Source organism: Streptomyces microflavus (assembly GCF_014650075.1).
Taxonomy (GTDB): domain Bacteria; phylum Actinomycetota; class Actinomycetes; order Streptomycetales; family Streptomycetaceae; genus Streptomyces; species Streptomyces microflavus.
In genome coordinates this window covers 173,014-230,684 of sequence record NZ_BMUG01000006.1, presented here as the reverse complement: position 1 = coordinate 230,684, position 57,671 = coordinate 173,014, and the positions used below count along the sequence as shown (strand labels likewise).

The following is a 57,671-nucleotide window of genomic DNA, read 5'->3' as shown; positions in this document are numbered from 1 at the left end:
GCCACGCCGGGCGCGTCGCTGGACGACTTCCCGGGGCTCCTGGACCACCTGGCACGGGTCCACCCGAGCCGGTACGGGGCGCTGGCCGACGAGCTCGACGCGGTCTGCCTGACCGGGGTGACGGCGGTGCCCGACCAGTCGACCGCGCTGCGCCTGGTGGTGCTGGCCGACCGGCTGTACGACCGCGAAGTGCCGGTGCTGGCCTCGGGGCTGCCGTTCGACAGGCTGTTCAGCGACGAGATGCTGAACGGCGGGTACCGGAAGAAATACTTCCGGGCGATCTCGCGGCTGACAGCACTGGCACGTGACGCGAAGGGCCTGGTGGCGCAGTAGGTTCGGGGGGTGACACCGGGTGCCCGTTCGCGGCGTACCCGTAACTCCGTCCGCGTACGACCGCGGACAACTCCCGTACAACCGCGCACACTGTTCCGTTCGAAGGGATCCAGCATGGCTACCACGCGTCAGGCGCACACGAACTGGGAAGGCAACCTGCTCGAGGGCAAGGGGGTCGTCACCTTCGACTCCTCCGGCATCGGCGACTACCCCGTCTCCTGGCCGGCCCGCTCGGAGCAGGCGAACGGCAAGACGAGCCCCGAGGAGCTCATCGCGGCCGCCCACTCCAGCTGCTTCTCGATGGCGCTCTCCCACGGACTCGCCGGGGCCGGCACCCCGTCGACCCGGCTGGAGACCAAGGCCGAGGTGACCTTCCAGCCCGGCACGGGCATCACCGGCATCCACCTCACCGTCGTGGGCGAGGTCCCCGGTCTCGACGAGGACGCCTTCGTGAAGGCCGCCGAGGACGCCAAGGCGAACTGCCCGGTCAGCCAGGCGCTGACGGGCACGACGATCACGCTGTCGGCCTCGCTGGCCTGACCCTCCGCGTCGGCGGCCCCCTCCGGGCCGTCCCAGCGGCAACACGGGGCGCGGGGGCGCGCATGGTTCCCCCGCGCCTCTGTGCGTGCTACACACATGCGGGTCACGTCACCTGTCCGCCAACAGGGAGTTGCCTCATGTCATCCGAAACCCGGAACACAGCGACCGCAGCGACCGCACCCCGGCACACCGCGACACGACGACAGGTCCTGGCAGGCGGCGGCGCAGCGGCCGCGATCGCCTTCACCGGGGCTTTCTCCGAACTCTTCGCGGGCACGGCTGCCGCCCGCGGCCACGGCGGCTACGGCCCCCTCGTCCCCGACCCGGACGGACTGCTCGATCTGCCGAAAGGTTTCCGCTACCGGGTGCTGTCCCGGGAGGGCGACCCGCTGCGCTCCGGTGAGGGCAAGGTGCCCAGCAACCACGACGGCATGGCCGCCCTCGCGGGCCGCCACGGCCGCGTCCACCTCGTCCGCAACCACGAGAACCGGCACACGGCGAAGATCGGCGTGCCGACCGTCGCGGGGCTCACCTACGACCCGGCGGCCAAGGGCGGCTGTACGTCCCTGGAGCTCGACGGCCGGAACAAGGTGCTCGGCGAGCGGGTCGCCATCGCCGGTACGGCGGTGAACTGCGCGGGCGGGCCCACCCCCTGGCGCACCTGGCTGACCTGCGAGGAGACCGAGGACAAGGCCGGGACCAACGGGTACACCAAGGACCACGGCTTCATCTTCGAGGTGGACGGCGCCGACCCGCGCCGCACCGGGGCCGTCCCGCTGACCGCGATGGGCCGCTTCCAGCACGAGGCGATCGCGGTCGACCCGAAGAACGGGATCGTGTACGAGACGGAGGACGCGTTCGACAAACCCTTCGGCCTCTTCTACCGCTTCCTCCCCGCCAGGCCGCTCGGCGGCACCGGTTCGCTGCGGGCGGGCGGGGCGCTGGAGGCGATGCGGGTGCCGGGCCTGCCCGACCTCTCCGCGGTCCGGGAGACCGGCGCGAGCTTCGACCGGGTCGAGTGGGTGCCCGTACCGGACCCGCTGGCGGCCGAGACCCCCATCCGGCTCCAGGACTTCGGCCCGAAGGGCATCACGCACGCCCAGAAGCTGGAGGGCTGCTACTGGGGCGGCTCGTCCGTCTACTTCGTCTCCAGCTTCGCCCGCAGCGCCGAGGGCTCGGCGGCCGACCACTACGGCCAGGTCTGGCGGTACGAGCCGAAGAAGCGCCGGCTCACCCTGGTCGTGGTCTTCGGACCGGACACCGACATCCAGCTCCCCGGCGAGTCCCCGGACAACATCTGCCTGGCCGCCGACGGGGGCCTGATGGTCTGCGAGGACGGCGGCGGCGCGCAGCACGTCCTGGGGGTGACGCGGCGGGGCGAGGTCTACACGATGGCGCGCGGGCGGCAGAACATCGGGACGCCGGAGGAGCCGGAGTGGGGCGAGTTCGCGGGGGTCGCCTTCTCGCCGGACGGATCGACGATGTACGTGAACTGCTACACGCCGGGGACGACGTTCGCGGTGACGGGGCCGTGGTGCTGAGGGCGCGGGGAGCCGAGGGGGCGGGGAGCCTCGCCGGAGTGCCGTAGGGGCAATATGGGATGATTGTCGGATATTTTCCGTGAGTGATCACTACTGCACGGAAGATGACGACGCTGACGGTCGCGGGGGTGTTGCTCGGCGGCGCGCTGGCCGGGTGCGGGGGTGCCTCCCCCGCGCCCCCGCCTTCCCCCTCGGCTCCCGCCTCCGCCTCCCCCGCTGCGAAGAAGCCGCCGACGATGGCTCCCGGTCCGGCGGGGCGCACTCCGGTCTTCTCGCGGAGGGCAGCGGGCGGGGGCGGGGCGGAGAAGGTCGTGGCGCTCACCTTCGACGCGGACATGACGGCCGATCAGGGCCCCCGGGCGAAGGCGGGTGAGCGCTTCGACAACCCGGAGCTGATCGCGCTGCTGCGGCGGCTGAAGGTGCCCTCGACCGTGTTCATGACCGGGCGCTGGGCGGAGGAGTACCCGGCGCAGGCGAAGGGCATCGGCGCGGACGACCTGTTCGAGGTCGCCAACCACTCGTACAGCCACTACGCCTTCACCGCCGACTGCTACGGCCTGCCGGTGGTCGGGAAGGACGCCATGGCCCGCGATGTGGAGCGGGCCTTCTCGGCGTTCCGGCAGGCCGGAGTACGGAACGTGGTGCCGTACTTCCGCTTCCCCGGCGGCTGCTACGACGACGCGGCGCTGCGCGCGCTGACCCCGGCGAACGTGACGGCGGTGCAGTGGGACGTGGTGAGCGGCGACGCGTTCGCGACGGATGCGGGGGCGGTGGCCGAACAGGTGCTGGACGGGGTGCGGCCGGGGTCGCTGGTGGTGATGCACTGCACGCGCAGCGCGGCTCCGGTCACCGGGGAGGCGATCGGCAGAATCGTTCCGGAGCTGCGGAAGCGGGGCTACCGCTTCGTGAAGGTGTCGGAGCTGATGGAGGGTTGACGGGGCCCGCTGCTTCAGGCGGGGGGTCCCGGGCAGGAGAGTTCCGCCGTGGCGCGCGTCGTGGTGAACCGTCTGCGGTACTCGCTCGGCGTGGTCCCCAGGTGGCGGGCGAAGGCGCGGCGAAGGCTCTCGTCGCTGCCGAGACCGCTGTGGAGCGCCGCCGCGGTGATGCTGTGTCCGTCGAGGAGGAGCTGCTGGGCTCGGTCGAGGCGGACGCGTTCGACCCAGCGGGCGGGCGTGGTGTCCAGCTCGCTCCGGAACAGCCGGGCCAGCTGCCGGGTGCTGAGCGCGGCGGCCGCGGCCAGGGCGGAGAGGCTGTGGTCGCCGGAGGGGTCGGCGACCACGGCGGCCATCAGCGGGCGGAGCAGGTCGCTGCGGGCCGGTGGCGTACTGACGGCCGTGGAGAACTGCGACTGCCCGCCGGGGCGCTGCAGGAAGACCACCAGCTCACGGGCGATGGACCGGGCGACGTCCGGCCCGTGGTCGTCCTCCACCAGGCCGAGGGCCAGGTCGATGCCCGCGCTGATGCCGGCGGAGGTGACGTAGCGGCCGTCGCGTACGTAGAGGGCGTCGGGTTCGACGTACACGCGGGGGAAGCGGTGGGCGAGCGTGGGGGCGTGCCGCCAGTGGGTGGCCGCCCGGCGTCCGTCGAGCAGCCCGAGCCCGGCCAGGACGAAGGCGCCGGTGCAGACGGACGCCACACGCTCCGCCCGCCCGGTGAGCTCATCGGCCGCCGCCAGCAGCTCCTCGTCCGGGGGCGGCCCGGCCAGCCGGTCCCCGCCGGCGACCACGAGCGTGTGGAGCGGCCCGGCGCCGGCGGGGGCGACCGTCCCGCCCAGCACCATCCCGGAGGCGGTCGTCACATCGCCGCCGTACGGGGAGACGAGCAGCAGTTCGTAGGGGTGGCCGAGCCGGCCCGCCTGGTGCAGGACCTCTGCGGGGCCGCTGACGTCGAGGAGGGTCACCCCGTCGAAGACGAGGAAGGCGACGCGTCGGGTCATGTCCGGATCCGTGGTTCTCTCGGCCGAATGGACATGGCCCAGCGTACGTGAGCGCGCGAGGCTGGTATCAGGCGCACGGACGCCACAGGCACGCCAGGCACCACAGGCACGCCGGACACCACAGGCACCCCAGCCACCGACGGAGCACGGAGAGGCCCCCACCATGAGCGTCACGAGCGGAACGATCGCGGGCGTACGGATCCCCGACAGCGCCCTGGCCAAGGAAGCGACCGAGCTGGTGCGCGAGGCCGCCACGCCGCTGGTCTTCGACCACTCCCGGCGGGTGTTCCTCTTCGGAGCGCTGCGCGGCCGGGAACAGGGCCTGGACTTCGATCCCGAACTCCTCTACGTGGGCGCGATGTTCCACGACCTGGGCCTGACCGGGCGGTTCCGCCGTACGGACCAGCGCTTCGAGATCGACGGCGCGGACGAGGCCCGCCGCTTCCTGAGCACGCACGGCATCACCGGCGACCCGGCCGACCGGGTCTGGACGGCCATCGCCCTGCACACCACGCCGGAGATCCCGCTGCACATGGCGCCCGAGGTGGCCCTGGTGACCCGGGGCGTGGAGCTGGACGTCCTGGGCATCGGCTACGACGCCGTCACCGACGAGCAGCGCGCGGCCGTGGTCGCGGCGCATCCGCGCCCGGACTTCAAGAACGGGATCCTCGCCGCGTTCACCGAGGGCATCCGGGACCGGCCGGAAACGACCTTCGGCAACGTCAAGGCGGATGTGCTCGCCCACTACGTCCCCGGCTTCGAGCGCGGCGACTTCGTGGAGGTCATCAAGGGCTCCGACTGGCCGGAGTGACCGGCCGGGCAGTCGGCGGGGCGCCGGTAGGATCAGCGCTTTTACGGGGAGTGCGATGCGAACATCATCAGGGCGGGGAGGTGAGGGGCAGAGGTACGCGCTGACCTCGGACGAGGACGACGCCGACTTCTGGGGCTCCGCCCGCGAGGCGGAGGGGTTCTTCACGCCGCTGCCGGACGAAGAGGGAGCACGCCGGGTGCGTCTCAAGGGCTGCCTCCCGCTGGGCGGCCTGCTGAAGAGCGTGGGACGCGTCGGCAGTCGTCGCGCCCTGGCGGGGAACGCCTGGTTCGAGCTCCTCGACGGTGCCGGTGCCACCATGGGGTCCTACTTCGTCAACGACGTCACCGTCATCGACGTCGAGCCCTCCGCCTGCGGGGGCGGCCTCGTCGACCTCACGGTGTCCCTGTGGTGCGAGAACGCCCTGGCCGGAGCGGAACGCGTATGGGACCTGATCCGCGCGGGCCGGCTGAACCGCACCGGCATGTGGCACGAGCTCACCCCCGAGGACAGACACGCGTGGCTGTCGGTGGCGCTGTGGTCCCGGGAGTACAGCCGCCGGGGAAGGACCGACGCTCCCGCTGGCCAGGTGTTCGCCTTGGACGGTCGGCACATCGTCGACCGGGACAGCTTCTACTGCGCGATCGGTGAAGCCGTCAATGGCCCCGGCGGATACTTCGGCTGGAACCTCGACGCCCTCGACGACTGCCTGAGGGGCGGCTGGGGCGCCACCCCGCCGTGCACCGTGCACTGGGACTTCTCGGCCCGGTCCAGGGCGCGGCTGGGAGAGCGTGTGCACTCGGGAGAGCGCGAGGTCACGCTCTTCGACCTGCTCCTGGAGATCTTCGAGGAGCGGGGCGTGAGCGTCGTCCTGCGGTGACAGCTCGATCAGACCGCCGGATCCGGCGGCCCCACGATCGCCCGCAGCGCCGCGAGGTGCCCCCGGTAGGCGTCCCGGCCCGCCGGGGTCAGGCGGAGCCATACGCGCTGCCGGGCATCCCGGACGGCCTTGCGCTGCTCGACGTAGCCCGCGTCCATCAGCACCGTGACGTGCTTGCTCAGCACGGAGGCGGAGAGGCCCAGTTGCTCCTGGACCCGGCCGAACTCGGCCTCGCCCGCGGTGTCCAGCAGGGCGCAGACACGCAGCCGGTTCGGGGCGTGGACCGTGGCGTCGAACCCCGCCGACGGGTCGTGGGCCCCGGCGCTCACGCGGTCTTCCGGTGCAGCCGGACGAAGGCGAGGTGGAAGCCGACGGACACGGCGGCGCCGATCAGCGAGGCCGCGATCAGCCACCCCGGTCCTGTTGCGCCAGGACCTGGCGGCGACGGCGAAGAGCTCCCCGTACACCGCGGTGATCGCCAGCAGGATGCCCAGCCAGACGGGGCCCGGCAGCAGCCAGTCCGCGTCGGCCAGGGTGTCGCCGACAGCGCCGCGGCGGAGGCGCGGATGTGCTCGGCGTCCGCCAAGGCGGCACGCGCGTGCCCCGGCGCAGGCCGTACCCCGTTGGTTCCCAGCACCTGACCACCGACCTGCTGGCGGAGATCGACGGTGACCGGGCGGCCGTCACGGCCAACTCCAGGCCCATGGGCACGCAGGAAATGATCTCCCCACTCTGTTTTTGCTTATGAATCTTTGATTTTTGCGCAGACTCATAGACTTCCTGCGGGGCGGCTTCTAGCCTGCTGCCGACATCACGGTTGTGTACACGACACCTACGCCCCTTCCCGGGCCGCACCCGCCACAGCCGCCCCCACACCCGCCCCCACACCCGAAGGAAGTCTCCGTGGAACTTTCCAGACGGACCATCATCGCCACCGCGCTCGCCGGGACCGGCTCCCTGGCCGCCGGTCTCGTCCCGTCGGCCGCGCAGGCCGGGCCCGTTCCGCGGGCCGCGCCCGCCGCGTCCCCGCCCGGGGACGTCGTCGGCAAGATCACCGTCGGGTACCAGGGCTGGTTCGCGTGTTCCGGTGACGGCGCACCGATCAACGGCTGGTGGCACTGGTCGCACAACTGGGGCCAGCCCCCGTCGCCTTCCAACACCGCCATCGTGAGCTGGCCCGACGTACGCGAGTACACCCGTACCTATCGCACGGCCTACCCCGCCCTCGGCAACGGGCAGCCCGCGACCCTGTTCTCCTCCTACGACCAGCAGACGGTCGACACCCACTTCTCCTGGATGCGCGAGTACGGCATCGACACCGCCGCCCTCCAGCGCTTCAACCCCAACGGCGGCGAGGGCGCGACCCGCGACGCCATGGCCGTCAAGGTCCGCGACGCGGCCGAGCGGTACGGGCGGAAGTTCTACGTCATGTACGACGCCACCGCCTGGACGAACATGCAGCCGGAGATGAAGGCGGACTGGACCGCGAAGATGCGGGCGCTCACCGCCTCCCCCGCCTACGCCCGGCAGAACGGCAAGCCGGTCGTCGGCATCTGGGGCTTCGGCTTCAACGAACCGAACAAGGCCTGGTCGGCCGAGGTGTGCCTGGACGTCGTCAACTGGTTCAAGGAACAGGGCTGTTACGTGATGGGCGGGGTGCCGACCCACTGGCGGCGCGGGGTGGAGGACTCCCGGCCCGGCTACCTCGGCGTCTACCACTCCTTCGACATGATCTCGCCCTGGATGGTCGGCCGGATCGCCGACATCGCGGACGCCGACAACTTCTATGCCAACGTCAACACCCCCGACCAGGCCGAGTGCGACGCCCACGGCATCGACTACCAGCCGTGCGTGCTGCCCGGCGACCTCCAGTCCGGACACCGGGCGCACGGCGACTTCATGTGGCGCCAGTTCTACAACATGAAGCGGATCGGCGTGCAAGGCATCTACGTCTCGATGTTCGACGAGTACAACGAGGGCAACCAGATCGCCAAGACCGCCGAGAAGGCCGACCAGGTGCCCGTGGGATCCGGTATCCGCGCCCTCGACGAGGACGGCACCGCCTGCTCCTCGGACTACTACCTGCGGCTCACCGGGGACGGCGGCCGGCTCCTCAAGGGGGAGCTGGCGCTCACCCCCGTCCGCCCCACCCCGACCACCACCGGCGGCCCCGTCGACCCGCCACCGGCCGGTGACCTCGCACTGCGCAAGCCGGTCACGGCCACCAGCCACACCCAGCACTACGGGGCGGGCAACGCGGTCGACGGCGACCCGCACAGCTACTGGGAGAGCGCCAACCAGGCCCTGCCCCAGTCGATCCAGGTCGACCTGGGCGCGGTGCGGCCGGTCACCCGGGTGGTGCTCACCCTCCCGCCGGTCACCGCCTGGGAAGCCCGCACCCAGACGCTCACGGTGACCGGGTCGGCCGACGGCTCGGCCTACACGGCGCTCAGCTCTTCTGCCGCCCGCCGCTTCGACCCGGCGACGGGGAACGCGGTCACGATCACGTTCCCGCAGGCTCCGGTGCGGTATCTGCGCGTGCAGATCACGGCCAACACGGCTTGGCCCGCCGCGCAGCTGTCAGGGCTGAGCGTCTACGCGACGCCCTGACCCGCCGATACCCGCTGTCTCCCCGCCCTGTCCCCCCATAGGGACAACCCCCTAGCCGGAGCAGGCCGACCGCCCCGCCTCCTGCCAGGCGCAGACCGGGCAGAGCGTGGCGCCCCTGGCGGACTCGGGGTACTCCGTCGGCTCGCGGCAGAGCACGCACTCCGCGAACGGCGGCCCCGCGTCCGCGGGGGACGGCAAGGCTGCGGGGGCGGCTGCGGGGGTCACGCAGTACGTGGCGTCGTCGTCCATGCCCCCGAGCCTACGTAACCGGGCGGGGCGGCCGGGCCGGGTCAGCCCGACGTCTTCTCGGGCCTGGCCTCGCTCGGCCGCACGATGACGAACCCCTCGCCCTGGAGCATCAGCTGCACGGCCTCGCCCGAGCCGCCGCGCACCATCGACCCGACGCTCTGGGAGCGGTGCAGGGTGGTCGTGAGCTGCTGGCTCCAGCCGACGACCGCGTCCGTGTCCACGTACACCGGCTGAGCGGCCGTCACCGGGATCACGATGGGGGTGCCCTCGCACATCAGGCCGAGCTTGCCGTAGCCCGTGAAGACGCTGTTGAAGAGGCCGCCGCCGACCATTCCGGCGCCCTTCACCGTCTTGATCTCGTACGAGAGCGTGGCGTCGAAACAGAGGACGTTGCGGCCGTTGATGGTGAGCTGGTCGCCCTGGTCCATCTCCACGATGAAGCAGTTGGCGGCCTCGTGCGCGAACCACGCCTCGCCCTGGCCCCGGACCGCCATGAGTGCGAGGCCCTCGCCGGTGACCGCACGCTTGAGCAGACCGCCGAGTCCCTGCCCCTTGCGCTCGAACTGGAGGTTACCCCGGAAGGCGATCATCGAGCCCTGCCGGGCGTGCATTTCCCCGTTGACCGCGTACTTGATCGACTTGGAGTTCTGCAGGGTCATGCCGGGGGCGGTGGCCGGCTGGGCCATGTGCTCGCTGGAAAAGAGATCGCTCTTCATGCGGAGCATCCTCACCCGGACCGGCCCGTTAAGCCAAGGAGGTGACAGCCCACCGCCTGGCAGACTGGGACGGTGAGCAGCGACGACACCTCCCAGAGCCCCTTCCACAACGGTCCGACCGACCGGGACGAAGCACCGCAGTACGTGCTCCCGCTCGTGGTGCACCTGGAGAAGACGGACCCGCCCGCCCGGACGGACGCCCTGCGCACCGCCGCCCGCGCGGTGCTGACGATCCTCTCCGACGAGCGGTCCACCGGCGAGGGCGAGTGGGCGGGCGCGATGCGGGACTGGGAGGACGCCCGGATCCGCAAGGTGGTGCGCCGGGCGCGCGGCGCTGAGTGGCGCAAGGCGGCCGCGCTGCCCGGCATCACGGTGACGGGCGGGAGCGCGGAGGTACGGGTGTACCCGCCGATCCCCCTCGACGGCTGGCCCAAGGAGCTCGCCAAGCTCCAGGTGTCCGGCACCGACCTGGACGACCCCGAGCCGCCCGCCGCCCCCGACCCGGAGGGCCCGGTGCTCTGGCTCAACCCGGAGCTGGAGATGTCGGCGGGCAAGACGATGGCTCAGGTCGGCCACGGCGCCCAGCTCGCCTGGTGGGAGCTGTCCGACACCGAGCGCAAGGCATGGCGCGAGGCGGGGTTCCCGCTCTCCGTGGCCACCGCCACCCCGGAGCGCTGGCGGGAGCTGACCACGAGCGGCCTGCCGGTGGTGCGCGACGCGGGGTTCACGGAGATCGCTCCCGGGCCCACCGTCGCGGTGGAGGGCGGTCGGCGTCTCTGTCCTCTCCCGGCCGTACGCGTCCGCCGGTGAACGCACACCACCTCTGGGACCGGGAGACCTCACCCATGTCGGACGTGTCAGAGCTGGACATCGACGTCCTCGTCCTCGACGTCCTCGGCACCCTCGTGGACGAACCCGCCGGAATCCGTGCCGGTATCCGTGCACTCGACCCGTCGCTCGACGCGGCCGGGACCGGGCGGCTCCTGTCGCTGTGGCAGCAGCACATCGAGCGCGAGCAGCGCCGCATCCTCGACGGTGAGCGGCCCTACCTCGCCAGTGACGCCCTCGACCGGGAGGCCGCCCGGCTCGTCGCCGAGGCCGCCGGGGTCGAGGACCCGGCCGCCGTGGCGGCACTGGCCCTGTCCGCCCGCCGGCTTCCGCCGTGGCCCGACACCGTGGCCGGGCTCGCCCGGCTCGCGGAGCGGTTTCCGCTGGTCGGGCTCTCCAACGCGAGCCGGACCGCGCTGCTGGGGCTCAACGCCCACGCCGGACTGCGCTGGCACCAGGCCCTGTCCGCCGAGGACGCCCGGGCCTACAAGCCGGACCCGGAGGTCTACCGGCTGGCCGTCACGGTCGCCGGGCTGCCGCCGGAGCGGCTGCTGATGGTCGCCGCCCACGCCTGGGACCTGCGCGGTGCGCAGGCGCTCGGGCTGCGTACCGCCTATGTCGCCCGGCCCGTCGGTGATCCGCCCACCGCGTCGGACCGGTTCGACCTGTACGCCGACGGCCTCGCCGATCTGGCCGACCAGCTCGACGCCCTCCCCGGCCGGAAAAGGTCCGCCCGCGGCTGAGCATTCCTGCGCCCGACTACGTACCTCCCGGTACTGCCCCATCGGCATTACCGCCAAGTAGCCTGCACGGCGAGTCGGTTGGCGGTTGATTGACGCCTGATCGACGCTGTCACGCCTCGTCCCGGGAGACACCTTGTTGCGACGCATCAACGGAACGGCCCTCATCATCGCGGCACTGGTCGCCACACTCGGCGCACTCGCCTTCCCCGTCTGGTCCTACGCGGACCGTTCCGGCACCGGCGAGGCAAATCTGAACGCCTCCAGCGTCGCCACCCAGTGGGGCCCCCTCTCCGCCACCGACCGGGACTTCCTGGTCAAGGTCCGGCTCGCCGGGCTGTGGGAGCTGCCCGCCGGGCAGCAGGCGATCGAGCGGGCGCCCAGCGAGGCGACGAAGGCCGCCGGGGACCATCTGGTCGTCGGACACACGGACCTGGACCGGCGGGCCCGGGACGTGGCCGCCAAGCTCGGGGTGGAGCTGCCCAACCAGCCGACCGAGCAGCAGCAGGCGTGGCTCAACGAGCTGACGGCGGCGAGCGGGGACGAGTACGAGCGGAAGTTCGCCAACATCCTGCGGGCCGCCCACGGCAAGGTCTTCGGGCTGATAGGCCAGGTCCGGCACACCACCCGCAACACCCTGATCCGGCAGCTCGCGAGCGACGCGAACCAGACCGTTCTGGACCACATCACCATGCTGGAGGGCACCGGCTTCGTCGACTTCGACGCCCTGGCGCGCGAGGCGGCCGGCGGGTCCACGGCCAGCCCCTCGGGACCGTCGATGCCGCAGGGCGGGCAGGTGCCGCAGGTTCCGGTGCCGGTGACGCCGACCGGCGACCAGTCGTTCACCTCGCGGCCGGTGCCACCGACGATGCCGCCGATGCCGTAACGAGACCGCGGGCCCGGAACCTCAAATCCTCCTCTGAACGTCACCCTGTTCGGGTTCGCCACCGCTCAGCGGGGCCATCACCCCGGGACAGAGCGGAAAAGGGGGACACCATGAAGCTGGGCATCGGAATAGGCTGGCGGCCGGAGATCGCGGCCGAGGTGGAGGCGCTCACGGGGATCGACTGGGTCGAGGCGGTGGCGGAGAACCTCTGCGCCGACCACCTCCCGGGCTCCCTGGTGCGCCTGAGGGAACGGGGCGTGACGGTCGTACCGCACGGCGTCTCGCTCGGCCTGGGCGGCGCGGACCGCCCGGACGCCGGGCGGCTCGCCGGTCTCGCGGCGCGGGCCGAGCTGCTGGGTACGCCGCTGGTGACCGAGCACATCGCGTTCGTACGGGCCGGGGGGCCGCTGACCGCCACTCCGCGGCTGGAGGCGGGCCATCTGCTGCCGGTGCCGCGCACCTGGGACGCGCTGGAGGTGCTCTGCGAGAACGTCCGGATCGCCCAGGACTCGCTGCCCGTGCCGCTGGCCCTGGAGAACATCGCGGCGCTGATCTCGTGGCCGGACGAGGAGCTGACCGAGGGACAGTTCCTGGCGGAGCTGGTCGAGCGGACCGGGGTGCGGCTGCTGATCGACGTGGCCAACCTCCACACCAACCACGTCAACCGCGGCGAGGACCCGGCGAAGGCGCTGGACGAGCTGCCGGTGGAGGCCATCGCCTACGTCCATGTGGCGGGCGGGGTCGAGAAGGACGGCGTCTGGCACGACACGCACGCCCACCCGGTGACCGCCCCGGTCCTCGACGTGCTGGCCGAGCTCCGCTCCCGGTTCGACCCGCCGGGCGTGCTGCTGGAGCGCGACGACGCCTTCCCGCCCGGCGCGGAGCTGGCGGCCGAGCTGGAGACGATCCGGGGCACGCTGCGGGCGGCGGGCCGGCCGGAGACCATCCGGGTCACGCCACGGGCGGCGGCCCCGGCCTCAGGTGCGGACAACTCGCGTGGGGCCGGGCCGCTCGCCGGGAAGCCCGCCGCCCCCGGAGCCCGCGACCGTACCGCTGTCGCCCAGACCGCGCTGCTCTCCTCGCTCGTCGCGGGCACCCCGGCCCCCGAGGGCTTCGACCACCGGCGGCTGCGGGTGCAGAGCCGGGCGCTGGCCGCCAAGCGTGCCGATGTCGTCGCCAAGGTGGCGCCCGAGCTGCCGCAGATCCTCGGCGACGGCTACCGTGCCGCGTTCCTCGACTACGCCAGGGCCCGGCCGATGAGCGGTGGCTACCGGCGCGACGCCCTGGACTTCGCCGAGCGGATCCTGATCTCGGGCGGCCTCGCCGATCCCGTGGCGCAGCGCCGGCTGACGCACTGGTGGGAGGACCGCTCCGGCCCCCGGCCGCCGCGCCGGACCGCCCGCATCGTCCGGGCGGCCCGTGCCGTCCTCGTGGGGAAGTGACCGCCATGAACACGCTCGCCCTGCTGCTGACCCTCGGGGTCGCCCTCTCCACCGCGCTCCTCATCGCGAAGGTGGTCGCCTCCCGGTCCGGCCGCCCGTCGGCCGGCCCCTCCCCCGCCGTCCACGACCTCTACGAGGCGGCGTTCCTGAACGGCGGTCCGGCCAGGGTCGCGGACACCGCGCTCACCGCCCTGTACGCGGACGGCCGGGTGCTCATCGGCGGACCCGGCATCATCTCCGTACGGCATCCGCACGCGAACGACCCGGTGGAACGTGCCGTGTTCCAGGAGCTGTCGACCGCGCCGAGCGGCGCCCTGCACGTGGTGCGGGAAGCCGTGATGCGCCATCCGGCGGTGCAGGAGATCGGTGACGGGCTCGCGCAGCGCGGGCTGCTCGTCCCGCCCGCCGCGAGCCGTCCCGTACGGCGGTGGGGGCTGGTCCAGGGCGTGAGCTGCTTCGTCGCGCTCCCCCTCTCCATCCTGCTCACGGTCCTCCAGTACATGGCTCACGACAGCCCCTTCGACATGCCGTTCCCCTTCGTCCTGAAGATGCTGCCCGCGATCCTGCTCGGCGGGATCAGCGGTCTCGTCGTGGCTGCGGCCGCCGCCAACCGGATCACCCGGGCGGGCCGCCGGGCCGCCCAGGCGTTCCGGGCCGCCAACGCCTATACGGTGACCCCGCCGTACCTCGTGGCCAACCTGGGGCTGCGCGCGCTCCCCGACCCCGTGCTCCAGGCCCAGCTCATCGCGGCGGCCAGGCTGCACGCGTCGGCCGGGCGGTCGCGTTCCCGCCGCTCGGGGAGCCGCTCACCGGGGTACGTGGGAGGTACGGCAGCGGCGACGGGCTTCGCGGCGACGACGGTGTGGTGCGCCGACGCGGGCCCCGGACACACGAGTTGCGGGGGCTCGTCCGGCGGCGGCTCGGGGTCCGGCTGCGGCGGCGGCTCCGGGTCGAGCTGTGGCGGAGGGGCCGGCTGCGGCGGCTCGGGGTCGAGCTGCGGGAGCAGCTCGGGCGGCTCCAGCTGCGGCGGGAGCTCGGGAGGGTCCAGCTGCGGCAGCAGTTCCTGAGGCCGGGGCCCGGAACGACGGGCGCGCAACCGGGTCGTTCACCGCAACACGCCCGCCCGGTGCTGTACTTCACCCGCCCCGCACCCCACCATCCCCTCTCCGCGTCCGCAGAGAGGTCCCGCCGTGAGAGCAGTACCGCTGTACGCAACGATCGGCTCCCTGGTCCTGTCCGCCCTCACCGCCGCCCCGGCGACCGCCTGGGACGGCCCTGGTCCGGCCTCCGCCGAGGCGCGCGGTACGGCGGTGGCCGCCGCCCGCGCCGCGGCGGCCGGGATCTCCTTCGGGGCGTGCCCGGAGGAGGAGATGCTGCCGGACACCCTGAAGTGCGGCACCGTCAGCGTCCCCCTGGACTACGCCCGCCCGGACGGCCCGGCCGTCGAACTGGCCGTCAGCCGTACCCTCGCCACCGGCCCGGCGGCCGGCCGGCAGGGCTCGTTCGTCTACAACCCGGGCGGCCCCGGCGCCTCCAGCATCACCTTCCCGCTGATGGGCGAGATGTCGGAGTGGAAGGAGGTCGCGGCGGCGTACGACATGGTCGGCTACGCCCCGCGCGGGGTCGGCGCCTCGGCCCCGCTCTCCTGCCAGGACCCCGCCGCGTTCGCGAAGAGCCCCACCGACTCCCCCGCGCACCCCACGGCCGCGTACAAGGAGCAGCGCGTCGCCGAGGCGCGGGCGTACGTGCGGGGGTGCGAGCGGAACGCGGGCGAGGCGCTGCGCCACTACACCTCGCTCAACAACGCCCGCGACCTGGAGGTGCTGCGGGCCGCGCTCGGTGATGAGCGGCTGACCTTCATGGGGGCCTCGTACGGCACGTACTTCGGTTCCCTGTACGCGACCCTCTTCCCCTCCCGCGTACGGCGGATGGTCTTCGATTCGGCGGTCGACCCGGACCCGGAGAAGATCTGGTACCGCTCCAACCTCGACCAGTCGCTGGCCTTCGAGTCCCGCTGGGAGGACTTCCGGCGCTGGGTCGCCAAGCACCACGACGTCTACGGTCTCGGCGCCACGCCCGAGGCGGTGCAGGGCCACTACGACGACGTCCGCGCCGCGCTGGCCACCGGGCCGGCGGGCGGGAAGGTGGGGCCGGGGCAGTTCCACGCGGCGTTCCGGGAGGCGGCGTACTACGACGACTACTGGGCGATGCGGGCGACCGCCCTCTCCGAGTACGTCCGGGGCAACGCGGAGCCGCTGATCACCCAGATGTCGCCGCGCGCGATCACGGCGAAGGACGACGAGAACGCGCGGGCCGTCTACACCGCCGTCGAGTGCAACGACGCGCCCTGGCCCGAGGAGTGGGAGGTGTGGGACCGCGACCACTCCGACCTAGCGGTCATCGCCCCGTTCCAGACCTGGGACAACGCGTTCACCAACCTGCCGTGCGCCTTCTGGCCCGCGCCCCGGCAGCAGCCCCTGGAGGTCTCCACCGAGTGGGGTGAGCTGCCCCCGGTGCTCATCCTGGCGGCGGAGCGTGACGCGGCGACCCCGTACAAGGGGGCGCTGGAGCTTCAGCGGCGGCTGCGGGGCGCGGTGCTCGTGACCGAGCGGGACGCGGGGACGCACGGTATCGGCGGCGCCGGGAACTCCTGTGTCGACGGCCATCTGCGCCGGTACCTGCTGACGGGTGAGACCCCGGCGGGGGACGCGGAGTGCGCTCCGCACGCGGAGCCGAACCCTGTCTCGCTGGACTGAGCCGGACCGAGCTGGACCGAGGAAGCCGAACGGGCCCCGTGGACGCACACTCGGTGCGTGTCCACGGGGCCCGAAGCCGAACCCGGTGTCGCTGGAACGGCGGGCGGCACGGTCGGTGCCTGGTGCCCGTCTTCTGATCTTCCGGGTTGGGGTGGTGCGGGAACTCGCTGGTTATGCGAGCCCGGCCACCAGGTCTGCGACGCTCTTCCTGCGGCCCGTGTAGAACGGGACCTCCTCGCGCACGTGGAGCCGTGCCTCGGAGGCGCGCAGGTGACGCATCAGGTCGACGATGCGGTACAGCTCGTCCGCCTCGAAGGCGAGGACCCACTCGTAGTCGCCCAGCGAGAAGGAGGCGACGGTGTTGGCGCGGACGTCGGGGTAGCCCCGGGCCATCTTGCCGTGGTCCGCGAGCATGCGGCGGCGGTCCTCGTCGGGCAGCAGGTACCAGTCGTAGGAGCGTACGAAGGGGTAGACGCTGATGTAGTCGCGGGGCGTCTCGTCGGCGAGGAACGCCGGGACGTGCGACTTGTTGAACTCGGCGGGCCGGTGCAGGGCCATGTTCGACCAGACCGGTTCCAGAGCGCGCCCGAGCTTCGTGCGGCGGAAGAGGTTGTACGCCTCCTGCAGCTCGTCCGAGGTCTCGGCGTGCCACCAGATCATCAGGTCCGCGTCGGCGCGCAGACCGGAGACGTCGTAGGTGCCGCGCACGGTGATGTCCTTGGCCGCGAGCTGGTCGAACAGCTCCTGGACCTCGTCCGCGTATCCCGCCCGGTCCAGCGGCAGTACGTCGCGCAGTTTGAAGACCGACCAGAGGGTGTAGCGGATGACCTCGTTGAGGTCCTTGGCCTTCTTTCCGGCGTTCGGACTCTTGCTGGATGTCGCAGTCTCAGGAGCACTCATACGGCTATTGTCCCGCCTCGCTCCCGGTGCCCTGAACCAGGGTGGGCGTGGCGATGATCTCCTTCATGATCTCGTCGGCCGCGCGCTGCGCGCTCGCGATGCAGGCGGGGATGCCGACCCCGTCGTAGACCGCGCCGCAGACCCGCAGGGCGGGCAGTTTCGCGACCTCGTCGCGGATGCGGGCGACCCGGGTGTGGTGGCCGACCGGGTACTGCGGCAGTCCGCCGATCCAGCGGGTGACCTCGCTGTCGACGGGGCGTGCGGCCAGTCCCGTGGCGGCTCGGAGGTCGCGCAGGGATACGGCGACGAGTTCGCCGTCCTCGCGGTGCAGGTGGTCCTCCTCGCCGTACCGGCCCACCGAGGTGCGGAGCACGAAGAGGTCGGGGGCGGCGTCGGCGACCCACTGCCACTTGTTGCTGGAGAAGGTGGACGCCTTGATGGTGCGGCCGTCGACCGGCGGTACGAGGAAGCCGGAGCGGCCGCGCAGGGCTTCGGACGCCTCGATGTCGGAGCGGCGGAAGGCCAGGGTGACCAGGGCCATGGAGGCGTACTCGACGCCGGCCAGCTCGGCGGAGGCGGCCGGGGACTCGGCGGCGAGCAGGGCGGAGGCGGACCAGGCGGGGGTGGCCAGGACGACGGCGTCGGCGGTGATCACCCCGGTGTCGGTGCGGACCGCCCAGCCCGCGTCGGTACGGGTCAGACCGAGGACGGGCGTCTCGGTGAGGATCGCGCCGCCGCCGGCCCGTACGGCGTCGGCCACGGCGTCCGGCAGGGTGCCGATGCCCCCCTCGATGCCCTGGAAGACGGGTCCGGTCTGCTGCCGGGCCGCCGCGCGCTCCTGGATCCGGCGGACGGCGTCCAGCAGCGGCCCGCCCTCCTTCACCGCTTCGAAGAGCTGCGGTACGGCGGCCCGCATCGAGATCCGGTAGGCGTCGCCCGCGTAGACCCCGCCGAGGAGGGGTTCCACCAGGCGGTCGACGACCTCGCGGCCGAGCCGGTCGGCGACGTACGCGCCGACGGCGACGTCGTCCCCGACGGGGGTCGGGGTGAGCTCGCGCTCCTCGGCGATCCGGGCCAGGCCTTCGGGGGACAGCACCCCGCCGAGGGCCGCCGGGTCGCCGGGGACGCCCATGACATGGCCCTTGGGCATCGGACGCAGCGCGTCGCGCGTCCAGAGGGAGGCGGTGGCGGTGGCGGGCGGCTGGAGGCGGCCGGCGAGGCCGACCGCACCGGCCAGGTCGACCGCCTCGGGGCGGCGGGCGAGCATCGACTCCGCGCCGAGGTCGACCTGGACGCCCGCGATCTCGCCGGTCATGAGCTTGCCGCCGAGCCGGGCGGTCGCCTCCAGGAGCGTGACCCGCAGGCCGGTGGCGACCAGGCGGTGGGCGGCGGCCAGTCCGGCGATACCGCCGCCGATGACGACGGCATGGCGCACGGAAGGGTCCGCATCCTGATGTGAACGCTGCATGGGTCCACTCTCTCAAACCGCTTCCGGGTCCTGACCGTGACCACTTCGAAACCCCTGGCCGGAAACCGGTTCGGGAGGGTCCGCGTCGAACCGGCAGTATCGGCAAGCGTCCTGGGGGGACCTGTTATGAACAGCGATATCGACGCCCGCTTCCACCACCGCCGCTCCCGTCTCCGTGCCGCCCTGACGGCGGGTGCTCTCGGCGCGGTGCTGCTCGTCGGCGGCTGCGGGGCCGGCGACGCGTCCGACGCGGCCAAGGGGTCGAACGACCTCAAGGCGAGCGCGGAGAAGGGGATCGCGGACGAGCAGTACGCCCCGGGCGACTCGGCGGCCTCCGCCGCCCCGGGGGCGGCGAAGAGCGGCGAGCGGCAGGACAAGGCGCCGACGCCGGGGGCCGCGGGCACCCACGTCATCCGGACCACCGAGCTCTCCGTCGAGGTGAGGAGCGCACCGAAGGCGGCGGCCGCCGCCCGGAGCGCGGTGGAGGCGAGCGGGGGCCTGGTGGCGACCGAGACCACCGAGCGGATCGATGACGAGCACGAGACCTCGCACCTCGTGCTGCGGGTGCCGCAGGACAGCTACCAGGAGGTGCTGCGCGAGCTCACCGGCTCCGGGAAGCTGCTGTCCCGCTCCTCGAACGCGAAGGACGTCACCGACCAGGTCGTGGACGTGGAGAGCCGGATCGCCACCCAGCGGGCGAGTGTGACGCGGGTGCGGGAGCTGATGGACAAGGCGGAGAAGCTCACCGATGTCGTCACGCTGGAGGGCGAGCTGAGCAGCCGTCAGGCCGATCTGGAGTCGCTGCTGGCCCAGCAGGCGAGCCTGAAGGACCGCACCTCGCTGGCGACGATCACCCTGGACCTGACCGAGCCGGACGCCCCGCGCAAGGACGGGAAGGACGACGACCCGGGGTTCCTGGACGCGCTGGGCGGCGGCTGGGACGCGTTCGTGACGATGTTCCGGTGGATCGCGGTGGCGATCGGCGCGGCGGCCCCGTTCCTGGCCACGGCCGCGCTGGTGCTGGTGGTGTGGCGGGTGCTGCGTGCCCGGCGGGCGGCCCGTACGGCCGTGGCGGCACCCCGGCCGGAGCCGGAGAGCACACCGGCCCCCTGAGGCCCCGGCGCCGTAGCCTGGGCTCCCTGACACGGCGAAAGGGACCCGGAATGGCAGCGGAGCGACTCGTGGTCATCGGCGGCGACGCGGCGGGCATGTCCGCCGCGTCGCAGGCCCGCAGGCTGAAGGGGCCGGACGAGCTGGAGATCATCGCCTTCGAGCGCTCCCGCTTCACCTCGTACTCCGCGTGCGGCATCCCGTACTGGGTGAGCGGGGACGTCGGGCACCGGGACGACCTGATCGCCCGTACCCCCGAGGAGCACCGGGAGCGGGCCATCGATCTGCGGATGCGCACCGAGGTCACGGAGATCGATGTGGCCGGGAGGCGGGTGCGGGCGCTGGACCGGGAGAGCGGGGACACGTACTGGACGGGCTTCGACAAGCTGGTGATCGCCACCGGGGCCCGTCCGGTCCGCCCGGAGCTGCCGGGCATCGACGCGCCGGGCGTGCACGGGGTGCAGACCCTGGGCGACGGGCAGGCGCTGCTGGACTCGCTGGACGCCGTGGACGCCGGGAGGAGGCGGCGGGCGGTCGTGGTCGGGGCCGGGTACATCGGCGTCGAGATGGCCGAGGCGATGCTGAAGCGCGGTTTCGAGGTGACGGTCCTCAACCGGGGCGAGCAGCCGATGGCGACGCTCGACCCGGACATGGGCAGGCTGGTCCACGACGCGATGGACGGGCTCGGCATCACCACCGTCAACGGCGCATCCGTCACCAAGATCCTCACGGGCCCGGACGGCCGGGTCAGCGAGGTGGCGACCGACGAGCGGACCTACCCGGCGGATGTGGTGGTCCTCGGCATCGGCGTCGAGCCGGAGGCGGAGCTGGCCCGGGAGGCGGGTCTCACGGTGGGGCCGCACGGCGGGCTCCTGACCGACCTGGCGATGCGGGCCGTGGGCCACGACAACATCTGGGCGGGCGGCGACTGCGTGGAGGTCCTGGACCTGGTGGCGGGCCGGACGCGTCACATCGCGCTGGGCACCCACGCCAACAAGCACGGCCAGGTCATCGGCTCGAACGTCGGCGGCGGCTACGGGACGTTCCCGGGTGTCGTCGGTACGGCGGTGAGCAAGGTCTGCGACCTGGAGATCGCCCGGACCGGCCTGCGGGAGAAGGACGCCCGCGCGGTCGGGCTGCGGTACGTCACGGCGACCATCGAGTCGACACAGCGGGCGGGGTACTACCCGGGGGCGAAGCCGATGACGGTGAAGATGATCGCGGAGCACCGTACGGGACGGCTGCTCGGGGTGCAGATCGTCGGCCGTGAGGGGGCGGCCAAGCGCGTGGACGTGGCGGCGGTGGCGCTGACGGCCGGGATGACGGTGGAGCAGATGACGGCGCTCGACCTGGGCTACGCGCCGCCGTTCTCCCCGGTGTGGGACCCGGTCCTGGTGGCGGCCCGCAAGACGGTGGCGGCGGTGCGGGGCGCGGGAAGCTGACGGGTGGTCCCGGGGGCTCGGAAGCCCCCGGGACAGGTGGCGTCAGCGCGCGGTCTGCTCGTGCACGTACTCCACGAGCCGGGTGAGCGCGTCCGGGTCCATGGACGGCATGACGCCGTGGCCGAGGTTGAAGATGTGGCCCTCCAGGCCCGCGGCGGCGTCCAGCACCTCGCGGGTCTTCGCCTCGACGGCGGGGGTCGGCGCGAACAGCACCGCCGGGTCGAGGTTGCCCTGGAGCGCCTTGCCGGGGCCGACGCGGCGCGCGGCCTCGTCCATCGGGACCCGCCAGTCGACGCCGACGACGTCCGCCCCGGCCTCGCCCATCAGCCCGAGCAGCTCGCCGGTGCCGACGCCGAAGTGGATGCGGGGGACGCCGTACGGGGCGACGGCGTCGAAGACCTTGGCCGAGGCGGGGAGCACGGCGCGGCGGTAGTCGGCGGGGGCCAGCGCGCCGACCCAGGAGTCGAAGAGCTGGACGGCGGAGGCGCCGGCCTCGATCTGGACCTTGAGGAAGGCGCCGGTGATCTCCGCGAGCCGGTCCACGAGGTCGGCCCAGAGCTGCGGGTCGCCGTACATCATGGCCTTGGTGCGCTCGTGGTTGCGCGAGGGGCCGCCCTCGACGAGGTAGCTGGCGAGGGTGAAGGGGGCCCCGGCGAAGCCGATGAGCGGGGTGGCGCCCAGCTCGGCGGTGAGCATCCCGATGGCCTCGGTGACGTACGGGACGTCCTCGGGGGTCAGGTCGCGCAGCCGGGCCAGGTCGGCGCGGGTGCGGATGGGCTCGGCGATGACGGGGCCGACGCCGGGCTTGATGTCGAGGTCGATGCCGATGGCCTTGAGGGGGACGACGATGTCGCTGAAGTAGATCGCGGCGTCGACCTTGTGGCGGCGTACGGGCTGCAGCGTGATCTCGGTGACCAGCTCCGGCATCATGCAGGAGTCGAGCATCGCGATGCCCTCGCGGACCTTCAGGTACTCGGGCAGCGAGCGCCCCGCCTGCCGCATGAACCAGACCGGCGTGTGCGGCACGGGTTCGCGCCGGCAGGCCTTGAGGAACGCCGAGTCGTGGGTGGCGTCGTTGCTGGCGGCGGTCGTGGTCTGCTGGCCCGAGGGGCTGTCGTTGGCACTCACGCACCAAATCTTCGCACGCACGGCGAAGGAGCCCGGCGCCGCAGGGGTGTCTCTCCCTGCGCGGGGCCCGCGTTCCGCCTACTCTTCCCGGCATGGCTCCGGCTCAGGGACAATTTTCCGATCATTCCGACAGTGCTGACAGCAAGGACAAGGACGCGGCGGAGGACCCTCCCGTCCCGGCCGCGTTCCGGTCGGCGGTCGACGCGTTGCGCTCCGCACGGCTCCGCCCGGAGCTGGAGGTGGAGACCACGCGGCCCCCGCAGCGCCTGGCGCCCCACGCGTACGCGCTGGAGGCGGCGGTGGTCGACGGCGAGGACGATCTCGCGGACGGCAGGCTCGTCCTGCTGCACGACCCGGCGGGGCACGACGCCTGGCAGGGCGCGTTCCGTCTGGTGACGCTGGTGCGGGCGGAGCTGGAGCCGGAGATGGCCGCCGATCCGCTGCTGCCGGAGGTGTGCTGGTCCTGGCTGACCGGGGCGCTGGACGCGCGCGGATTGTCGTACGGGGAAGCCGGAGGGACGGTGACACGCGCCGGATCGCACTACTTCGGTGCGCTCTCCGCGCGCCGTCCGGCGACGCAGATCGAGATCCGGGCCTCGTGGACGCCGCGCGAAGGCCGGGGCGGGGTGCCGGACGCGGCGGCGCACCTGATGGCCTGGGGTGATCTGCTCTGCCAGATCGCGGGGCTGCCGCCGTCGGATCCGACGGACGCGGCGGTGGTGACGCTGCCGCAGAGGCGCGGTCCACAGGTTTCGTAACACCCCGTCACCCATTTCGCACACACACCGGCTCTCTTTTCGTACAATCGATCGCGCGTCCTATTTGCCCGAATTGTTACTCACCAAATCGTGATCTTCCTCTAAAGGAGGACGGGTCTGCTGCCGAAGAGGTCAATGACCCTTCAAGCACGGTTCGCCCCGGCTTCATCCCCCGAGCCGGCCCCCGTCCCGCCACTCCCCCCAGGAGGCCTGGTGTCCGTTCTCCTTGAGCAGCCCGCAAGCCTGGTCGCCTACCGCCCGAACAAGCCGACGGCCATGGTCGTCGTGGCCGACCCGCGCGTCCGTTCCACCGTCACCCGCCATCTGTGGGCCCTCGGAGTACGTGACGTCATCGAGGCGTCGTCCATCGCGGAGGCACGTCCCCGCGTCGGCAACCCGCGCGACATCTGCATTGCCGACGTCCACCTGCCCGACGGTTCCGGGCTGACCCTGCTGTCCGAGACCCGCGCCGCAGGCTGGCCGAACGGTCTCGCCCTCTCCGCCGCCGACGACATCGGCGCCGTTCGCAACGCCCTCGCGGGCGGCGTGAAGGGCTACGTCGTCACCGGCACCCGAACCAACATCGGCCACCCCACCCGCCCCGGCGTCGCTCCCATCGGCGCCAATGCCGCACGTATGCACCGCCGGCCTCCCGGTTCCCCGAGCCACCCGGGCGGCTACCGCGAACTGTCAGGACGTGAGGTGGAGGTGCTCCGCCTGGTCGCCGAAGGCCAGTCGAACAAGGCCATCGGCGTCTCGATGGGCCTCTCCGCCCTGACCGTCAAGTCCCACCTCGCCCGCATCGCCCGCAAGCTCGGCACCGGAGACCGCGCAGGAATGGTCGCCGTCGCCCTGCGGACGGGCATCATCCACTGACCCCACACCCCCACCGGGACGTGCACCGATGCGCCTCCGGCTGGAATACGCGCATGGCCACCCGTCGACGGAACGTTCCGTCGACGGGTGGCGCGTATACACAGATACCCTTGACGCGTGACCGACGCCCAAGAGACCGCAGCAGACAGTTCACTGCGAACCACCGGGGGCGCTCCCCCGGACGACGTCGCCCCGGCGCCGATCCCCTTGCTCGAACCTCGCGAGGGCATTCCCCCGGTGGTGGCATCCGACGACGCCCTCGCCCGGGTGGTCGCGGCCTTCGCCGCGGGCACCGGCCCGGTGGCCGTCGACGCCGAGCGCGCCTCCGGCTACCGCTACGGCCAGCGCGCCTACCTCGTGCAGCTGCGCCGCGAAGGCGCGGGCAGCGCACTGATCGACCCGGTCGGCTGCCCCGACCTCTCCGGCCTGTCCACCGCCCTGACCGGCTCCGAGTGGATCCTGCACGCCGCCACCCAGGACCTCCCCTGCCTGCGGGACATAGGCATGGCTCCCACCTCGCTCTTCGACACCGAGCTGGCCGGACGCCTCGCGGGCTTCCCGCGCGTCGGCCTCGGCGCCATGGTCGAGAGCGTCCTCGGTTACGCCCTGGAGAAGGGGCACTCCGCCGTGGACTGGTCCACCCGCCCGCTGCCCGAGCCCTGGCTGCGCTACGCCGCGCTCGACGTGGAGCTCCTGATCGACCTGCGCGACGCGCTGGAGGAGGAGCTGGAGCAGCAGGGCAAGCTGGAGTGGGCCCGGGAGGAGTTCGACGCCATCGCGTCGGCGCCGCCCGCCCCGCCCCGCAAGGACCCCTGGCGCCGCACCTCGGGCATGCACAAGGTCCGCCGCCGCCGTCAGATGGCGGTCGTCCGCGAGCTGTGGAACACCCGGGACCAGGTGGCGCAGCGCCGCGACATCTCCCCCGGCAAGGTGCTGGGCGACGCCGCGATCGTGGAGGCCGCGCTGGCGCTGCCCGCCAACGTACAAGCGCTCACCGCACTGCCCGGATTCGGCCACCGCATGGGCCGCCGTCAGCTGGAGCAGTGGCAGGCGGCCGTGGAGCGGGCCAAGGCGCTGCCGGAGTCGGAGCTGCCGCAGCCCGGTCAGCAGCCGGCCGGGCCGCCGCCCCCGCGCTCCTGGGCCGACAAGGACCCGGCGGCCGCGGCCCGCCTCTCGGCCGCCCGCTCGGCCGTCTCCGAGCTGGCCGAGCGGCTCCACATGCCCCAGGAGAACCTGATCACCCCGGACACCGTGCGCCGGGTCTGCTGGGAGCCCCCGAAGAACGTGACGCCGAGCGCCGTCGAGGACACGCTCGCCGGTTACGGGGCCCGGCACTGGCAGATCGAGCAGGTCGGCCCCCTCCTGGTCCGGGCGCTCGCCACCACCGCCTGACCCACCCGCCGGCCCCCGCGCGGAAGACACCCCCGGTCACCGGCCGGGGGTTTTCCGCTCTCCGAGCCCTGTTCACATGGAGAACCGATGGTCGAATTCACGCCAGGTTCGGAGCCCACTCCCCCGCCTCATGGGCGCTCCTGCGGGCACCCGGGCAATGTGACCTTCGACGCTCCGGCCATGAGGGGTGGGCAGTCTGGTTACCCGCAAGTAGCATGAGGGCAGGCGGTGCGCCCCACGGGCGTGCCCCGCAGCAGTGCCATCCCGCACCCTGGAGGAGAGCCATCGTGCCTCGTACCATCCGGGACGTCGTCTTCGTCGACGGCGTCCGCACCCCGTTCGGCAAAGCGGGCCCGAAGGGCATCTACCACGAGACCCGCGCCGACGATCTCGTCGTGAAGGCCATCCGGGAGCTGCTGCGCCGCAACCCGGACCTGGACCCCGCCAAGATCGACGAGGTCGCCATCGCCGCGACCACGCAGATCGGCGACCAGGGCCTCACGCTGGGCCGTACCGCCGGAATCCTGGCCGGTCTGCCGCAGTCCGTCCCCGGCTACTCGATCGACCGCATGTGCGCGGGCGCCCTGACCGCCGTCACCGCGACGGCCGGTTCCATCGCCTTCGGCGCGTACGACGTCGTCGTGGCCGGTGGCGTCGAGCACATGGGCCGCCACCCGATGGGCGAGGGCGTCGACCCGAACCCGCGGTTCGTGTCGGAGAAGCTGGTCGACGAGTCCGCCCTGTTCATGGGCATGACGGCGGAGAACCTGCACGACCGCTACCCCTCGATCACCAAGCAGCGCGCCGACGAGTACGCGGTGCGTTCGCAGGAGAAGGCCGCCAAGGCGTACGCCAACGGCAAGATCCAGCAGGACCTGGTACCGGTCTCGGTGCGCCGCACCAACGCCGAAGCCGGTGAGACGGGCTGGGGCCTGGTCACCGCCGACGAGCCGATGCGCCCGGGCACCACGATGGAGTCCCTGGCGGGTCTGAAGACCCCCTTCCGCGCCCACGGCCGGGTGACGGCCGGTAACGCCGCGGGGCTCAACGACGGCGCCACCGCCTCCCTGCTCGCCGCCGAGGACGTCGCCCGCGAGCTGGGCCTCCCGGTCAAGATGCGCCTCGTCTCGTACGCCTTCGCGGGCGTCGAGCCGGAGGTCATGGGCTACGGCCCGATCCCGGCGACGGAGAAGGCCCTGTCCAAGGCCGGCCTCTCCATCTCCGACATCGGTCTCTTCGAGATCAACGAGGCGTTCGCCGTGCAGGTGCTCGCCTTCCTGGAGCACTACGGCATCGCCGACGACGACGCCCGTGTCAACCAGTACGGCGGCGCCATCGCGTACGGCCACCCGCTGGCCTCCTCCGGTGTCCGCCTCATGACGCAGCTGGCCCGGCAGTTCGAGGAGCAGCCCGAGGTCCGCTACGGCCTGACGACGATGTGCGTCGGCTTCGGCATGGGCGCCACGGTCATCTGGGAGAACCCGAATTTCGACGGAGGCAACAAGTGAGCTCCACCACTGAGCTTCTGAAGGGTGCGGCCGAGCTGTTCCCCGGCGAGGTCGTCACGCAGGCGCACGTACGCCACCTGGACCTGCCGTCCGGTGCCGGGCGGTTCGCGCTCATCACGCTGGACAACGGCCTGGACCACACCAAGCCGACCACCTTCGGACCGCAGTCGCTGGCGAACCTGGACGCCGCGATCGACCAGGTCGAGAAGGAGGCGTCGGAGGGCACCATCACCGGCGTCGGCATCACCGGCAAGCCGTTCATCTTCGCCGTCGGCGCCGACCTCAAGGGCGTCGAGCTGCTCGGCCGCCACGAGGACGCGCTGGCGATCGGCAAGGGCGGCCACGACGTCTTCCGCCGCCTCTCCGGCCTCGCGGTCCCGACGTTCGCGTACTACAACGGCGCGGCGATGGGCGGCGGTGTCGAGGTCGGTCTGCACTGCGCCTACCGCACCGTCTCCACCGCGATCCCGGCGTTCTCGCTGCCCGAGGTCTTCCTCGGTCTGGTCCCCGGCTGGGGCGGCTGCGCGCTGCTCCCGAACCTGATCGGCGCGGACCGCGCGGTCTCGGTGATCATCGAGAACTCGCTCAACCAGAACCGTCAGCTCAAGGGCAAGCAGGTCTTCGAGCTCGGCATCGCCGACGCGATCTTCGAGGGCGCGGACTTCCTGGAGCAGTCGCTGATCTGGACCGCTGCCGTCCTCAAGGGCGAGCTGGCCGTCGAGCGCCCCGCGATCGACCGCGGCGACGCCTGGGACGCGGCCGTCGCCCGTGGCCGGGCCATCGCGGACTCCAAGGTGCACGGTGCGGCCCCGGCCGCGTACCGCGCGCTGGACATCATCGCGGCGGCGAAGGACGGCGACCTGTCCGCCGGCTTCGACGCCGAGGACCAGGCCCTCGCGGACCTGATCATGGGCGGCGAGCTGCGCAGCGGCATCTACGCCTTCAACCTGGTCCAGAAGCGCGCCAAGCGCCCGGTCGGCGCCCCGGACAAGAACCTGGCCCGGCCGGTCACCAAGGTCGGCGTCGTCGGCGCGGGCCTGATGGCCTCGCAGCTGGCGCTGCTCTTCCTGCGCCGCCTGGAGGTCCCGGTCGTCCTCACGGACATCGACCAGGAGCGCGTCGACAAGGGTGTGGGCTACGTCCACGCCGAGATCGAGAAGCTCCTCGGCAAGGGCCGCATCAACCAGGACAAGGCCAACCGGCTCAAGGGCCTGGTCTCCGGTGTCCTCGACAAGGCCGAGGGCTTCGCGGACGCGGACTTCATCATCGAGGCCGTCTTCGAGGAGATCGGTGTCAAGCAGCAGGTGTTCGCGGAGGTCGAGGCGGTCGCCCCGGCGCACGCGATCCTCGCCACCAACACCTCCTCGCTCTCGGTGACCGAGATGGCGTCGAAGCTGAAGAACCCCGAGCGGGTCGTCGGCTTCCACTTCTTCAACCCGGTCGCGATCCTCCCGCTCCTGGAGATCGTCCGCGGCGAGCAGACCGACGACGCCTCGCTGGCGACGGCGTTCGGTGTGGCCCGCAAGCTGAAGAAGACCGCGGTCCTGGTGAAGGACGCCCCGGCGTTCGTCGTCAACCGCATCCTCACCCGCTTCATGGGCGAGATCCAGAACGTCATCGACGAGGGCACCCCGGTCGAGGTCGCGGAGAAGGCCATCGAGCCGCTCGGCCTGCCGATGTCCCCGCTGGTGCTCCTGGAGCTGGTCGGCCCGGCCATCGGCCTGCACGTGTCCGAGACCCTGAACCGCGCCTTCCCGGAGCGCTTCACCGTCTCGCAGAACCTCGCGGCGGTCGTGAAGGCCGGCAAGCGCGGCTTCTACGTCTACGATTCCGGCGCGCCGGTCCTCGACCCCGAGGTCGCCGCCCTCCTCAAGCAGGGCGACACCGTCCTCACCGAGGAGCAGACCCGCGACCGCGTGCTCGACGCGGTCGCGCAGGAGATCGGCCTGATGCTGGACGAGGGCGTCGTCGCCGAGGCCCAGGACATCGACCTGTGCCTGATCACCGGCGCCGGCTGGCCCTTCCACCTGGGCGGCATCACGCCGTACCTGGACCGTGAGGGCGTCTCCCAGCGGGTGAACGGGAAGCCGTTCCTGGCGCAGGGCGTGGCGAGCGTGCCCGCGTAGGCGCGGACGAGGAGTACGAGGGGCCGTACGGCGAGCTGTTCGCCGTACGGCCCCTCGCCTTTTTCCGGCCGGTGCGGTGATCCGGTGGCCGGTGCAACGCTTCTGACCTGCTGTGACACCATGAGAGCCCCGTCCCGGCCGCCCCGAGGAGTCCCATGCGCGCCACCGTACGCGGCGTCGCCCTCGCCGGCGCGGCGCTCCTGGCCGTGATGGTCGCGGCGGGGGTGTGGGTGTGGTCCTCGGGAGGCGCGGACACCCCGTCGGCCGGCCCGCCGAAGACCCTGCGGATCATCACCTGGAACATCTGCGGCGAGGCGGGCGGGGAGCGGGGCCAGTCCGGCTACTGCCCGCTGCGGGACCGTCCGGAGAAGAAGGCCGCGAAGATCGCCGCCCTGGCCCGGGAGCGCGACGCCGACGTGATCACCCTCCAGGAGGTCTGCGGCGGCGCGCCGGGCAGTCATGTGGCCCTGCTGCGGGCGGCGTTGGGGCCGGGGTGGTCGGTCCGGCATGCCGAGGGCGCCCGGCCGGACGGCGAGACGCGGTGCCGTGACGGTCTGTCGGGCGACCTGGGCGTGGCGGTGGCCGTACGCGGCGAGATCGTCCGGGCGCGGTCGGAGAACGCCCTGCCGCCCGACCCGCAGGGGGTCAGCGAGCAGACCCTGCCGGTGCTGTGCGTACGGGTCGAGGGCTGGACGTACACCCCCTGCACCACGCACATCCTGCCCGGCGAGGAGCCGCGCGTCCGGGAGCAGATCGCGGCGGTGCGCGCGTTCGTGCGCGCGCAGGGCCGGCCGGCCGTCCTCACCGGCGACTTCAACCGGAACGCCGGCGCAGCGCAGTTGGCCCCGCTCGTCTCGTCGTACGCGGTCTGTCCGGCGGCGGGCGGGAGCGGCCGGGGCGCGGCGACCTATCACGCGTGGGACCCGCAGGAGCGGGCCCACCGGTTCCACGCGCTCGACCACATCTTCTTCGACAGCCCGCAGGGCGTACGGGATCCGCTCGTCGACTGCCGCGTCGGCGAGGACCTGATGGACACCACGCCCAACGAGCCCGGCGGGCCGGGACCGGACGGGTACTCCGATCACGCCCCGGTGTACGCCGACATCCGTACGGGCTCCTGACGAGCCGGTGCGGGGCCGCTCAGCCGATCGCCGTCCAGGGGCCGAAGCCGCCCCTTCCTGCGGCGTGCTGCGTCGTCACATGGAGGCGCCCGTCGTTGCCGAGGGCGGTCACCACGGCCCGGCCCGCCGAGTCGAAGGCGGCCGCCGGGGCCCCCACGACCGTGCCGCCCAGCTCGGCCGTCGACAGCTCCTGCCACGGCGAGTCGTCCGGGTGGAAGCGGTAGGCCAGCCCGCCCGGGTCGCTGCGGGTCACCAGGAGCGTGCCGGTCTCCGGCGAGGTGCTCGCGGCGGCCGCCACCGGACCGAAGCCGCCCCGGCCCCCGATCGGCTCCGCGGGCTTCGCCCAGCGGCCGCCGGGGGTGTCCTCCTCCGCCAGCATCAGACGGCCGTCGCCAGGCTTCCGGAAGACGACCAGCACCCGGCCGCCCGGCTGCACGAGGGCGGCCGGTGGACCGGAGGGAACGCTCAGCTTGAACCGGGGGGCGCGCGAGGGGAGCGAGTCGATGGTGTCCTGGCTCCAGTGGAAGACCCCTTCGCGGCTGGAGGCGAACAGCTCGACGGATCCGTCGCGGGCGGTGAGCGCGGACAGCCCTTCCTGGACGTCGAACCCGCGCAGGTCCAGCCACTCGCCCCAGCTGCCGTCCGCCTCCTGGACCCGCGAGTGGACGCCGAGGCCGGCGTTGCGCAAGAACAGGTGCAGGCGGCCCTTGCCGTCCCGGGTCACGACCGGCGCGCCCAGGTGGCGGTCGCGGCGGGGGTCCCCCGCCGAGGGGTTGCCCAGGGTCCCCCATTCGCCGAACGGCCCGTCGGGGGCGGACTGTTCGAGCACGACGATCTCCCGTCCGTGCCCGTCGTCGTGGGCGAGGTGGGAGAGCCGTTCGGCGAACACCTGCCAGCGGCCGTCCGGGGTCAGCGACACGGCGAGTCCGGGCGCGAGCGGAGCGCCGCCCAGCAGGAAGGGGCCGCGCCACTGGCCGCCGCCGGGCTGCGCCTGCACCCAGACCGCCGCCTGCTGGTCGATCACGGCGAAGGCCGTCAGCCGTCCCCGCGCGTCCTTCAGCAACCGGTCGCCCGTGGCGGGGTAGCGCGGGGTGGTGCTCTGGACCCAGCCGGGGCCCCGTGAGTTGAGACCGACCGCGTAGTCGCCGCTGCCGGCCGGGTCGCCGCAGTCGTACCCGTCGGCGGCTCCGTAGATGTTGAGGAAGAACTCCTTCAGCGAGACCGCCTGGGGGCTGAGATTGTGCGGCCACCGCTCGTTGTAGTAGCCGCGGAAGGCCTCGACGGCGAAGTGCCGGCCCTCGGCGGGGCCGCGGTACTGGCTGATCGCGGTCCAGCTGAAGAGGGCGGTGGCGGTGTGGTCGCAGTGGTCGCTGAGGTCTCCGTGGTCGTGGCGCTGGGGGAACTTCTCGTCGTGGACGAGCCGGTCGGGGTCCGGGTCCATGGTGCGGATCACGGTGGGCCGGACGATCTCCATCAGGTTCACCAGCGTCGCCACCAGACCCGGGCGCGTGTACCAGTGGACCTCGCCGACCAGACCGCCCCGGGGCACCAGGGTCGGCACCCTCTCGGCCTCCGCGCGCCACAGCACGTGCAGGCTGCGCGCGGGCCCCTCCGGCGTACCGTGCTGGCGGATGTTGAGGAAGAACAGCGTGACCCACGGTGCGGCCGCCAGGGAGTACACCTCCGCGAGGCCGCCGTCCGCGGTCTGCCAGGTGCCGCTCGTCCAGGGGGCGGTGCGGTCGCCCAGCACCATCGCGGCGTACGCGGCCTTCAGACCGTTCTGCCGCGCCTTGCCGTAGGCCTCCCGGTCCGCGACCACGGGCTCCGTCGACCAGGGGCGGGGGTTCTCGCCCTGGGCGTCCCCGCTGGTCAGGTAGACCGTGGTGGTCCGGACCCCCGCCTTCATCGCCTGGAAGGTGGCGGGGTTCATGAAGTACAGGTCGTCGTCGGGGTGCGCGACGATCTGGAGGACGGATGACGTGGTGTCCATGGTGCGTCTCCCTCGCGATGGGTCCTGGCCGGTCACAGCGGCCACCCGGGCAGGTAGCCGGCGCGGCGTCTCTGGTTGCGCTCCGAACCGGTCTCGAACTGGCTGGCGATGGGGAAGTAGCTCGGAAGGAACGCCGTGAGGATCGCGTCCTGCTCCTCCTCCGGGACGTCCCCGTCGTGGAAGTCGTTGAGGCAGAACACGTCGTGCGGCCTGGCGGTCAGAATGCGGTTCAGGCGTGACTTGTGGTCGCTCAGGCCGACGTTGACGAAGCCGCAGGAGATGCTGCCCGGGACGCTGCGCAGGGTGTGGAACCCGTAGTAGTGGTGCAACGAGGAGGCCACCGAGAGATCGCTGTGGCTGCGCAGCTGGTTGGCCGCCGTGGTCGCCATGGCCTCCTGGTAGTAGCCCTCCATCTCCTCCAGCACGCTGCGACGCAGCGGATGCGGCGCGTGCAGGAAGGAGTGGGCCAGCACCTGGCCGAAGGTCGCCTCGATGAGCGCCCGGTTGTTCTTGGCGGCGCTGATGTTGAACTCGTCGGCGTAGCTCGCCGGCGCCATCGGCACGGCGGTGGGCGACATGAAGTGCTTCGCCTGGCCGTTGCTGTGGAAGAACATGCCCGGTTGGAGCGTGCGGCCCACGAACACGTCGTCGTTGAAGTAGAGGAAGTGCTCGGCCAGCCCCTCGATGTGGTGCAGCTGGCTCTCGATCGCATGGGAGTTGTACGTCGGCAGGGCGCCGCGCCGGCCGAAGATCTCGCGGTGGTCGACCACCCGTACCCGGGGGTGGGAGGTATCCAGCCAGGACGGCACCTGCTGGTCCGTCACCAGGTAGATGTTCCGGATCCAGGGCGCGTACATGTCGATGGAGCGCAGCGAGTAGCGCAGTTCGTCGCGGTCCCGGAACCGGGCGGCGCTGGTGGCCGCGTCCTCGGTCTGCAGGCCCAGCCCGGCGAGGACGGTGTTCTTCCGGTCCAGCCAGTGCACGTCGGATCCGTCGACCCAGGTGTACACGGCGTCCACGGGGAAGTTCACGTCGCCGTGGAGCGGCCGGGTGAAGGGGGTGATCGAGGGGTAGGTGCGCCCGGCCAGCGGCATCGGGCTGCGGACCATCGACTGCTGGGGCAGGCGCGTACCGACGGAGGTACGGGTCGGGGAGAGGAAGAACGCCGGGTCCTCGGGGTCCTCGTCCCAGAACGAGATGGTGCAGCCGTACACCGCGCCCAGACGCAGGGTGCGGGAGCGGGAGACCGCGCTCTGGTAGACGCGCACGCCGGAACCGGGCGTGTCGAGGTAGTTCTCCAGCATCCCGGCGAGGACGGTGGCGACCGCGTTCTGGTTCTCGTTGAGCACCGACACGTAGACCGCCTGGTCGGCGTAGGCGCCCGCCAGTGCCTTCAGTACGGCCTCGCGGTAGGTGGCGTGCACGGCGACCGTGTGCCGGACCAGGGAGTCGCGCACCACGAAGTAGGGGACGCCGGCGCTCTCCAGGGCGTCGGCCGCGAGGGCGAGGTTGGCCTGGACGATGTCCCAGGGGGACTCCCACTCCAGGGGGCGGCACAGCTGCCCGCCGTCGCGGACCAGACCGCGCACGCTCTTGAGGAGCCGCGCCTCCAGGGCCTGCGCCCCGCCGCCGCGGACCGTGCTGGCCGGGGCCGGGGAGGCGGCGGGCACGCCGCCGTCCGCCCCGCTGACCAGGTCGTGCATGGCCTGCCGTTCGGCCTTGGCGATGTCGCGGCGGCCGCTGTCCCGGGCGGCGACGAGTTCCGAGAAGACGTGTTCCCACCGGGCGGTCACCACGGCCGGGGCGAAGCGCTCGACGGATCCCAGGGCGGCCGCGCCCATCCGGTGGCGCAGCGGGGCGTCCTCGATGAGCCGCAGCAGGCAGGCGGTGAGCGCGTCGATGTCGCCGGGGGGCACGAGCAGACCGGAGTGGCCGTCCATGACGACCTCGCGGGGCCCGTTGGGCGAGTCGTAGGAGACGACGGGGACGCCGGCGGCCTGGGCCTCGGCGAGCACCAGGCCGAAGGCCTCGTTGCGCGAGGTGAGCAGGGCGATGCTGGCCTTGGCCCACTCCTCGGCCAGGTGCGGCGAGTTGCCGTTGAGCTGGACGCAGTCGTGCAGGCCGAGGGAGTCGATCTGGCGGCGCAGGGCGCCGCTGAGCGGCCCGTCGCCGAAGATCCGCAGGGTCCATGACGGGTGGCGCGGGGCGATGGCCGCCCAGGCGGTGACGGCGTGGTCGATCTGCTTCTCGCCGACGAGACGTCCGGCGATGACGACCGTGCGGGTCTCCAGGGTGGACTTGGGGCGGTAGCCGCTGGGGAGGGCGTTGGGCACGACCTCCAGCCGGGGCGCGCCCGCGCCGAGCGTCTCGGCGAACCACTCACGGGTCCGCTCGCTCAGGACGCCGAGCGCGTCGAGCCGGGCGGAGTGCCGCAGGAGCGGTTCGCCGCTGGTCCCGCGCAGCTCGGAGACACGGTGCTCCTGGTGGACGGTGACCACCCGGGACGGCGCCAGGTGCACGGCGAGCGCCATCAGGGCCGGGGTGGTGGTGATCAGCACGTCGGTGTCGGTGTCCTGGAGGGCCAGTTCGAGCTCCAGGTCGGAGACCCGGTTGAACGCGGACTCCCATGAGCGGTCCACGACCTGGCTGGGCTGCGCGGAGAGCTGCGCCCAGACGGCGTCGTCGACGCCGGTGGGGCGCAGGGGGCGCTGCACCGGGCCGGTGAGGTCGACGAGGTAGTCGACGCGGACCCGCTCGTCCGGCGAGAAGAACTGCGCCGGTTGGGACTTGAAGACGCTCAGGACCCGGACGTCGTGCCGGACGGCGAGTTCCGAGGCCTGGTTGAAAACAGCCCGTTCGGTCCCTCCCACGGCGTCGGCGGTGGTGAGCAGGAAGGTGATCTTCATCTGGTCTTTCAGCCGATTTCCGGCATCGGGGTGCACGTGATGCGCAGATTGCCCGCGGAGGTGTAGCGGGGCTGGACGAGGAGCGGCCGGTGGCCGGGGGGAGCGATGACGGTGCCGCGCATGGCGAAGACCCGCAGGGGGTTGCGTACGTCGTGCAGGCGGCGGCCGAGCCGGAGCCTGGAGCCGGACGCGCCGTACACCACCACGTCCCAGTGCTCGGGCCTGGTGCGCCGGGGCGTCATCCCCTGGAGGGGGACCTCGACCCGGGTGATGCCGTCCTCCCGCGCCGTCACGGACTGCTGGATCCGGCGGCCCGAGGCGAGGAACTCCGCCCGGGGTTCGTCGATCCGGGTGCCGAGGACCCGGAAGTCGACGGCGACGCCCGCGTGGGTGATGTGCACCTTGACGACTTCCGCGCCAGGTCGGGCGTCGGCCGTGACCACGCGCGCGCTCCCGGTGACGGAGCGGCCGATCCGGTGGCGCCGGCCGGTCACCCCGGACGCCGTCATCGGCTTCGTCGGACCCTCGTAGGGAACGGGCAGCTCCACCAGCAGGAGCGGCAGCAGACGGGTCCGCCGGCCGGTGGTCAGCCGCAGGCGCAGCCGCCTGCGTCCGGCGTCGACCGGGGCCCCGCCCACCTCGGCGCCCAGGAGCACGACCGCGTCCATCAGCACCCGGCCGTCGGGGTCTTCGTAGACCCGGGCGGTGCTCTCGTACCGCTGCCGTCCGCTGCCCAGCACGAGGTCCGCGCTGTCGGGCAGCCGGACCGAGCCGGGCAGTTCGGCGTGCAGGTTGACGGTGTGGCCGTCGAGCACGGCGGCGTACCGCAGGCGGGCCGTGCGGCCGGAGCGCAGCGGCAGGAAGACCCGCAGCATCAGCCGGGAGCGCAGCGCCGCGGCGCGGGGGGCCAGTCGGCGTCGGGCGGCGCCCAGGTGGGCGCGTCGAAGCCTCATCCGGCGGTCCGTCCCAGCTCGTGGGTGCGGCGCGTCGGGGCGCCCTGCGACCCGTGCAGCTCGAAGGGGCTCGCCACGGGGAAGTAGCTGTCGAGGAACCGCCGCACCATGCGCTCCTGGGCGTCGGGGTCCTCGGGGACCAGGGTGTCGTTGATGCAGAAGGTGTCGAAGTTCCGCTGGACGACGAGGCGGTTGAGCCGCTGCTGCGCCTTCTCGTCGCCGATGTCGATGTAGACGTACCTGAGGTCCGCGAGCGTCGCACGGGCCAGGTGGTAGGCGTAGTAGTGGTGCAGCGAGGAGGCGATGGGGATGTCGTGGGGCGAGCGGAAGCGGGAGTGCTGGGTGACCCAGTGGGCCCGCGCGTAGATGTGCTCGATCTCGGTGAGGACGCTGCGCCGGAGCGCGTGCGGGGTGTGCTTCATCTTCTGCGAGATGACCGTGCCGAACTGCTGGGCGATCAGACCGCGGCTGTTCTTCCCCGCCGCGTTGACCGGGAGGTCCTCGGGGGCCACGTTTCCGGACGGGATCAGCGCCTTGGACAGGAAGAACTTGGTCAGGCCGTTGGGGTGGAAGAAGTGGCCCGGCTGCACCGGCCGCCCGAAGAACACGTCGTCGTTGAGATAGAGGAAGTGGTCGGAGAGGCCGGGTATGCGGTGCAACTGGCTTTCTATGGCATGCGAGTTGTACGTGGGCAGGGCCGCCGGGTCGGAGAAGATCTCGCGGTGGTCGACCACGGTGAGGCCCGGGACGTCCGTGTCGAGCCAGCCCGGTGTCTGCCCGGCGGTGACCAGGAAGATGTTGCGCACCCAGGGCGCGTACTGGTGGATGGACCGCAGGGAGTAGCGGAGTTCGTCGCGGCTGGTGTAGCGGGCGCCGTTGTCGGCCTGCTCGTGCAGCCGGTCGCTGTCGGCGGTCAGTGACCGCCGCACGGCGTCCTTCTCCGAGCGCCATACGGCGTCGGAGTCGTCGACCCAGGTGTAAACGACGTCGATCGGGAAGGCGTGGTCGGTCGGCAGCCGTGCGGTGAAGTCGGCGACGGTCCGGGTGTGCCCGGTGTGGTACGGGCCGGGCACCGGGCTGAACAGTTTCTGCTCGGCGGTGCGGAACTCCGTCCCCACCGGGATCTGGGTGACGACGGTGTTCGGGCGGGGCGCGCACAGCTCGCCCTCGCGCTCCTCCCAGAACTCCAGGTCGCAGCCGGACTCGGGGCCGAAGACCAGATGGCCGGTGGGGTCGCAGACGTTCCAGGACAGCCGGAGCACGGCGCGCGAGCGCAGCCGCCGCCAGGTCGTGGCGGAGGAACCCGACCGGGCCTGGCCGCCGTCCTCCTGCGCGACGTAGCCGGGGTTGCGGCCGAAGGCGAGCTGGAGCACCTCTTCGGTCTCGGCGCGGAGACGGGCCGGCACCGCGACGCACGGAAGGTTCCGGGCGGTTCCCCGGACGGCGAAGTGGTCGATCTCCGCCTCGTCCAGCACGGCGACGAGCAGGTGGAGGTTCCTGGCGCGCGCGGCCCATTCAGTCGCGCCGCGCACCACCACGGCCCGTACGTGCCGGCCCTGGACCCGCACGACGCGCAGCGAGGCGTCCGGGCTGTGGCGGGCGGGATTGCTCCGCCCGCCGAGCGCCCGCACCACCATGGCGGAGCGGACCGAGTCGAAGCTCGCGAGCAGGTGCATGACCATGTTGCGCAGGGGTGCGGGGACGCGGCGCACGAGTCGCCGACGCGTCCGCATCGGCACCAAAGATCTATATGTCGACACCAGCGCACTGGTCTCAGGATTGTTGACGCTCACGAAAATCAGCCCGCCCCGTTACACCGGAGCCGCAGCCCCGCCTCACTCTTTCGCCCCACCGAAAGTTCCGCCCGCGGACGCTGTCATGACAGAAGACAGCCCGCCACTCGATCTTCACATTGACGCCACTTTTTGTCCATCCGACATCACTCTTTCTTCGCATGTGTGATGAAGGTGACAGGGATGGACGGCGGCGGTGGGAGACGCCGGGGCTCCGGGGCTCAGACGCGGGCGGAGGGCGCCATCGCCAGCCCCGGCTCCGGAAGTTGACGCGCGATCCGCAACGCGCCGTCCTCGCCGAACAGGGCCATCACCACACGCCCCTCGGCGTCGCAGGCCAGGGCGGGCGGCCGGGCGCTGCGCTCGGCCGTGCGTGACCACCAGATGCCGCCGCCCTCGTTCTCCGTACCGCAGGCGGCGAGCATGATCTCGCCTTCCGGGGTCCGGTGGGCCAGCACCGTGCAGTCGTAACCGTCGAGCCAGGCGCGCAGCGCGGCGATCCGCCCCTCGGCCGGACCACCGCCCAGCGGGACGACCCAAGCGCCCGGACGATGGGCGAACAGGCCGCCCGTCGCGACGTCGGACCAGTAGTACGTGAACCGGTCGGGCGCGGTCTCCAGCCCCGAAGCGCTGCCGGGGTCCACCGCGATCTGCAGGTCCGGGCAGCGCCCCAGGCCGCCGTCGGGCTTCTCCTGCTGCCAGCGCATGGCCACGCCGTCGCCGGGTGCGAGGTACTCGACCCGGCCGGACGCGGCGGCGACGGCGACCGCCCCGTCGTACGCGTCGCTCCCCTGGAGGTCGCGCCAGGGCCCCCACGCGCCCTTCGCGTCCTCGTTCCGCATCGACACGCCGCCCCCGGCGTTGGCGACGAAGACGTGCACACTCCCGGAGCCGCTCACGGCCGCCGCCGGAACGCCGATGCGCCGCGCGCTCGCCGCGTCCTTGTGCGGGTTGCCCACCGGCTTCCACTCCGTCACCGGACGACCCGTCTGGTACTGGGCGGCGTGCACGACTCCCGTGGCGTGCCCCTCCGCCGAGACCCGGCGGCCGATGAAGCGCACGAAGCCGTCGGCCCCCTGCACCACCGTCAGATGCGACAGGCGCGGGGCCTCGAAGACGTCCGGACCGGCCCACTCGTGCCCCGCGGCGGCCCGCTGGGTCCAGCGCAGCAGCCCCCGGTCCGAGCGTGCGAACATGGTGAGCCGCAGGTCCTTCCCCATCACGATCCAGGGGCCGTCCACGACCGGTGCACGGAGACCGGCGACCCGCGTGCCCGCCACCGGGGTCCCCCCGTCGCCCGCCGGGCGACTCCTCCGCGCGGTGCGCCCGGACCTCGCTCCCATGCCCTGCCCCTTCTCCCCGTCACCCGGCCCGCACGCCATAACCGAACAGACCTTCGGTCGGAATTTTCTCACATACTTCACCGGGGCTTCACTTCGGTTCAGGATCCGCGCCCGAACACCGTGCGCCGACGGCCCGGAGCGGGCCCCCATAACTCCGGCCCGACGCTGCCCGTCCCTCCTGCCGGGGGCTCAGGTGTTCTATAGTGCTCGGTCAGTCATACATTCACGGACCGGTCACACCCCCCACCCGAGTCCCCCGCACTCCGCCCCGACCCGGGCCACGAGATTTGAGGACTCGCGCAGGATGAGCAACGACGAGACGCTTCCGGGCCCCCGCGCCTCCCGACGTGCGGCGAAGCCCCGCAAACGGCGCCGCGGCCTCAAGATCACGCTCGGTGTCCTGCTCGTCCTCCTGCTCGCCGGCGGGGGCACGGTCTACTGGCTCTACAGCCAGCTCGACGGGAACATCAAGGGCGTCGACATCGACAAGGCGCTCGGTGAGGACCGGCCGGAGAAGCTCCCCACCAGCGGGCAGAACCTGCTGGTCCTGGGCTCGGACTCGCGCGCCGGGGCGGAGAACAAGGAGCTGGGTGGCGGCGGCGCCGTCAGCGGGGCCCGCTCGGACACCGCGATGGTGGTCCACATACCCGAGGGCCGTTCCAAGGCCGTCGCCGTCTCCATACCGCGCGACACCCTGGTGACCCGGCCCGAGTGCGCCAAGGACGGCGGATCGACGGTGCCCGCCAAGGAGCGCGTCATGTTCAACTCCGTCTACGCGCAGGTCGGCCCGGCCTGTGTGGTGAAGACGGTGGAGAAGATGTCCGGCGTCCGCATCGACCACTACCTGGAGATCAACTTCGCCGGGTTCAAGGACCTGGTCGACGCCATCGGCGGGGTCACCGTCGATGTGCCGCAGGACATCAACGACAAGGCGAGCGGGCTGAACCTCACCGCCGGCCCGCAGAAGCTGAACGGCACCGAGTCCCTCGCGTACGTCCGGACCCGGCACGGCATCGGCGACGGCAGCGACCTCGGCCGCATCGGGCTCCAGCAGCAGTTCCTGATGTCCCTGCTCAGCGAGGTCAAGTCGCAGGACCTGCTGGGCAGCCCGACGAACTCGTACAAGATCGCCAAGTCGGCCACCAAGTCGCTCACCACCGACTCGGGGCTCGCCTCGCTCAACTCGCTGGCGGAGTTCGCCCGTTCGATGAACGGCGTCGACCCGGCCTCGATGGAGACCATCATGCTGCCGGTGGCGTACGACAAGATCGACCCGAACCGCGTGATCTCGGCCGAACCGCAGGCCGGTCAGCTGTGGAAGGCGATCCGCGAGGACACCACCATCCCGGAGGAAGCGAAGAAGTCCCCCGCCACCGGCGGCTGACCGCACCGGGGGACGGCCGCCCCGTGACACCCTGCCCGGATGAGCGACGACACAGCGGTACTGGTGATCGTGGACGGAGCCAACGTGGTCGGTTCCGTGCCCGACGGCTGGTGGCGGGACCGGCACGGGGCGGCGGTACGGCTGCGGGACGCGCTCGTCCCGTACGCGACGGACGGGCTGCCGGGGCTGCCCGGCCCCGTCGAGCTGGTGCTCGTCGTCGAAGGGGCCGCACGGGGTGTCGCCTCCGTGGCCGGGGTCCGGGTCGATTCGGCCCCCGGCAGCGGTGACGACCTGATCGCCGAGCTGGCGAAGGCCGCCGCCCCGGAACGCGATTGCGTGGTCGTCACCGCCGACCGGGGGCTGCGGCAGCGGGTCGAGGCGTACGGGGCCCGGTGCGTGGGGCCCCGTACGGTACGGCCGCTGCCGCCGTCCTAGGGCGTGTCCGCCGCGGAGCCGGTCAAGATCCGCCGGACACGCCCTGGCGCCGTTCCCTGCTCATCCGGCTGTGGGAGCGCCCGTACGCGAAGTAGACGACGACGCCGAGGACCATCCAGGCGCCGAAGCGCACCCAGGTCTCCACGGGCAGGTTGAGCATCAGCCAGACCGAGGCGGCCACCGAGACGATCGGGAGCAGCGGCACCCACGGCGTACGGAACGCGCGGGGCAGGTCCGGCTGGGTGCGGCGCAGGACCAGGACACCGAGGGCGACGATGACGAACGCGAAGAGCGTGCCGATGTTCACCAGGGTGGCCAGCTCTTCGATGCTCGTGAACCCGGCGATGATCGCGATCAGCACACCGAGCAGGATCGTCGGGCGGTACGGGGTGTGGAAGCGCGGGTGCGTCTTGGAGAAGAAGCGCGGGAGCAGGCCGTCGCGGCTCATCGCGAAGAAGACCCGGGTCTGGCCGAGCAGCAGGATCATGCAGACCGTGGTGAGCCCGACCGCCGCGCCGAAGCTGATCAGTCCGGCGTAGAAGGGGTGCCCGGTGGCCTTGAACGCGTCGGCGAGCGGGGCGCTGACGGAGAGTTCGCGGTAGTTCTGCATGCCGGTGACCACCAGGGAGACCGCCACGTAGAGCACCGTGCAGATGATGAGCGAGCCGATGATGCCGCGCGGCATGTCGCGCTGGGGCAGCTTGGTCTCCTCGGCGGCGGTGGCCACCACGTCGAAGCCGATGAAGGCGAAGAAGACGATGGAGGCGGCGGTGAAGATGCCCATCACACCGAAGTTGGTGGGCTCGTAGCCGAACATCAGCTGGACCAGCGGGGCGTCCCAGCCGCCGCCCGTCTCCTGCTTCTCGGCCGGCGGGATGAAGGGCTTGTAGTTCTCGGCCTTGATGAAGAAGAGGCCCGCGATGATCACCATGAGGACCACCGCGACCTTGATCGCCACCACGACCGAGGTGACCCGGGCGGAGAGCTTCATGCCGATGACCAGGATGACGGTCAGCACCAGCACCAGGGCGAAGGCCAGGATGTCGAAGCCGAATCCTTCCGCCACATCCGGTCCCGACAGTGCTTCGGGCATCGTCCAGTTGACGTTGTCCATCAGTGAGCGGACGTAGCCGGACCAGCCGACCGCGACCACCGCGGTGCCCAGCGCGAACTCCAGCACCAGGTCCCAGCCGATGATCCAGGCCACCAGTTCGCCCAGCGAGGCGTACGCGAAGGTGTACGCGGAGCCGGCCACCGGGACGGTGGAGGCGAATTCGGCGTAGCAGAGCGCGGCCAGGGCGCACACGACGCCCGCCGCGACGAACGCGATGGCGGTGGCGGGGCCCGCCGTCTCCTTGGCGACCTGGCCTGTGAGGACGAAGATGCCGGTGCCGATGATGACGCCGACGCCGAAGACCGTCAGGTCCAGGGCGGAGAGGGACTTCTTGAGCCCGTGTTCCGGCTCCTCGGTGTCACGGATCGACTGTTCGACGGATTTGGTGCGGAACATACCGTTTCCGCGGGGTGGTGTGACCTGCGCGCTCACCTGCGTACCTCCACGCATTGGTTGTGAACGCCATGATCGGACCGGGTAGGCACGGGAACGCGCCATCCGGCCCGTTTCACGCGAATGGGCCGGGAGAACCACCCGTACAGGGGCGGTTCTCCCGGCCCGTCGGCCGTATGGAGGTACGGGGATCAGTCGCGGGCGGGCTCCACCGCGCGGCTCTCGAAGCGGCCGTCGAGCTTGGCGACCAGGCCGGTGACCTGCCGGGCGATGTCCGGTGCGGTCAGCCCGATCTCGGCCATGACCTCGCCGCGGGAGGCGTGGTCGAGGAAGACCGGCGGGATGCCGAAGTCGCGCAGCGGTACGTCGACCCCGGCGTCGCGCAGGGCCTGGGCGACGGCGGAGCCGACGCCGCCGGCGCGGCTGTTGTCCTCGACCGTGACGACGACGCGGTGGCGCTCGGCGAGCGGGGCGAGCGCCTCGTCCACCGGTTTGACCCAGCGCGGGTCGACGACGGTGCTGGAGATGCCCTGGGCGTCCAGCAGGTCGGCGATCTCCAGGCACATCGGGGCGAGCGCGCCGACGGAGACGACCAGGACGTCCGGGCGGGCCGCCTTCGGCTCGCGCAGGATGTCCATGCCGCCGGCCTTGCCGACCGCCTTGACGGCCGGGCCGACCGCGCCCTTGGAGAAGCGGACCACGGTGGGCGCGTCGTCGACGGCGACGGCCTCGCGGAGCTGGGCGCGGACCTGGTCGGCGTCGCGCGGGGCGGCGATCCGGAGGGTCGGCACGCACTGGAGGATCGACATGTCCCACATGCCGTTGTGCGAGGCGCCGTCGGTGCCGGTGACTCCGGCGCGGTCCAGGACGAAGGTGACGCCGCACTTGTGCAGGGCGACATCCATCAGGACCTGGTCGAAGGCGCGGTTGAGGAAGGTGGCGTAGACCGCGAAGACCGGGTGGAGTCCGCCGGTGGCGAGGCCCGCCGCGGAGACCGCGCCGTGCTGCTCGGCGATGCCGACGTCGTAGATCCGGTCGGGGAAGGCCTCCTCGAACTTGCCGAGGCCGACCGGCTGGAGCATGGCCGCGGTGATCGCGACGATGTCCTCGCGCTCCTGGCCGAGCTTGAGCATCTCCTCGCCGAAGACCGAGGTCCAGTCCAGGCCGGAGGTGGAGATCGGCAGACCGGTGTCCGGGTGGATCTTGCCGACGGCGTGGAAGCGGTCGGCCTCGTCCTGGAGGGCCGGGGTGTAGCCGCGGCCCTTCTCGGTGAGGCAGTGCACGATGACCGGGCCGCCGAAGCGCTTGGCGCGCTGGAGCGCGGACTCCAGGGCCTCGATGTCGTGGCCGTCGATCGGGCCGACGTACTTCAGGCCGAGGTCCTCGAACATGCCCTGCGGGGCGATGAAGTCCTTGAGGCCCTTCTTGGCGCCGTGCAGGGTCTCGTAGAGCGGGCGGCCGACGACGGGCGTGCGCTCCAGGATGTCCTTGCCGCGGGCCAGGAACCGCTCGTACCCGTCGGTGGTGCGGAGGGTGGCGAGGTGGTTGGCGAGGCCGCCGATCGTGGGAGCGTACGAGCGCTCGTTGTCGTTGACCACGATGACGAGCGGGCGGTCCTTGGCGGCGGCGATGTTGTTCAGCGCCTCCCAGGCCATACCGCCGGTGAGGGCGCCGTCACCGATGACCGCTACGACGTGGTCGTCCTTCTTGAGGACCTCGTTCGCCTTGGCCAGGCCGTCGGCCCAGCCGAGGACCGTGGAGGCGTGGCTGTTCTCGATGATGTCGTGCTCGGACTCGGCACGGGAGGGGTAGCCGGAGAGGCCACCCTTGCTCTTGAGCCGGGAGAAGTCCTGGCGGCCGGTGAGCAGCTTGTGCACGTAGCTCTGGTGGCCGGTGTCCCAGAGCACCTTGTCCCGGGGCGACTCGAACACCCGGTGCAGGGCGATCGTGAGCTCCACCACGCCCAGGTTGGGGCCGAGGTGTCCGCCGGTCTTGGACACCGCGTCGACGAGGAAGGTACGGATCTCCTCCGCGAGCTGCTCCAGCTCGTCGACGCTGAGCCGGTCCAGGTCGCGCGGTCCCTTGATGCGGGTCAGCAGATCCACCCGTGCCTCCTTGCGTTTGAGCTGATCGAGCGTGCCGATCCGATGAGTCTAATGTTCCACCGCCGGGCATGGGCAGCGGGCGCCTGTGTTCGAGCGCGGGCGGGCGGGGACGCGCAGGTGCCCGGCACCCCCGTGGGGCGCCGGGCACCTGCGCGGATCCGCGGTCAGGCGCGGCCTGCGGTCTTCTGGGTCTTACGGGTGATGGAGTCGATGACGACCGTGGCGAGAAGCACGGCGCCGGTGACCATGTACTGGATCGGCGTGGCGATGCCCTCCAGGGACAGGCCGTACTGGATCGAGACGATCACCATGACACCGAGCAGCGCGTTCCAGGTGCGGCCGCGGCCGCCGAAGAGGCTGGTGCCGCCGATGACGGCCGCCGCGATGACGTTCATCAGCAGGTCGCCGGTGCCGGAGCCCTGGTTGGCCGCCGCGATCTTGGAGGCCCAGAACAGGCCGCCGATCGCCGCGAACGTACCCGCGATGGAGAAGACGGAGATCCGGATCGCGGTGACGTTGATACCGGCACGCCGGGAGGCCTCGACGCTGCCGCCGAGCGCGAAGATCTTCCGCCCGTACGCCGTGCGGCGCAGCACGAAGTCCGTACCGACCAGGACGATCAGGAAGAGGACCAGGGCGAGCGGCAGGCCGCGGTACTGGTTGAACATGTACGCCGCGGCGAACGCGAACACCGCGAGGACTCCGGTGCGCACGGCGATGTCGGCGATCGGCCGGGACGGGATGCCCGCGGCCTCGCGGCGGCGGGTGTCCAGGAAGGCGGCGGCGAAGTAGGCGATGACCGCGACGGCGGCGAGCCCGTAGGCGGCGGCGACATCGGTGAAGTAGTACGTGGTCAGCTTGCCGACCACCCCTTCGCCGTCCAGGTTGATGGTGCCGGAGTCGCCGAGCAGCTGGAGCATGAAGCCGAGCCAGAACAGCAGGCCGGCCAGGGTGACGGCGAAGGCCGGGGCGCCGATCCGGGCGAAGAAGAAGCCGTGGATCGCGCCGATCACCGCGCCGCTGACGATGGCAACGACGATCGCAAGCCACTCGTTCATGCCCTGGGTGACGCTGAGCACGGCGACGAGGGCGCCGGAGACACCGCTGACCGAGCCGACCGAGAGGTCGATCTCGCCGAGCAGCAGGACGAAGATGATGCCCACGGCCATCATGCCGGTGGCGACCATCGTGGTCGCGATGTCGCTGATGTTCTTCGCGGAGAGGAACTCGGAGTTCATGCTCTGGAAGACGATGGCGATGATCGCGAGGCCGACGACGACCGGGATGGAGCCGAGGTCACCGCCGCTGATCTTGCGCTTGAACTCGGTGATGTAGCCGGCGAAGCCCTGCTGGCGGATGAGCAGCCGGGGGTCGACGACCGTGGCGGCACCTTCGGCCGCGTCCGGGTTGCCTACCGGAGCGTCCGCCGGGGCGGTCTTGTCCAGCGAGGTCGCGGACTTGTCGGTGGTCACTTGGAAACCTCCGCGTTGCGCGCCGCACGTCGGGTCACGGCGTTGTCCGTGGCACCCGTGATGGCGGAGATGATCTCTTCCTGGGAGGTGGTCTTCACATCGAAGACACCGTTGTTCCGGCCCAGCCGGAGCACGGCGACCTTGTCGGCCACGGCCTTCACATCGGCCATGTTGTGGCTGATGAGGATGACCGCGTGACCGCGCTCGCGCAGCCGCTCGACGAGGTCGAGGACCTGGGCGGTCTGCTCGACGCCGAGGGCGGCGGTCGGCTCGTCGAGGATGACGAGCTTGGGCTCACCGAGCATCGAGCGGGCGATGGCCACCGTCTGGCGCTGGCCGCCGGAGAGCGAGGCGATCGGGATGCGGACGCTCGGGATCCGGATGGAGAGCGTGGACAGCAGCTCGCGGGAGCGGCGCTCCATCTCCACCTCGTCCAGGATGCCGAATTTGCGCAGCTCCCGGCCCAGGTAGAGGTTGCCGACGACATCGATGTTGTCGCACAGCGCGAGGTCCTGATAGACGGTCGCGACGCCGAGGTTCTGGGCGTCGTGCGGCTTGTCGATCTGGACCGCCTTGCCCTCCCACTCGATGACTCCCTCATCGATGGGGTGCACTCCGGCGATCGTCTTGACCAGCGTTGATTTACCGGCGCCGTTGTCGCCCACCAGGGCGACGACCTCACCGGCGTGGACCTCAAGCTCTACATCGGTGAGTACCTGGACGGCACCGAATCGCTTGGAGACCCCTCGCAACGCCAACACGGGCGTAGCGGTCACGTGAACCATCTCCTTCGCCGCCTGACCGGCGGGGGATGCCGCGCCCGGGGGAAGGCGCGGCGGTCGAGCAGAAGAAAAGAAAAAAGGGGGGAAGCATTCCGTCCGGCGCCCCGCCCGGTAGCGGGACGGTTGGTGGGCGGGACACCGGACAGGCTTCGTGGCGCGCGCGGGCCGGTGTGCGGCGGACGCGTGCGCGGCAGAGGTGCCGTGGCGCCTTCGCGAGGACGCGTCGGGCGTACGGCGGCGGGGGCGTCCGGTCCGGCCGTGACCGGCGGGACGCCCCCTGGGGCCTACTTCAGGCCGATCGAGTCGCAGGCGGCCTTGTACTTGCCGGAGCAGATCTCTTCCAGCGTCCAGATGCCGTCCTTGACGACGGTGTCCTTGATGTTGTCCTTGGTCAGCGAGATGACCGGGACGAGGACCGTCGGGATGTCCTTCTGGCTGGCGTTGTCGACCTTCGAGGTGGCGATCGAGTCCAGCTTCTCGCCCTTGGCGAGGGCGACGGCCATCTCCGCGGCGACGATGCCCTCCGCGGGGTAGGACTTGTAGACGCTCATGAACTGCTCACCGGTGACGATGCGCTGCACGCCCGCCAGCTCGGCGTCCTGGCCGGTGACCGGGGGGAGCTTCGGCAGACCGGCGGCCTTCAGGGCGGTGATGATGCCGCCCGCCATGCCGTCGTTGGCGGAGTAGACGCCGTCGATCTTGTCCTTGCCGAGTGCGGTGATCGCCGCTTCCATGTTGGCGTTGGCGTTCTCCGGCTTCCACTCCTTGGTGTCGTACTCCTTGCCGTACTTCACCTTGCCGTCGAGGACGGACTTGGCGCCCTTCTTGAAGAGCGCGGCGTTCGGGTCGGTGATCGCGCCGTTCATCATCACGATCGTGCCGCCGTCGGCCTTGTCTCCCAGGGCCTCCAGCAGTGCGGTGCCCTGCGCGCGGCCGACCTCTTCGTTGTCGAACGAGGTGTACGCGTCGATGGGGCCCTCGGCGAGGCGGTCGAAGGCGACGACGGGGATGCCCTCGTCCTTGGCCTTCTTGACGCTGTTCGCGATCGCCTTGGCGTCCACCGCGCCGACGATGAGCGCGTCCACCTTGTTGGTGATCATGGTGTCGATCTGCTGCGCCTGGGTGGTCGCGTCCTGCTTGGCGTTGGCGTAGACGACCTCCGCCTTGCCACCCGTGAGCTCGCTGATCTTCTTCTCGATGATCGGCCGGTCGAACTTCTCGTAACGGGCCGTCTGGTTCTCGGGGAGCAGCAGACCTATCTTCAGGTCGTCGCCCTTCTTCTCCGAGCCCTGTTCGGCCTTGTCGCCGGTCTCCTTGGCGCTCCCACAAGCGGCAAGCGAGATCGCCATCGTGGTGGCGGCAACGGCAACGGCGGCACGACGCATACGCGTGTTCATTTCGAACCTCCCTGACGAGGCCGCGACGTTGCGGCCGAGGTGGCTGGAAGTCAACTCGGCCGCAGCTTCAGCGTCAAGGAGTAAATCCTTAACGAGATGACAACGGTGCCATTCGTTATCTAAGTGAAGGCAGGAGTCGCTGCGGGGAGGGTGCTCTCCAAAAGGGTTGAATCCCCCATCTCGCTCAGCACCAGAGCGAGCGCGCCCAGCACCTCGGCACGCCCTCCCAGGGCCCCTGGGAGCACCGAGAGCTGCCGGGCGGCACTGGGGATCGCGTAACGCGACACGGAGTCCCGTATGGGCCCCAGAACCAGCTCCCCGGCCTCCGCCAGCGAGCCGCCGAGGACGACCCGGCTGGGGTTGAGCAGGTTGCACAGGTTGGCGACACCGCTGCCTATGTGGCGGCCCACGTCACCGATCACCCGGCGGCACCCCGGATCGCCCTCACGAGCCAGCTGGACCACCCGTTCCATGGTGAGTCCGGGGCCGTGGCTGGGCTGGAGCAGGGGCAGGACGTAGCGCGCGGCGGTGAAGGTCTCCAGGCAGCCGCGGTTGCCGCAGCGGCAGACCGGGCCCGACTCGTCGAGCGTGATGTGCCCGATCTCGCCGGCCGTGCCGCCCGGGCCCCGGTAGATGGTCCCGTCGATCACCAGACCGGCGCCGACGCCGCTGGCGACCTTGATGTACGCCAGGTCCCGCACGCCCCGCCCGCTCCCCCAGACCAGCTCGCCCAGGGCCCCCAGGTTGGCGTCGTTGTCGACGTACACCGGGACGCCGAGGCGGCCGGAGAGCTCCTCGCTGGGGTTGATGCCCGTCCAGCCCGGCAGGATCGAGGTGGAGCCCAGCGTTCCGGACTCGACGTCGATGGGTCCCGGCACGCCGAGACCGACGCCGATGACCTTGTCCGGGCCGATCCCGGTGGCCTCGATCAGCCGCTTGACCAGCACCTCGGCCCGGTCGAACCCCTCCGCGGACGAGGCGTCGACATCCAGCGGCTCGGACTCCTCGGCCAGCACCTGGTGGGCCAGGTTGCCGACGGCGACCCGCAGGTGCGTATGGCCGAAGTCGACCCCGATGACGATGCCCGCGTCGCCGCTGAGCGAGACGCTGCGGGCCCGGCGGCCGCCCGCCGAGGTGGGGGTCACCTCGACCGTTCCGCCGTCCTTCAGCTCCCGGACGATATTGGAGACCGTGGCTGCGGAGAGCCCGGTGCTCCGGGCGATCTCCGCCTGGGTGAGCGACCCCGCCATCCGTACGGCGCGTACGACCCGCTCCAGATTGGCCCTGTGCAGCGATGTCTGCGACCCGGGAGTCTCCATCGACTCATCCACTCCTGCCCTTGGCGGGCGGTCCAGAGGACCACCCCGGCCGGGGCAGCAGCGATGACACCCCGGCTTCCTCCAACATGTGAACTCTAAGCTGACCGTTCGGGGGTACCTCCCGTCAAGACCTGAGCGGGCAGGGGCTCGCCCGAGCGCGCCTCAACGGCCCGGTGCCCCGGCGGAGATGATCTCCGCCGGGGCACCGGGCCGTTGTGGATATGTGACCTTCTTATGCGTACGCGTGACCTACTTGAGCGCACCCGCCGTCAGACCCGAGACGACCTGGCGCTGGAAGATGATGTACGCCGCCAGCACCGGGAGCATCGCGATCACCAGGCCGGCGAAGAGTCCGGAGTAGTCGCCCTTGTACCCCTGGCTGGAGGCCAGCTCCACGAGGCCCTGGGCGAGCACCCGCTTCTCCGGGTCGGTGTTCAGCACCGTCGGCAGCATGTACTGGTTCCACTGCCCCAGGAAGTTGAAGATGCCGACGCTGATCAGGCCGGGCTTGGCCATCGGCAGCATCACCTGGAAGAACGTCCGTGTGTGCGAGGCCCCGTCGATGATCGACGCCTCCGCCACCGAGGTCGGCAGCGTACGGAAGAACGAGGTCAGGAAGAACACGGTGAACGGCAGCGAGTACGCGATGTACACGAGGATCAGGCCGTGGATCGTGTTCAGCAGCCCCATGTTGTCCATGACGAAGAACAGCGGGACCAGCGCCAGCATGATCGGGAAGCTCATGCCGCCGACGAACAAGAAGTAAATGAAGCGGTTGCCCGGGAACTCGAAGCGGGCGAGCACATAGGCGGCCATCGAGCCGAGGACCAGGGTGCCCACGAGCGACCCGCCCACCACCAGGATGGTGTTCAGGAAGTACTCGCTCATATGGGCCTGGCTCCAGGCCCGGCCCCAGGCGTCGAAGCTCAGCGAGCTGGGCAGCGACCAGGGGGTGTTGAAGATGTCCGTGTCGGTCTTGAACGAGGACATCACCGCCCAGAACAGCGGCAGGACGACCATGATCGCCCACACGACGAGCATCCCGTGCGAGAAGACGTTGAGGACCTGGCCCTCGCCGCGCTTCGCGGGGGCCGACGGGGCCTTGGAGCCCGTGCCGGTGCGCTGCGCCGGGACCTTGGACGTGTCGTCGGTACCGGAGGAGGATCCGGAGGGAGGGGTGTCAGTGGTCTTCATCAGAACTCCAGCCGCTCGCGCCGGCCCACCCGCATGACGATGGCGGCGAACGCCAGGGTCACGATGAGCAGGGCGACACCGATCGTGGTCGCGTAGCCCGCCTGTCCGTCACGGAACGCCGACTGGTAGACGTACAGCGGCAGGACGGTGGTCGAGTAGTCGGGCCCGCCGGGGCCGACACTCATGATGTGGACGATGGCGAAGCCCTCGGCGCCGAGCGCCAGGATGCCCATGTAGACCCAGCCGGACTGGACCGTGTCCCACAGCAGGGGCAGCGTGATCCGGAAGAAGGTCGTGATGCGGCTCGCCCCGTCCAGCAGGGCGGCTTCGTAGAAGTCCTTGGGGATGGAGGCCATGCCCGCGGAGAACAGCACCACGAAGAAGCCGGTCGTGCACCAGACGAGGACCGCCATGATGACCCACAGGGCCAGCTTCGGATCGCCCAGCCAGTCCGGTACGTCGTCGAAGCCCACGGCCTTGAGCGTGCCGTTGATCATGCCCTGGGCCGGGTCGAAGGCGAACTGGAACAGGATGGCCACGATCGCGATCGAGAGCACCTGCGGGAAGAAGTAGGCGATCTTGTAGAAGCCGGAGCCCCGTACGCCCGAGACGGCGGCGCCCTTGGTGCGCCGCCCTCCCACGTTGAGCATGAAGGCGAAGAAGAGCGCGAGGCCCAGCGTCACCAGCGGCAGCAGAACGGCCAGCAGCACACTGTGCTGCAGCGATTTCCAGAAGATGTCGTCGTCGAGCATCTTGGTGTAGTTGTCGAAGCCGACCATCTTGAAGTCGGGGCTCAGACCCGTCCAGTCCGTGAACGAGTAGTAGATGGACTGGATGAACGGCCAGATGACGAAGACGACATACAACGTCATCGGGGCCACCAAGAACCCGATTATGAACCGGTATTTACCGTGCTGCATCGTTACCGACTCCGACCTTCCCCGAGCTGCCGCCGCTGGTGACGCGTGATCACTGGTGCCTGAAGTGCTTGATGGACTGGTCCTTGGCGGCCGCGTCGGCGAACGCCTGGATCTTCTTGATGGTCTCGGCCGGGGTGGCGCGGCCGGCCATCATCTCGCCGAGCGCGGCGACGCCGATCTGCTCCTTCTGGAGCTTCACGTACCAGTCCTGCAGGCGGGGGTTGACCACATTGGTGCCCGCCTTCTCCAGAGCCGCGACGCCCGACTGCAGGCCGTCCGAGAGCGTGATGCCGTCGGTGCCGCCGTTGAAGGCGGAGAGCGACTTGGTGTTGCTGGTGAAGGACTTGGAGGAGGCCTCGCTGAGCATGATGCGCAGCTGCTCCATGCCGCCCGCCGGGTTCTTCGCCTTGGCCGGGACGATGAACGGCTCGCCGCCGGACGCCCAGATGGTGCCGAAGGGCAGCTTGTCCGAGGAGTCGAGGCTGGAGGGAGCGCCCACGGACAGCTTGAAGTCCTTGGGGATGATCGCCGCTTCCTCGTTCTCGACCCAGGAGCCGTTCGGGATGAACAGCGCCTTGCCGCGGGCCCAGGCGCCCTGCGAACCGCGGTGGTCCAGGCCCGGGGTGCCCTTGAGGATGTAGCCCTTGGCGAAGAGCTCGTAGTACGCCTCGAACGCCGCCTTGACAGCGGGGTGCTCCCAGGCCTTCGGCTCCAGGTTGTCGATGGCGTTGAGGACCTCCACGCCGCCGATCTTGCCGATGAACGGGTAGAGCGAGAACGGGATGTAGTACGGGTGCTTGCCGGGGTAGGTCCAGCCGGCGATGCCCTGCTTCTTCGCCTTCGCGCAGAGCGCGAGCATCTCGTCCCAGGTCTCCGGGTACGTGGCGTCGAGCTTGTCCAGCGCGGTCTGCGAGTACCAGACGCCGTAGACCGTGTACGCGTAGTACATGATCCAGACCGGGTCGCCGTCGAACTGGCCCATCTCGACGATGCCCGGCCGCAGGGTGTCGCGGACCGTCTTGGCGGGGTCGTCGATCGAGGGGGCGTCGAGCAGCGGGGTCAGGTCGGTGAGCTGCTTCTTGCCGACCAGGACGCCCATGTCCATCTGCTGGGCACCGGAGTTGTCGATCAGGTCCGGCGGGGTGCCGCCGTTGAAGCGCGGCTGAAGAACCGACTGGATCTTCTGCGTCGCCGAGAACTTGACCTGCGCCTCGGGGTAGGTCTTCTTGTAGACGTCCCGGGCGTCCTCGGCGTACTTGGTGCCGAACCCGCCGTCGAAGATGACGATCTCCAGCGGGGCGCTGCCGTTGACGGCCAGCGGGTTCTTCTCGGACTTCTCGCCCTTTTCGACCTTGTCGTCGGTGCCGCTGTCGCCGCTCGCGCAGGCGGACAGGAAGCTCATCGTCGGAACAGCGATCAGGCCAAGTGCGGCAGAACGCTTGATCAGATCGCGACGGCCAAGGCCCTCATTGTTCTGAGCGGAGGTGGATCCCATGCTCAAGTCCTCGCCTTCTCCAGGACTCAGGCGGTGTACCGGTCACCCGTCGAAAATTCGCCTCAGGCGAAGGGCCCCGCCACCGCGGTCAGTTGCGCTCGGGTCGTGCAGATATGCAGATGTACCGGAGGAAAAAACCGGCGGAGTGGGGGTGTCGGAGAACCGTACAGCCAGGACGCCCATGACGCCCTCGCGACCATCCCCTGTCTTTCCCCCGCGTGCGCATCCGTCGGAAACGGCTGTGCAGATGGCGACAGGTATAGTCCACTTGCCGCCAACTGAGCAAGATCGAATGCACGTTGGGAGAGCAGTCTTTCCCGAGTTGAGACCTCGCGGACTCCTCGGCACCGTACGCCCTCGTACAGGGGCAGCTTTTTCCCCTTACGGCCGATTCGCGAACCGCACCTGAGGCAACACCCTTGACACGTCCTGTCACTTGGCTCCCTACTGGACCTTGCATCCCGCTATGACAACGTTGTCCAAGCACGCTCCGGGGAGGAATGGCTCGGTATGCAGCCACCACGTGGTCTCCACCATGGCGCTGAAAAGGCCCTCAGCAGCGCCACCCGTACGAGACGGAGCCGCACGGCCGCCGTCCTCGCGGCATCACTCGTCCTGGCCCTCGCGGCCCCCACGGCCGCCGTCGCCGGCCCGTCCGCGGCGCCGCAGAAGCCCTCCGGCGAACGGACGTTCCGCTCCTCGTTCGAAGCGGACGAGAAGCAGCCGGACTGGCGCAACACAGTAGAAGAAGGACCGGACGGGACAGAACGCTCGTCGGGTGTCGACGGCGGGTTCTCCGCCGGGATACCGGGCAATGTCACCGACCGGGTGACCGACGTCCGCGCCAGCGCCGAGAACACCGCGGGCGGCGAGGTCAAGGAGAACCTGGTCGACGTCGAACCGGCCTCCAAGTGGCTGGCGTTCGCGAAGACCGGCTGGGTCGAGTTCGACCTGGACGAGCCGGTCAAGGTGGTGACGTACGCGCTCACCTCCGCCAACGACCACGCCCCGCGCGACCCGAAGGACTGGACGCTCAAGGGCTCGGCCGACGGCAAGGAGTGGACCGACCTCGACACCCGCAAGGGCGAGACGTTCGCCGAGCGGCACCAGACGAAGTCGTACGATTTCGCCTCCGACACCGCCTACCGGCACTTCCGGCTGGAGATCACGGCCAACAACGGCGCTGCGGACATCCTCCAGCTCGCCGACGTTCAGTTCTCGAACGGTGACACCTCCGCGCCCGTCCCCGACGAGATGCGCAGCCAGGCCGACCGCGGCCCCTCCGGCTCGCCCACCGCGAAGGCGGGTGCGGGATTCACCGGAAAGAAGGCACTGCGTTACGCGGGTACGCACAAGCCGGACGGCCGGGCGTACTCGTACAACAAGGTTTTCGATGTGAACACGGCCGTCACCAAGGACACCGAGCTCTCCTACCTCGTCTACCCACAGATGGGCGAGACGGACCTCAACTACCCCGCGACCCACATCGCGGTGGACCTGGCCTTCACCGACGGCACGTATCTGAGCGAGCTGAAGGCCACCGACAGCCACGGCGGGCTGCTGACCCCGCAGGGCCAGGCCGACGCCAAGCGCCTCTACGTCAACCAGTGGAACAAGGTCGCCTCGCGCATCGGCACGGTCGCGGCGGGCAGGACGGTCGACCGGATCCTGGTGGCGTACGACTCCCCCAAGGGGGCGGCGAAGTTCCAGGGCTGGGTCGACGACATCGCGATCGAGCCGAGGAAGCCGGAGAAGCGCAAGGCTCATCTGTCGGACTACGCGCTGACCACGCGCGGCACCAACTCCAGCGGCGGCTTCTCGCGCGGCAACAACATTCCGGCCACCGCGGTCCCCCATGGCTTCAACTTCTGGACGCCGGTGACCAACGCCGGTTCGCTGAGCTGGCTGTACGACTACCACCGGGGCAACAACGAGGAGAACCTCCCCACGCTCCAGGCCTTCAGCGCCAGCCATGAGCCGAGCCCCTGGATGGGCGACCGGCAGACCTTCCAGGTGATGCCCTCGGCCGCGGCCGGCACCCCGGACGCCGCCCGTACGGCCCGCGCGCTGCCCTTCCGGCACGAGAACGAGATCGCGAAGCCGAACTACTACGGCGTCACGTTCGAGAACGGTCTCAAGACCGAGATCGCGCCGACGGACCACGCGGCCCGGATGCGGTTCACCTATCCCGGCAAGGACGCCAGCCTGGTCTTCGACAACGTGTCGAACGCCGGCGGCCTCACCCTGGACCCCGCAACCCGCTCCTTCTCCGGCTACACGGACGTGAAGAGCGGCCTGTCCACCGGGGCGACCCGCATGTTCGTGTACGGCGTCTTCGACGCGCCGGTGACGGACAGCGGCAAGCTGAAGGGCGGAGGCGGCGACGACGTCACGGGCTTCTTCCGCTTCGACGCGGGCAAGGACCGCACGGTCAACCTGCGCCTGGCCACCTCGCTGATCGGCGTCGACCAGGCGAAGAAGAACCTGGCCATGGAGATCCCGGAGTCCACCTCCTTCGAGAAGGTGCAGCGCAAGGCGCAGGCGGCCTGGGACGACATCCTGGGGACGATCGAGGTGGAGGGCGCCAACGAGGACCAGCTCACCACGCTCTACTCCAGCCTCTACCGGCTCTACCTCTACCCGAACTCCGGCCACGAGAAGGTCGACGGGAAGAACAAGTACGCCAGCCCCTTCTCCAAGCCGGTCGGTACGGACACCCCGACGCAGACCGGGGCGAAGATCGTCGACGGCAAGGTGTTCGTCAACAACGGCTTCTGGGACACCTACCGCACGACCTGGCCCGCCTACTCCTTCTTCTCCCCGAAGAAGGCCGGCGAGCTGGTGGACGGCTTCGTCCAGCACTACAAGGACGGCGGCTGGACCTCGCGCTGGTCCTCCCCCGGCTACGCGGACCTGATGACCGGCACCAGCTCGGACGTGGCCTTCGCGGACGCGTACGTCAAGGGCGTGAAGTTCGACGCGGAGGCGGCGTACGACGCGGCGGTCAAGAACGCCACGGTGGCCCCGCCCTCCTCGGGCGTCGGCCGCAAGGGCATGGAGACCTCCGTCTTCACCGGCTACGCGAACACCGCCACGCACGAGGGCCTGTCCTGGTCGCTGGAGGGCTACCTCAACGACTACGGCATCGCGCGGATGGGCGAGGAGCTCTACAAGAAGACGAAGAAGGCGCGGTACAAGGAGGAGTCGGCCTACTTCCTGAACCGGGCGCAGAAGTACGTCAAGCTCTTCGACGAGAAGGCGGGCTTCTTCCAGGGCAAGAAGCCCAACGGCGACTGGCGCCTGCCCTCGGACCAGTACGACCCCCGTGTCTGGGGCTACGACTACACCGAGACCAACGGCTGGGGCTACGCCTTCACCGCCCCGCAGGACAGCCGGGGCCTGGCCAACCTGTACGGCGGCCGCGCGGGGCTCGGCAAGAAGCTGGACACGTACTTCTCCACGCCGGAGACGGCGGGCCCGGAGTTCGTCGGCAGCTACGGCGGGGTTATCCACGAGATGACCGAGGCGCGTGACGTACGGATGGGCCAGTACGGGCACAGCAACCAGGTCGCCCACCACGCCACGTACATGTACAACGCGGCCTCGCAGCCCTACAAGACGCAGGAGAAGGTCCGCGAGGTGCTGGGCCGCCTGTACGTCGGCAGCGAGATCGGGCAGGGCATCCACGGCGACGAGGACAACGGCGAGCAGTCGGCCTGGTTCCTCTTCTCCGCGCTCGGCTTCTACCCGCTGGTGATGGGCAGCGGGGAGTACGCGATCGGCTCGCCGCTCTTCAAGAAGGTCACCGTCCGCATGGACAACGGCCGCAAGCTGACCGTCAAGGCCCCGAAGAACAGCGCGAAGAACATCTACGTGCAGGGCGTGAAGGTCAACGGCAAGAAGTGGACCTCCACCGCGCTCCCCCATGACGTGCTGGCCAAGGGCGGCACGCTGGAGTTCGACATGGGCCCGAAGCCGTCGGCGTGGGGCACGGGCAAGGACGCGGCCCCGGTCTCCATCCAGAAGGATGACAAGGCCCCGGCGCCCAAGGGCGATGTGCTGAAGGGTGACGGCGCGCTGTTCGACAACACCTCGGCCACCTCGGCGGAGGCCGAGTCGGTGGAGCTGCCCGTCCCCGCGTCCACCAAGGCGCTCCAGTACACGCTGACGTCGGCGGCGGCGGACAAGGCACCGAAGGGCTGGACCCTCCAGGGCTCGTCCGACGGCAAGAAGTGGACGGACCTCGACCGCCGCTCCGGCCAGTCCTTCGCCTGGGACAAGCAGACCCGGGCCTTCTCGGTGGACCGGCCCGGTGCGTACGCGCAGTACCGGCTGGTGCTGACGGGTCCGGCGACGCTGGCGGAGGTGGAGCTGCTCTCCTGATCCGTGACTGACACGCGCAGGCGGCCGGTACCCCGAGGGCGGGGTGCCGGCCGTCGGCGATTCAGGCGCCTCACGCCTCGTGCAGGCTTTCGGGCAGGGCCACGTTGAGTGCGGCGATGACCGGCCGGCCGTGTTCCGTGCCGAGCCGGGAGACGGCCCCGGTGGCGAGCTGGAAGAGGCGGCCCTCGGCCGGGGTCAG

General features: G+C 71.1%; 46 protein-coding genes (2 of these 46 only partly in view). 24 read left to right on the top strand and 22 right to left on the bottom strand.

The window, feature by feature from the left end:
• The 4 genes from zapE to IE264_RS19045 all read left to right on the top strand — a co-directional run.
• Window positions 1–333: the 3' portion of a cell division protein ZapE gene (gene zapE, locus IE264_RS19060; protein WP_015612195.1), read on the top strand. It extends 762 nt beyond the left edge of the window; the window shows 333 of its 1,095 coding nt (coding positions 763–1,095); its start codon lies beyond the left edge, outside the window; the stop codon is at window positions 331–333.
• A 114-nt stretch (window positions 334–447) separates the two neighbouring features.
• Complete coding sequence (locus tag IE264_RS19055) at window positions 448–873, top strand: OsmC family protein (protein ID WP_015612194.1); 426 nt, start codon at window positions 448–450, stop codon at window positions 871–873.
• A gap of 137 nt (window positions 874–1,010) precedes the next feature.
• A complete protein-coding gene (locus IE264_RS19050; protein WP_032753615.1) occupies window positions 1,011–2,414 on the top strand; it encodes an alkaline phosphatase PhoX in 1,404 nt (467 codons plus the stop codon).
• Window positions 2,415–2,518: 104 nt separating this feature from the next.
• Window positions 2,519–3,349 carry a polysaccharide deacetylase family protein gene (locus IE264_RS19045; protein ID WP_032753613.1) on the top strand — a complete coding sequence of 277 codons (831 nt, stop codon included), beginning with the start codon at window positions 2,519–2,521 and terminating at the stop codon, window positions 3,347–3,349.
• A gap of 14 nt (window positions 3,350–3,363) precedes the next feature.
• On the opposite strand, the gene IE264_RS19040 is transcribed toward IE264_RS19045, so the two are convergent.
• Window positions 3,364–4,350 (bottom strand): GlxA family transcriptional regulator, encoded by a 987-nt coding sequence (locus IE264_RS19040; protein ID WP_032753612.1) that lies wholly within the window; start codon window positions 4,348–4,350, stop codon window positions 3,364–3,366.
• A 163-nt stretch (window positions 4,351–4,513) separates the two neighbouring features.
• On the opposite strand from IE264_RS19040, the gene IE264_RS19035 reads away from it, so the two are divergent.
• Both IE264_RS19035 and IE264_RS19030 read left to right on the top strand, forming a co-directional pair.
• On the top strand, window positions 4,514–5,161 hold the full coding sequence (locus tag IE264_RS19035) for an HD domain-containing protein (RefSeq protein WP_015612190.1): 648 nt from the start codon (window positions 4,514–4,516) through the stop codon (window positions 5,159–5,161).
• Between the two features lie 55 nt (window positions 5,162–5,216).
• Window positions 5,217–6,038, top strand: a complete 822-nt coding sequence (locus tag IE264_RS19030) for a barstar family protein (protein WP_032753611.1) — start codon at window positions 5,217–5,219, stop codon at window positions 6,036–6,038.
• An 8-nt stretch (window positions 6,039–6,046) separates the two neighbouring features.
• Here IE264_RS19030 and IE264_RS19025 read toward each other — a convergent pair whose 3' ends face one another.
• Window positions 6,047–6,367, bottom strand: a complete 321-nt coding sequence (locus IE264_RS19025) for a transcriptional regulator (RefSeq protein ID WP_032753610.1) — start codon at window positions 6,365–6,367, stop codon at window positions 6,047–6,049.
• Window positions 6,368–6,941: 574 nt separating this feature from the next.
• Here IE264_RS19025 and IE264_RS19020 point away from each other — a divergent pair.
• Window positions 6,942–8,648, top strand: a complete 1,707-nt coding sequence (locus IE264_RS19020) for a glycoside hydrolase family 99 protein (RefSeq protein WP_032753608.1) — start codon at window positions 6,942–6,944, stop codon at window positions 8,646–8,648.
• A 51-nt stretch (window positions 8,649–8,699) separates the two neighbouring features.
• Here the strand turns inward: IE264_RS19020 and IE264_RS19015 are convergent, their stop codons facing one another.
• Together IE264_RS19015 and IE264_RS19010 are read right to left on the bottom strand one after the other, a co-directional pair.
• Complete coding sequence (locus IE264_RS19015; RefSeq protein WP_015612185.1) at window positions 8,700–8,897, bottom strand: hypothetical protein; 198 nt, start codon at window positions 8,895–8,897, stop codon at window positions 8,700–8,702.
• 41 nt (window positions 8,898–8,938) lie between these two features.
• A complete protein-coding gene (locus IE264_RS19010; RefSeq protein ID WP_032753606.1) occupies window positions 8,939–9,613 on the bottom strand; it encodes an AIM24 family protein in 675 nt (224 codons plus the stop codon).
• A gap of 72 nt (window positions 9,614–9,685) precedes the next feature.
• On the opposite strand from IE264_RS19010, the gene IE264_RS19005 reads away from it, so the two are divergent.
• The 6 genes from IE264_RS19005 to IE264_RS18980 all read left to right on the top strand — a co-directional run bounded on the left by IE264_RS19005 (window position 9,686) and on the right by IE264_RS18980 (window position 16,265).
• Window positions 9,686–10,423 (top strand): peptidyl-tRNA hydrolase, encoded by a 738-nt coding sequence (locus tag IE264_RS19005; protein WP_032753604.1) that lies wholly within the window; start codon window positions 9,686–9,688, stop codon window positions 10,421–10,423.
• Between the two features lie 44 nt (window positions 10,424–10,467).
• Window positions 10,468–11,184: a haloacid dehalogenase type II gene (locus IE264_RS19000; protein WP_051821688.1), complete on the top strand. Its 717-nt coding sequence runs from the start codon at window positions 10,468–10,470 to the stop codon at window positions 11,182–11,184.
• A gap of 136 nt (window positions 11,185–11,320) precedes the next feature.
• Window positions 11,321–12,067, top strand: coding sequence for a DUF4142 domain-containing protein (locus IE264_RS18995; protein WP_031127085.1), 747 nt, complete (start codon window positions 11,321–11,323; stop codon window positions 12,065–12,067).
• A gap of 110 nt (window positions 12,068–12,177) precedes the next feature.
• The gene (locus IE264_RS18990) at window positions 12,178–13,509 is read left to right on the top strand and encodes an MbnB/TglH/ChrH family RiPP precursor modification enzyme (protein WP_032753603.1); all 1,332 of its coding nucleotides are present in this window, start codon (window positions 12,178–12,180) and stop codon (window positions 13,507–13,509) included.
• Between the two features lie 5 nt (window positions 13,510–13,514).
• Window positions 13,515–14,576, top strand: a complete 1,062-nt coding sequence (locus IE264_RS18985) for a TIGR04222 domain-containing membrane protein (RefSeq protein WP_032753602.1) — start codon at window positions 13,515–13,517, stop codon at window positions 14,574–14,576.
• A 123-nt stretch (window positions 14,577–14,699) separates the two neighbouring features.
• On the top strand, window positions 14,700–16,265 hold the full coding sequence (locus tag IE264_RS18980) for an alpha/beta hydrolase (protein ID WP_032753601.1): 1,566 nt from the start codon (window positions 14,700–14,702) through the stop codon (window positions 16,263–16,265).
• Window positions 16,266–16,436: 171 nt separating this feature from the next.
• Here the strand turns inward: IE264_RS18980 and hemQ are convergent, their stop codons facing one another.
• Together hemQ and hemG are read right to left on the bottom strand one after the other, a co-directional pair.
• Entirely contained in the window at window positions 16,437–17,165 is a 729-nt protein-coding gene (hemQ, locus tag IE264_RS18975) for a hydrogen peroxide-dependent heme synthase (protein WP_031127081.1), read from the bottom strand.
• A gap of 4 nt (window positions 17,166–17,169) precedes the next feature.
• Window positions 17,170–18,633 carry a protoporphyrinogen oxidase gene (hemG, locus tag IE264_RS18970; protein ID WP_032753600.1) on the bottom strand — a complete coding sequence of 488 codons (1,464 nt, stop codon included), beginning with the start codon at window positions 18,631–18,633 and terminating at the stop codon, window positions 17,170–17,172.
• A gap of 126 nt (window positions 18,634–18,759) precedes the next feature.
• Here hemG and IE264_RS18965 point away from each other — a divergent pair, with 126 nt between their 5' ends.
• A complete protein-coding gene (locus tag IE264_RS18965) occupies window positions 18,760–19,746 on the top strand; it encodes a DUF4349 domain-containing protein (RefSeq protein ID WP_015612175.1) in 987 nt (328 codons plus the stop codon).
• 50 nt (window positions 19,747–19,796) lie between these two features.
• Window positions 19,797–21,185, top strand: a complete 1,389-nt coding sequence (locus tag IE264_RS18960; protein WP_032753599.1) for an FAD-dependent oxidoreductase — start codon at window positions 19,797–19,799, stop codon at window positions 21,183–21,185.
• 42 nt (window positions 21,186–21,227) lie between these two features.
• Here IE264_RS18960 and hemE read toward each other — a convergent pair whose 3' ends face one another.
• Window positions 21,228–22,313, bottom strand: a complete 1,086-nt coding sequence (gene hemE, locus IE264_RS18955; RefSeq protein WP_032753598.1) for a uroporphyrinogen decarboxylase — start codon at window positions 22,311–22,313, stop codon at window positions 21,228–21,230.
• A 92-nt stretch (window positions 22,314–22,405) separates the two neighbouring features.
• Between hemE and IE264_RS18950 the strand changes: the two genes are divergently transcribed.
• The 6 genes from IE264_RS18950 (at window position 22,406) to IE264_RS18925 (ending at window position 30,094) form a co-directional block, all read left to right on the top strand.
• Entirely contained in the window at window positions 22,406–23,071 is a 666-nt protein-coding gene (locus tag IE264_RS18950; protein WP_015612172.1) for a DUF3000 domain-containing protein, read from the top strand.
• A 213-nt stretch (window positions 23,072–23,284) separates the two neighbouring features.
• Window positions 23,285–23,947 carry a response regulator transcription factor gene (locus IE264_RS18945; protein ID WP_003965521.1) on the top strand — a complete coding sequence of 221 codons (663 nt, stop codon included), beginning with the start codon at window positions 23,285–23,287 and terminating at the stop codon, window positions 23,945–23,947.
• A 117-nt stretch (window positions 23,948–24,064) separates the two neighbouring features.
• Window positions 24,065–25,339, top strand: coding sequence for an HRDC domain-containing protein (locus IE264_RS18940; RefSeq protein WP_078657335.1), 1,275 nt, complete (start codon window positions 24,065–24,067; stop codon window positions 25,337–25,339).
• A 287-nt stretch (window positions 25,340–25,626) separates the two neighbouring features.
• Window positions 25,627–26,847, top strand: a complete 1,221-nt coding sequence (locus IE264_RS18935) for a thiolase family protein (protein ID WP_015612170.1) — start codon at window positions 25,627–25,629, stop codon at window positions 26,845–26,847.
• Window positions 26,844–28,973: a 3-hydroxyacyl-CoA dehydrogenase NAD-binding domain-containing protein gene (locus IE264_RS18930; RefSeq protein WP_032753596.1), complete on the top strand. Its 2,130-nt coding sequence runs from the start codon at window positions 26,844–26,846 to the stop codon at window positions 28,971–28,973. Before IE264_RS18935 ends, IE264_RS18930 begins: the two co-directional genes overlap by 4 nt.
• Before the next feature lie 155 nt (window positions 28,974–29,128).
• The gene (locus IE264_RS18925) at window positions 29,129–30,094 is read left to right on the top strand and encodes an endonuclease/exonuclease/phosphatase family protein (RefSeq protein WP_032753595.1); all 966 of its coding nucleotides are present in this window, start codon (window positions 29,129–29,131) and stop codon (window positions 30,092–30,094) included.
• Window positions 30,095–30,113: 19 nt separating this feature from the next.
• On the opposite strand, the gene IE264_RS18920 is transcribed toward IE264_RS18925, so the two are convergent.
• From IE264_RS18920 to IE264_RS18900, 5 genes are all read right to left on the bottom strand, one after another.
• Window positions 30,114–32,084, bottom strand: a complete 1,971-nt coding sequence (locus IE264_RS18920) for a PIG-L family deacetylase (protein WP_051821679.1) — start codon at window positions 32,082–32,084, stop codon at window positions 30,114–30,116.
• A gap of 32 nt (window positions 32,085–32,116) precedes the next feature.
• On the bottom strand, window positions 32,117–34,990 hold the full coding sequence (locus IE264_RS18915) for a stealth family protein (protein ID WP_032753593.1): 2,874 nt from the start codon (window positions 34,988–34,990) through the stop codon (window positions 32,117–32,119).
• Between the two features lie 8 nt (window positions 34,991–34,998).
• A complete protein-coding gene (locus tag IE264_RS18910; protein ID WP_015612165.1) occupies window positions 34,999–35,943 on the bottom strand; it encodes a hypothetical protein in 945 nt (314 codons plus the stop codon).
• On the bottom strand, window positions 35,940–37,736 hold the full coding sequence (locus IE264_RS18905; RefSeq protein WP_501040345.1) for a stealth family protein: 1,797 nt from the start codon (window positions 37,734–37,736) through the stop codon (window positions 35,940–35,942). The genes IE264_RS18910 and IE264_RS18905 overlap by 4 nt, the downstream gene beginning before the upstream one ends.
• Window positions 37,737–37,957: 221 nt before the next feature.
• The gene (locus tag IE264_RS18900) at window positions 37,958–39,079 is read right to left on the bottom strand and encodes a PLL family lectin (RefSeq protein WP_032753592.1); all 1,122 of its coding nucleotides are present in this window, start codon (window positions 39,077–39,079) and stop codon (window positions 37,958–37,960) included.
• A 304-nt stretch (window positions 39,080–39,383) separates the two neighbouring features.
• Here IE264_RS18900 and IE264_RS18895 point away from each other — a divergent pair, with 304 nt between their 5' ends.
• Window positions 39,384–40,463 carry an LCP family protein gene (locus tag IE264_RS18895; protein ID WP_032753591.1) on the top strand — a complete coding sequence of 360 codons (1,080 nt, stop codon included), beginning with the start codon at window positions 39,384–39,386 and terminating at the stop codon, window positions 40,461–40,463.
• Window positions 40,464–40,502: 39 nt separating this feature from the next.
• Entirely contained in the window at window positions 40,503–40,898 is a 396-nt protein-coding gene (locus IE264_RS18890) for an NTP pyrophosphohydrolase (protein ID WP_032753590.1), read from the top strand.
• Between the two features lie 22 nt (window positions 40,899–40,920).
• Here IE264_RS18890 and IE264_RS18885 read toward each other — a convergent pair whose 3' ends face one another.
• From IE264_RS18885 to ngcE, 9 genes are all read right to left on the bottom strand, one after another.
• On the bottom strand, window positions 40,921–42,408 hold the full coding sequence (locus IE264_RS18885) for an amino acid permease (protein ID WP_043973647.1): 1,488 nt from the start codon (window positions 42,406–42,408) through the stop codon (window positions 40,921–40,923).
• A gap of 188 nt (window positions 42,409–42,596) precedes the next feature.
• Entirely contained in the window at window positions 42,597–44,510 is a 1,914-nt protein-coding gene (gene dxs / locus IE264_RS18880; RefSeq protein WP_015612159.1) for a 1-deoxy-D-xylulose-5-phosphate synthase, read from the bottom strand.
• A 164-nt stretch (window positions 44,511–44,674) separates the two neighbouring features.
• Complete coding sequence (locus tag IE264_RS18875) at window positions 44,675–45,982, bottom strand: sugar ABC transporter permease (protein WP_015612158.1); 1,308 nt, start codon at window positions 45,980–45,982, stop codon at window positions 44,675–44,677.
• Window positions 45,979–46,767 carry an ATP-binding cassette domain-containing protein gene (locus tag IE264_RS18870; protein WP_031127054.1) on the bottom strand — a complete coding sequence of 263 codons (789 nt, stop codon included), beginning with the start codon at window positions 46,765–46,767 and terminating at the stop codon, window positions 45,979–45,981. Before IE264_RS18870 ends, IE264_RS18875 begins: the two co-directional genes overlap by 4 nt.
• 281 nt (window positions 46,768–47,048) lie before the next feature.
• The gene (locus tag IE264_RS18865) at window positions 47,049–48,161 is read right to left on the bottom strand and encodes a sugar ABC transporter substrate-binding protein (protein WP_015612156.1); all 1,113 of its coding nucleotides are present in this window, start codon (window positions 48,159–48,161) and stop codon (window positions 47,049–47,051) included.
• Window positions 48,162–48,280: 119 nt separating this feature from the next.
• Entirely contained in the window at window positions 48,281–49,480 is a 1,200-nt protein-coding gene (locus IE264_RS18860; RefSeq protein WP_032753587.1) for an ROK family transcriptional regulator, read from the bottom strand.
• Between the two features lie 249 nt (window positions 49,481–49,729).
• Window positions 49,730–50,674 carry a carbohydrate ABC transporter permease gene (locus IE264_RS18855; RefSeq protein WP_015612154.1) on the bottom strand — a complete coding sequence of 315 codons (945 nt, stop codon included), beginning with the start codon at window positions 50,672–50,674 and terminating at the stop codon, window positions 49,730–49,732.
• A complete protein-coding gene (locus IE264_RS18850) occupies window positions 50,674–51,594 on the bottom strand; it encodes a carbohydrate ABC transporter permease (RefSeq protein ID WP_031127050.1) in 921 nt (306 codons plus the stop codon). The genes IE264_RS18855 and IE264_RS18850 overlap by 1 nt, the downstream gene beginning before the upstream one ends.
• Window positions 51,595–51,643: 49 nt before the next feature.
• Window positions 51,644–53,089, bottom strand: coding sequence for an N-acetylglucosamine/diacetylchitobiose ABC transporter substrate-binding protein (gene ngcE, locus IE264_RS18845; RefSeq protein WP_015612152.1), 1,446 nt, complete (start codon window positions 53,087–53,089; stop codon window positions 51,644–51,646).
• Between the two features lie 510 nt (window positions 53,090–53,599).
• Between ngcE and IE264_RS18840 the strand changes: the two genes are divergently transcribed.
• On the top strand, window positions 53,600–57,472 hold the full coding sequence (locus IE264_RS18840) for a GH92 family glycosyl hydrolase (protein ID WP_032753585.1): 3,873 nt from the start codon (window positions 53,600–53,602) through the stop codon (window positions 57,470–57,472).
• Window positions 57,473–57,542: 70 nt separating this feature from the next.
• Here IE264_RS18840 and IE264_RS18835 read toward each other — a convergent pair whose 3' ends face one another.
• Window positions 57,543–57,671 carry the 3' portion of a histidine phosphatase family protein gene (locus IE264_RS18835; protein WP_015612150.1) on the bottom strand. 489 nt of this gene lie beyond the right edge of the window, so 129 of the gene's 618 nt are visible here — the last part of the coding sequence; the start codon falls outside the window, past its right edge; its stop codon occupies window positions 57,543–57,545.

Coding starts and splice junctions, on each gene's coding strand:
- IE264_RS19055 (WP_015612194.1), top strand. CDS start 448: ATGGCTACCACGCGTCAGGCGCACACGAACTGGGAAGGCAACCTGCTC.
- IE264_RS19050 (WP_032753615.1), top strand. CDS start 1,011: ATGTCATCCGAAACCCGGAACACAGCGACCGCAGCGACCGCACCCCGG.
- IE264_RS19045 (WP_032753613.1), top strand. CDS start 2,519: ATGACGACGCTGACGGTCGCGGGGGTGTTGCTCGGCGGCGCGCTGGCC.
- IE264_RS19040 (WP_032753612.1), bottom strand. CDS start 4,350: ATGACCCGACGCGTCGCCTTCCTCGTCTTCGACGGGGTGACCCTCCTC.
- IE264_RS19035 (WP_015612190.1), top strand. CDS start 4,514: ATGAGCGTCACGAGCGGAACGATCGCGGGCGTACGGATCCCCGACAGC.
- IE264_RS19030 (WP_032753611.1), top strand. CDS start 5,217: ATGCGAACATCATCAGGGCGGGGAGGTGAGGGGCAGAGGTACGCGCTG.
- IE264_RS19015 (WP_015612185.1), bottom strand. CDS start 8,897: ATGGACGACGACGCCACGTACTGCGTGACCCCCGCAGCCGCCCCCGCA.
- IE264_RS19010 (WP_032753606.1), bottom strand. CDS start 9,613: ATGAAGAGCGATCTCTTTTCCAGCGAGCACATGGCCCAGCCGGCCACC.
- IE264_RS18990 (WP_032753603.1), top strand. CDS start 12,178: ATGAAGCTGGGCATCGGAATAGGCTGGCGGCCGGAGATCGCGGCCGAG.
- IE264_RS18985 (WP_032753602.1), top strand. CDS start 13,515: ATGAACACGCTCGCCCTGCTGCTGACCCTCGGGGTCGCCCTCTCCACC.
- hemQ (WP_031127081.1), bottom strand. CDS start 17,165: ATGAGTGCTCCTGAGACTGCGACATCCAGCAAGAGTCCGAACGCCGGA.
- hemG (WP_032753600.1), bottom strand. CDS start 18,633: ATGCAGCGTTCACATCAGGATGCGGACCCTTCCGTGCGCCATGCCGTC.
- IE264_RS18965 (WP_015612175.1), top strand. CDS start 18,760: ATGAACAGCGATATCGACGCCCGCTTCCACCACCGCCGCTCCCGTCTC.
- IE264_RS18960 (WP_032753599.1), top strand. CDS start 19,797: ATGGCAGCGGAGCGACTCGTGGTCATCGGCGGCGACGCGGCGGGCATG.
- IE264_RS18950 (WP_015612172.1), top strand. CDS start 22,406: ATGGCTCCGGCTCAGGGACAATTTTCCGATCATTCCGACAGTGCTGAC.
- IE264_RS18925 (WP_032753595.1), top strand. CDS start 29,129: ATGCGCGCCACCGTACGCGGCGTCGCCCTCGCCGGCGCGGCGCTCCTG.
- IE264_RS18920 (WP_051821679.1), bottom strand. CDS start 32,084: ATGGACACCACGTCATCCGTCCTCCAGATCGTCGCGCACCCCGACGAC.
- IE264_RS18915 (WP_032753593.1), bottom strand. CDS start 34,990: ATGAAGATCACCTTCCTGCTCACCACCGCCGACGCCGTGGGAGGGACC.
- IE264_RS18910 (WP_015612165.1), bottom strand. CDS start 35,943: ATGAGGCTTCGACGCGCCCACCTGGGCGCCGCCCGACGCCGACTGGCC.
- IE264_RS18900 (WP_032753592.1), bottom strand. CDS start 39,079: ATGGGAGCGAGGTCCGGGCGCACCGCGCGGAGGAGTCGCCCGGCGGGC.
- IE264_RS18895 (WP_032753591.1), top strand. CDS start 39,384: ATGAGCAACGACGAGACGCTTCCGGGCCCCCGCGCCTCCCGACGTGCG.
- IE264_RS18890 (WP_032753590.1), top strand. CDS start 40,503: ATGAGCGACGACACAGCGGTACTGGTGATCGTGGACGGAGCCAACGTG.
- IE264_RS18885 (WP_043973647.1), bottom strand. CDS start 42,408: ATGTTCCGCACCAAATCCGTCGAACAGTCGATCCGTGACACCGAGGAG.
- IE264_RS18870 (WP_031127054.1), bottom strand. CDS start 46,767: ATGGTTCACGTGACCGCTACGCCCGTGTTGGCGTTGCGAGGGGTCTCC.
- IE264_RS18865 (WP_015612156.1), bottom strand. CDS start 48,161: ATGAACACGCGTATGCGTCGTGCCGCCGTTGCCGTTGCCGCCACCACG.
- IE264_RS18860 (WP_032753587.1), bottom strand. CDS start 49,480: ATGGAGACTCCCGGGTCGCAGACATCGCTGCACAGGGCCAATCTGGAG.
- IE264_RS18855 (WP_015612154.1), bottom strand. CDS start 50,674: ATGAAGACCACTGACACCCCTCCCTCCGGATCCTCCTCCGGTACCGAC.
- IE264_RS18850 (WP_031127050.1), bottom strand. CDS start 51,594: ATGCAGCACGGTAAATACCGGTTCATAATCGGGTTCTTGGTGGCCCCG.
- ngcE (WP_015612152.1), bottom strand. CDS start 53,089: ATGGGATCCACCTCCGCTCAGAACAATGAGGGCCTTGGCCGTCGCGAT.
- IE264_RS18840 (WP_032753585.1), top strand. CDS start 53,600: ATGCAGCCACCACGTGGTCTCCACCATGGCGCTGAAAAGGCCCTCAGC.